This is a genomic window from Streptomyces poonensis (assembly GCF_014650915.1).
Taxonomy (GTDB): Bacteria; Actinomycetota; Actinomycetes; order Streptomycetales; family Streptomycetaceae; genus Streptomyces; species Streptomyces poonensis.
In genome coordinates this window covers 1-57,671 of record NZ_BMVW01000004.1, presented here as the reverse complement: position 1 = coordinate 57,671, position 57,671 = coordinate 1, and the positions used below count along the sequence as shown (strand labels likewise).

Genomic DNA, 57,671 nt, shown 5'->3' with positions numbered 1-57,671 from the left:
TCCGCCATCTGCTGGGCCGCCTCGGCGAGTTTCCTCGACGCCTGCAGCTCGGCGTCGGCGTTGATGACCCGGGCGCGCCGCTCGCGGTCGGCCTCGGCCTGCCGGGCCATGGACCGCTTCATGGTCTCGGGCAGCGACACGTCCTTGATCTCCACGCGGTCGATGGTCACGCCCCATTCCACGGCCGGGCTGTCGATCATCAGCTCCAGCCCCTGGTTGAGCTTCTCCCGGTTGGAGAGCAGGTCGTCGAGCTCGCTCTTGCCGATGATGGACCGCAGTGAGGTCTGCGCCATCTGCGAGACGGCGAACCGGTAGTCCTCGACCCGGACGATCGCGTCGGCCGGCGCGGTCACCCGGAAGTAGACGACGGCGTCCACCCGCACCGTGACGTTGTCCCGCGTGATGCCCTCCTGCGCGGGGATCGGCAGCGTCACGATCTGCATGTTGACCTTGTGCAGGTGGTCGACGAAGGGGACGACCATGGTGAACCCCGGACCGCGCACCTTCGGCAGCAGCCGCCCCAGCCGGAACACCACCCCCCGCTCGTACTGCTTCACCACGCGCGCCGCCGACATCACGTACACCGTACCGACGGACGCGAGGGCCACCCCCGCCGTCACCAGCTCCTCGACCATGTCGGCCCCCGGGGTCCGAAGTGGGCGTATGAGGGAGGTACTTGCAGGCGCTCGCAGCCACGCGTACGAGCCGCTCGTGCCCTACGACGGTAACTCCGGCGCACGGACGGGGCGAGCCCCCGCGCGGCATGTGCCGTGCGGGGGCTCGCCTGCTGCTGGCTGCAGTCCAGTGGCGGTGGTGCGGTGGTGCGGTGGTGCCGGATGCGTCGGGGAGATCCGGGCACCGTCATCCGGTCAGGTGAGGCTGACCCCGTAGGCGCTCAGGGCCTCGGTGACCGGCTGGAAGAACGTCGTGCCGCCGGAGGAGCAGTTGCCGCTGCCGCCGGAGGTCAGGCCGTAGGCGGTGCCGTTGCTGCCGTAGAGCGGGCCGCCGGAGTCACCCGGCTCGGCGCAGACCGTGGTCTGGATCAGGCCGGAGACGGTCTGGCCGCTGCCGTAGTTGACCGTGGCGTTGAGGGCGGTGACCCGGCCGCTGTGGGTGCCCGTGGTGGAACCGTCGCGGATGACGGTGGTGCCCACCGCCGGGGTCGCCGCGCGCGTGATGTCGACGCCGTTGGCGGTGCCCGGCTTGGCGATGGACGTGTTGCTGTACCGGACGATCCCGTAGTCGTTGCCCGGGAAGCTGGTGCCGGCCGCCGAGCCGAGGACCGTGGTGCGGCTGGAGTTGCCGTACCAGGTGCCCGAGCCGGAGGTGCAGTGCCCGGCGGTGATGAAGTAGTCGACCCCGCTGCTGCTGCGGACGTTGAAGCCGAGGGAGCAGCGTCCGCTGCCGGAGTAGATGGCGTCGCCGCCCTGGATCAGCTTGCTGAACTTGCCCGGCGTGTGCTTGATCGTGAGGGCGCCCGCGTTGTCACCGGCCGCCTTCTGGATCTTGGCGAGCTCCGCCTCCGAGACGGTGCTGTCGACGGTGACGAGGACCTTGCCGGTCTTCTGGTCGACCGCCCAGGCGGTGCCCGGCACATCGGCCTCGAGGACGGCGGAACTGGCCTGCTTGAGCTCGGTCGTGCTGAAGGTCTGCGCGTCGCTCGCGCTGGCGTTGGGGACTGCGACGGCAGCCGCGGCCACGAGTCCGGCGGCCACGGCGATCAGCCGGGTCCGTCTCGCTATGCCGCTACGGGGGGTGGTGCGCTGAGTCCTCACTGTTCGTTCCCTCCTGAGGGAAGTCGGGGGCCCGCTGGGTGGGGTGGGGCCCGTGAGGCGCAAGTCAAGGAACGTGTCCGGATTGCGAACACGCCGTGCCCCTGACAAGGCGCTGGGGTGAGTATTCGGCCGTACGACCGAGTGACGCAAGAGGGTCTTTCGGCCGCACGGTGGCCGATGTGCCTGCCACCAGCGGAGGTTGATCCCGTCAAACGGAATGTGAGGATTCTGTGCGTGCCCTGTCCGCGGCCGGAGTGTTTCCTTTGCGGCGGTCGGCGCGGATTGCCCCGGAACACGGTGGTCGGCGCCGTCCTGGCCGGGGAGTGGGATGCGCTCCGGCCGGTCCGGGCGAGGACACCCCGGGAGAACCCGCCGGGATCCGGTCAGGCGGCCTTACGGCAGGAGAGCGCCCCGAGGAAGGCGAGCGCCGCCCGCGCCGTCGCGTCGTTCTGCCGGAACGCCGGGCCGCCGGTACGCGGCCGGGTGAACGCGCCCGAGCCCCGGGCGTCGGTGTGCGGGCCGAGCGCGAAGCGCCGCGGATGCGGGAGGCCCGAACGGTCGAGCACCCGGCCGTCGGCGGGGTCCACGGCGAGCAGCCCTTCGGCGGTGACGGCGGCCCCGTCGGCGTACAGGCCGCGCAGCAGCGCGTCCCGGGTGCGCTCGGCCGTGGGGTGCGGCAGCCGCGCCTCGACCAGCGCGCGGGCCGCCACGGACGACCGGGGCACACTGGCGCTGCGGGCCCGGAACACCCCGCCGGCCGCCTCGACCGTCATCCCGGCGCCGAGGAAGCGCAGCACCCCCGCCCGCGACAGCGCGAGCATCTGCCGCAGCCGGGGTCCGGGCGGCCCCGACGCCAGGTGGCTGAAGAACCCGTGCCACCAGGGCCCGATGTCCCCGAGCCGCACCAGCTGCCCGTAGACGGACAGCAGCGCGAGGAAGACGGCCTGGTCCTGGCTGCGCAGCGGGTTGTGCCGCCGCGTCAGGTCGTCGCGGATGTACGCCCGCAGCTCCTCCTGGAGCTCGGCGTACGACCTGTACGCGACCCCGTCCAGCGGGCGGTCGAGCGCCGCCGTATCGAGGCGGTCGGCGGGGTCGGGCACGGCGGCCGCGACGAGTGCGGCCACCTCGGCGGCGCCCCCGGCGGCCGCGTACCGCGCCTCGAAGTCCGCCCACGCCATGCCCGTGCGCTCGGGGTGGGCCGTGAAGAGCCGGTGGTAGTGCGCGAACCCGAGCTCCTTCTCGACCAGCGGCCACACGTCCCGCCGGAAGTCGACGCCGTCCGGGCGGGCGAGCAGGGCGTCGACCTCCTGCGGCCCGAGGAAGCGCGGCAGCGGCGGCCGTTCGCCCTCCCAGTCGTAACCGATCTTGGAGTGGTAGGGCACGCCGCGCCGGGACCCGACGTACAGGACGGGCTCCCGCCCGGACGGCACGTACGCCGGTTCCCCGCGCCCGTCGTCCGCGTAGCGCCCGCCCCGGCCCTCCGTCAGCAGCACCATCAGATCCACGAAGGCGAGCCCGAAGCCGCGCACGAGGACGGGCTCGCCCGGCGCCAGTGCGGTGAGGTCGCTGTCGGCGGTGAAGTCCGGCGGCAGGTGGACGAGGCCGTGCTCGCGGGCGTACGCGGCCAGCTGCCGCTGCTCGTCGTCCGGTTCGGCGTCGAGGTGCCCGAGCGTGAGCACCACGAGGTCGGCGAGCAGGGGCCGGGGCCGGCCCTCCAGCCACACCCGCTGCCGTCCCTGCCGCGGCCCGTCGACGCGCAGGGCGCGCCGGGCGTGGCGGTGGACCCGGACGCCGGGCGGCAGAGCGGCGACCGTCCGCTCGTACACCCAGGTCAGATAGGAGCCGAGCAGCCGCCGGTCGTTGAAGGAGCGTCCGTCGACGGCGGCCCACTCGTGCAGGGTGGGCCCCGGGCGCACGGGGCCGGCCATGTCCACCGTCTCGTCGGTGAACATGGTGACGTCCTGCGCCTCTGAGTTCATCCACAGCAGCGGCGACTGCGTCTGCCGCCAGATGCGTCCGCCGCCCGGCGGGTACGGGTCCACGAGGTGCACGTCGAGTTCCGTGTCCCCGTACAGTTCGGGCGCGTTGGCGGCGATCCGCTCCAGCACTCCGGTGCCGCGCGGACCGGCCCCCACGATGACCAGGGACGGCCGCCCGGTGGCGGAGACGCTCATCGGGTGCGCTCCGCGGCGGGCGCGCTGCGGGCGACAAGGAGGGAGGAGAAGGACATGTGAAGGCTCCGTGGCGCGACGGTTCGAACACGGTCGTCGCCTTCACACGACAGGCGCACCCAGCGGGCGCCGTACGGCCGAGCCCCTCAGCAGGGCCGTCCGTCGAGAGTACGGGGGCGTTTCCCCGCGCTGTCAAGGCTGTCCGGACTGTGAGCCGTACGTCTCACGTGAGTTGACGCCGAACCGGATGCCTGTTCAACTTGGCCCATGCATCCGCAGCAGTGGCTGGTCACGCGCTCCCACATCGACTTCGGTCGAGTGTGGTCCTCGTCCTGTTGAGCCGCCCCCCTGCCTGCTGCCTGCCCTGAGCACGGGAACCGGCTCACTTCCACGCCTTCACACGCGTACCCCTCCCCTCAGCACCCGTCGCAGGGGCAGCAGCAATCACAGTTGTCACAACAGTCCCGGCAGCAGCCCTCGCGCTTCTTCCGGGACCAGGGCCCCTCGTACTCCTTCGCACAGCACAGCTTGCAGGTGCAGCACAGCAGCCAGAACATCCCGCAGCCGGCCCAGAAGCCACGCCGGCCCGAACCTCCGCCACCCGTAAGCGGGTTCGCCCCGCCGCCTCCCTGCTGTGGCGCTCCGTACGGCCCGTGGGGTCCGGCGGGCTGCCGCGGCTGCCCGTACGGCCCGGCGGGCTGGTGCGCCGCGCACACCGGGACCGTCCCGAACGCCCGGTCCACCGACCTGCGCAGTTCGTGCGCGAGCAGCACATGCGCGAGTCTGCCGTCCGTGAACTCGGCGTCGCGCAGGGCGAGCCGTATCCCGTGCAGCGCGTCCTCGGCGAGCCGCCGGGCCTCGGCGAGGGACGTGCCGGTCGCGCTCAGGGGATTCCAGGCACCTGACGCGGCATCGGCCTCGCGGTCCTCCACCGCGTCCAGCAGATGGGCGAGCCGTCCGAAGAGGCGGCCCGCCTCGGCGAGCGGCCCGGCGTTCTCCGGCCGTCCGGCCAGCAGCGCGGTGTGGGCGAAGGCGGCGGCGGTCGCCGTCTCGGTCGGCTCGGTGACCGTCAGGAGCGGGGTCCCGGGCCCGGCGAGCGCCTCGACGCCGACCTGGCGGTCCACGGCGTCGACCAGCAGGGCCGTGTCGAAGCCGAGGTCCGAACCGGTACGGGCGCCGGCTCGGTCCCAGCTCTCGGCGACGCGGCGCGCGGCGAGCCGTACCGGCCCGCGGGCCATGACCCCTCCCCCAAGCTCTCGGCTTCGCTCGAGCAGGGGGGACCCCCATCGTCGGCCACGTGGTCCCGGACCTTGGCCGAGGCGAGCACCAGGGAGACGGCGGCGGCGAGCCGGGCGCCCTCGCCGCGGGCGACCGAGGCGGTGCGCGTGCCCCGGTTGGGGTCTCCCCTGTTCGAGCGCAGCCGAGAACTTGGGGAAGGGCAGGGGCCGGCGGTGCGCCGCCATCCGGCGGACCGCTCGCGCGGCGCCTGAGCCTCCGTCAATACCGAGACCAGCAGCCCATCGTAATTGGTGACGATCCGGGCGAGCTGCCCGTGGTCCCCGCGCAGGGCGAGGCAGAGGCCGCAGAGATGGGCCATCCAGTCGGCGCGCAGCCCGTCACCGAGACGATGGGCACACGGCCTGACGATTCCGAACATGACACTCCCCCGTGTCCGACAGCGGCCCCGCTCCGATGTGATCATCGGTTCGCCGCATCGTAATGGGGGCCCGCTCCTCACCCGGACGCACCGCCCGTCACCCGTCCGCCGCGAGAAATATTATTTCACTCACAGTCAGCAGCCGTGTACGTCAGAGGCCTTGGGGCACACGGGCTCTGTACGGATGGGCTCTGCACCAGTACCGTCACGAAACCCCCGCGCGGCGTCTATCCACTTGGCGCGCCATCCGCATCATGGACGACCATAGGGATGCGGAAAGCAAGAAAGACCGCTGTGAGAGGAGGCGTCCATGGGATCGGTGCGCAAGGCGAGTGCCTGGCTTGGCCTCGTCGACGACAACGATGACGAGCGTTACTACGACGACGACTACGCCGAGGGCCAGCAGGAGTCCGGCGATGCCTGGGTCACCGACCCGCGCGTGAAGGTCGCGTCCGATTCGGCCCAGGAGAGGGGCCGCCGGATCGGCACGGTCGCCCCGGACAGCTTCCGGGACGCCCGGCACATCGGCGAGCTCTTCCGCGGCGGGGTCCCGGTCATCATGAACCTCACGAACATGGAGGCGGGCGACGCCAAGCGCGTCGTCGACTTCGCGGCCGGCCTGATCTTCGGTCTGCGCGGTTCCATCGAGCGGGTCTCCAGCCGCGTGTTCCTGCTGACCCCCGCCGACACGGAGATCGTGAGCGGTCAGGCGGCGAGCCGCGGGACGGACGGTTTCTTCAACCAGAGCTGAGGCGGGGCGGTATCCGCGCCCCGCCCGCTCCTCACCCCCGTTCCCTCCCCCTCCCGGTGTCACCGGAAGGCATCGAGCCCGGTGAACGCCTTGCCCAGCACCAGCTGGTGCATCTCGACGGTGCCCTCGTAGGTGAGCACGGACTCCAGGTTCGTGGCGTGCCGCATGACGGGATATTCGAGGGAGATCCCGTTGGCCCCCAGGACCGTACGGGCCGTGCGGCAGATCTCGATCGCCTCGCGCACGTTGTTCAGCTTCCCGAAGCTGACCTGTTCGGCACGGAGCCGTCCCGCGTCCATCCGGCGCCCCAGATGGTGGGCGAGCAGGATCCCCTTGTGCAGCTCCACCGCCATGTCGGCGAGCTTGGCCTGGGTGAGCTGGAAGCCGCCGATCGGCCTGCCGAACTGCTCCCGCGTCTTCGCGTAGTCGACCGCGGCCTCGAAGCAGGCCCGCGCCGCCCCCATCGCTCCCCACACGATGCCGTAGCGCGCGTGGGACAGACAGCTGAGCGGGCCCTTCAGCCCGGTGACCGCCGGCAGTACGGCGTCGGCGGGCAGCCGTACGTCGTCCATGACCAGCTCACTCGTGACGGAGGCCCGCAGGGACCACTTGTGCCTGATCTCGGGCGCGGAGAAGCCGGGGCTGTCCGTCGGCACGACGAAGCCGCGGATCCCCTCGTCGGTGCGCGCCCACACCACGGCCACTCCGGCGACGGACCCGTTGGTGATCCACATCTTCCGCCCGGTGAGCACCCAGTCCGAGCCGTCGCGCTTGGCGTACGTGCGCATCGACGCGGGGTCGGAGCCGTGGTCCGGTTCGGTCAGCCCGAAGCAGCCGATGACCTCGCCTGCGGCCATCCGCGGCAGCCACTCCCGCTTCTGCTCCTCGCTGCCGAAGCGGTGGATCGCGTACATGGCGAGGGAGCCCTGCACGGAGACCAGCGAGCGGATCCCCGAGTCGGCGGCCTCCAGCTCCAGGCAGGCCAGCCCGTACTGCACGGCGGTGGCCCCCGCGCAGCCGTAGCCGTCCAGGCTCATCCCGAGGACGCCGATCCCGCCGAGCTCCCGGGCCAGTTCACGGATCTCGGGGAGCTCGCCCCGCTCGTACCACTCGGCGACGTGGGGCAGCACCCGGCGCGCCGCCCAGCTGCGGACGGTGTCCCGGATCGCGAGGTCCTCCGCGTCCAGCAGGTCGTCGAGGCCGAGGGGGTCGGCGGGGTCGAAGGGCGGCAGCTTCGGGGACGCGGTCATGGGGCAGCCTCCGGTACTCCGGGCACACTGGAACACTGAAAACTAGCAGCGCTAGTCACGGGTCGACGCCGACGTTACGACGCAGTTTCCCGCACGTCCAGGCAGGCACCCACCCGGGGTCCACCGCGCCACGGCTCAGCGGACGGACTCGGCACGCGGCTTGGCCGCCGCCTCACGGGGCATGGCCGCCTCACGGGGCGCGGGCACCTCGGCCGGCGGACCGGACACGGGCGGCGCGGCGGCCGGGCCGGCCGCGCTCGCCCGGGGTGCCACGCCCTCCGCCGTGCCCTCCGCCGTCGCACCCTCCGCCACCGCGCCCTCGACGCCTCGCGGCAGCCGCAGCGCCATCACCGCGCCGAGCAGCAGCAGACCCGCGCTGACCAGCAGCGTGAGGTGCAGACCGTGCACGAAGGAGTCGCGGGCGGCCTGCCGCAGCGAGTCGCCGGACGCGCCGCCGAGCCGCCCGGCCACCTCGTACGCCTCGCCCAGCGAGTGCCCGGCCGCCGCCGAGGCCGCCTCGGGCACACCCGGCACCGACGCCAGCCCCGGCGCGTACGCCGCGTTCATCACGCTGCCCAGCAGCGCGATGCCGATGCCGGCGCCGAGCTGGTAGGAGGTCTCGCCGATCGCGGCGGCCCCGCCCGCCTGCGCCGGGGGCGCCTCGCTCAGCATCGACTCGTACGCCCCGAAGAGCGTCGTCTCCAGGCCGAACCCGAGGAACACGAAACCGGCGAGCAGCAGTACCGGCCGGTCCTGGTGGCCCATCGCCGTCAGCAGGACGACCGCGGCCGCGGTCAGGCAGAAGCCCAGCGACACCATGCGGCGCGGCCCGAAGCGCTGCAGCAGCCCGGAGCCCACCAGCCCCGCCGCCATCGCCGCGATCGTCAGCGGCAGCAGCCTCAGGCCCGTCTGCAGCGGGGACAGGTCGAGGACGAGCTGGAGGTACTGCGCGGCGATCAGCTCCAGGCCCACCAGCGCCAGCATCGCCAGCACGATGCACCCGACGGACGTGCCGAACGCGGGGCGGGCGAACATCCCCAGGTCCACCAGCGGATGCGTACGCCGCCGCTGCCGCCGGACGAAGGCGGCCAGCAGCGCGCCGCCCGCGAGCAGCGGCGCCGACGACCAGGGGTCGAGGAGCGACGCGCCGCCCCCGAGCCGCTTCACGCCCAGCACCATGCCGAACAGACCGGCGGCGGCCAGCAGCGCGCCGACCACGTCCCACGGCCCGTCGCGGTCGCCGGTCGACTCGGGCAGCAGCCACCGCCCGACCGGCAGACTCACCAGCATCAGCGGGATGTTGACCAGGAAGACCGAGCCCCACCAGAAGTGCTCCAGCAGGAAGCCGCCGAGCAGCGGCCCGACGGCCGCGCCGACCGCGGCCACCGCGCTCCAGACGCCGATCGCGAGCGCGCGCTCCCGCCGGTCGGGGAACACCTGCCGCAGGATCGACAGCGTCGCGGGCATGATCATGGCGCCGCCCACGCCGAGCAGCGCGCGGGCCGCGATCAGCACCTGCGGCTCGCTCGCCAGGGCCGCGAGCGCGGAGGCGACGCCGAACAGGCCGTAACCGAGCAGGAGGACCCGTCTGCGGCCGACCCGGTCGCCCAGCGTGCCGAAGAGGATCAGCAGCGCGGCACAGACCAGCGGATAGGCGTCGACGATCCAGAGCAGCTCGATGGCGCTGGGCCCGAGGTCCTCGGTGACGGCGGGCACCGCCACGTGCAGGACGGTCGCGTCGAGGGCGACGAGCAGCAGACTGGCGCAGAGGACGACGAGCACGACCCAGCGGTCGGCACCGGGCCCGGCCTCCCGACGGCACCGCGCGGCGGCCGTGCTCGTCCCGGACATGTACGTACCTCCCAGATGTTCCCTCGCGCTCGGCGGGATGCGCGGGGTGGGGACTCCCCGGCGGCCACGGCCCGGTCGGCGGCGGTTTCCGGACCCGCGCCACGAAGGCGAGTGGTCCGTCAGCGTACGCGAGTTCCCGCCAGGGTCGCGTGGCGGGCCTCTCATGGGACATTCCTACGACGTGTGGGGTGCGCCACTTCCGCCCGCCCGCCGGTCACGGCCGTCGACGCCCTCGCCCGGCCGCCCGGTTCCGGACCGCCCGGATAATCGAGCGCATGACCGTTTTCGACACGCGCCCGGCTCCGCCCCCGTTGCGCGGGGCCGTTCCCGCGCTCCTCGGGTACGCCGCGGTGCGCGCCCTGGGCCTGGTGGTCCTCGCCGTGTGGAGCGCGGCGCGTGACAAGAGCGCGCACACACTGCTGACGGCCCGCTGGGACTCACTCTGGTACGTGCGCGTCGCCGATCTCGGCTACGGCTACGAGGTCCGCCTCCCCAACGGGGACGTGCACTCGAATCTGGCCTTCTTCCCGCTGCTGCCCTGGCTGGAGCGGGCCGTGTCGGCGGTGACCCCGCTGTCGTACGCGGACGCGGGCCTGCTCGTCTCCTCGCTCGCCTCCCTCGCCGCCGCCTGGGGGATCTTCGCCGTCGCCGACCACCTGTACGGGCGCCGGGCCGGGATCTGCGCGGTGCTGCTGTGGGCCGTCCTGCCGGTCGGGATCGTGCAGTCGATGGCGTACACCGAGTCGCTGTTCACAGCGCTGGCGGCGTGGGCGCTGTACGCGGTGCTGACCGGCCGCTGGATCACCGCGGGCGCGCTGTCCGCGCTCGCCGGGCTGACCCGTCCGGTGGGCGCCGCGGTGGCCGCGGCGGTGTGGGCGGCGGCCATCGCCTCGTACGTACGGGAGCGCCGCGCGCTCGCGGGGGACGGGAACCGGCCTCCTCCGTTCGTGTGGGACGGAAGCACGGGAGCGCCGCACGGCACTTCCGTCGTACGGCGCGCCCTCGGCATGCTCCTCGCGCCTCTGGGGGCCGCCGGATACGCGCTGTGGGTCGGGCACCGCAGCGGCGGAGGTCCGCTGGGCTATCTCGACGTCCAGGCGGGCTGGGGCAACGGCTTCGACGGCGGGCGCGCCTTCGCGCGGTTCGTCGCCGGGCAGTTCACGTCGTTCCCGTCGGCGCTCGCCGGCGTGGGTCTCGTCGCCGGCGTCGTACTGGTCGTCTGTCTGTACGTCGCGGGCGTCCGGCAGGGGCAGCCGCTGCCGCTGCTCGTCTATACGGGAGTGGTCGTGGTGCTCGCCCTGTGCGCCTCGGGCTACTTCGGCTCGAAGCCGCGCCTGCTGATGCCCGCCTTCCCCCTCCTCCTGCCCCTCGCCGTGGCCCTGGCCCGGCTGCGGACCGGCCGGTCGGCGGCGCTCGTCGCGGCGGTCGCGGCGGGGTCGGCGCTCTACGGAGCGTTCTGGCTGAACGGCTCCGGCCCGCCGTGACGCCCCGGTCGTGCCCGGCCGGGCCGTGCGCGCTCCGTGAGCGCCCGGGTAAATCAACGCCAGCATTCGGTGAACGAATTGAAAAGCACACCGAAACCAGAGTGCCGAATACACAGTGGAATTGCAGGCGCAACCCCTGGTTGATTAGGGATTCCATGAAAATAAACCACGACCTGAGAGGTTTCCCACATCACATCGTCATCACAAACCGAGTGAATCGGACCGGATCGGAGCTCACTCCCTGTAACGTCGATTGACGTGCGTACCGAACGATCGCTGACTCGTCTGGAGCGGGTCTTCTCCCGGTTGGACCGCGAGCCGGAACGGCCGGCCCACATCGACGTGCCGGTGATGAGCCGGCACCGGGTCGTGCTCTTCTCCGCCACCCTGGCCTTCTACGCGGCCATCGTGTGGGCCGTGCTCATCACCTCGTGGCTGGTCCGGCTCGACTGGCAGCTGATGTTCTTCCGGCCGTACCAGCAGTGGCCGGAGGTGCACGCGTTCCTCGACTACTACGTGGTCCTGGGCCAGCGCGGGCCCACCGCCGTGATGGTGGCGGCCTGGCTGGGCTGGCGCTCGTGGCGGCAGCACACCCTGCGCCCGATGCTCGCGCTCGGTGTGTCCCTGCTGCTGCTGAACCTCACGGTCGGCGCCGCCAAGCTCGGCATGGGCCGCCTCGGACCGCACTACGCGACCGAGATCGGCTCCAACGAGATGTGGCTGGGCGGCGACATATTTCCTTCGGGCCACACCGCGAACGCCGTGGTGACCTGGGGCATCCTCGCCTATCTGGCGTCCACGCCGAGGGCACGGCGCTGGCTGTCCACCCTCTCCGCCGTGATCTCGCTCGGCGTGGGCCTCACCACGGTCTACCTCGGCACGCACTGGCTGAGCGACGTCATGCTGGGCTGGGTCGCCGGTCTGCTGATCCTGCTCGCGCTGCCCTGGTTCGAGCCGCTGATCGCCCGCGCCGAGGCCTGGATCTTCTCGCTGCGCGACCGTCTGCGCGTCCGGTCCCGCCGTACGGCGGCCGCTCCGGCCGCCCCGGCCGCCCCGCCCGTGGCCGCGCCCGCACCCGTACCCGGGCCCGCGGCCACACGGCGGGGTCCCGCACAGGAGCCGGCCACGGCCCGCGACCCGTCCGTCGCGGCACGGTCCACCCGGCCGCCGCATCTCGCGCCGGGACCGCACACACCGCGTTCGGAGCGGTCGCCGGTCACTCCGGGCGGCAGCCGCCGTCCGCCGCACTCGGACAGAGTGCCGCGCAGCACGACGACTTCGGCCCGCCCGCTGGCCTGACACGAGACAACGGGGGTCCGGTACGCACCACCCCGCCCCCCGCGCACGACGGCGAAGGCCCGGCTCCCCCGAGGAGCCGGGCCTTCGCCGTCGCCGTCGTGACGGTCGCTCAGCCCTTCCAGCAGCGCGTCACCCGGCCGTCCCGCACCTCGAAGTTGAGCCGGCCCACGCGGTACTCCATGGTGATGATCGCGCCCGGCGGCAGCGACCTGACGGTGGACCAGCCGCGCTCGCGGGCACGGCGCTCGGCGCTCCGCTCGTCGAGGCCCACATAGGCGTCCGGGCTGTCCTGGGGCTCTGGGGGCGGGGTGGGAATGGGTGCCATGACGCCACGGTAGGCCGCGGCCCGCGAGCGGGGAAGCCCGGTACCGCCACGAAGGGTCACTGTCGTCCGGCGATCACACTTGTGTCACAGAATCGCGACACCCGTTTCGACCCAACCGGTTCACACGTACGGGCGGTCGGGTACAAGTCCCCTGTCTCGCCGTCCGTAATTGGCGACCGGTCCACGGCCGTTCCCGAATAACCGCGTGAAAAAGGCGGAACCGTCGAACGGACCGCTGTTTTCCCCTGTCGATTGCCGGCCGTCGCGGAAGCGGAACCGCACAGCAAAGACACGGCTCCCGCACACTGCCTTCGTACGCCCCCTGTCGGAGCGCCGGACGGTGCGCGCATCATGGCGGGAGCTTCCAGCAGGCCCGGGACGCGACAGCGAAGGGGCGAGCGATGGGCACGGACACCGCGCAGGCGACGGCGCCACCCGTGGCGGCGAGGCGGCCGGGGCGAGTGGTGGTCGACTGGCTGACGACGACGGACCACAAGAAGATCGGGCATCTCTACCTCATCACCTCGTTCGCCTTCTTCCTGGTCGCCGGTGTGATGGCGCTGCTGATGCGGGCGGAGCTCGGCCGTCCCGGCCTGCAGCTGATGAGCAGCGAGCAGTACAACCAGCTGTTCACCGTGCACGGCACGGTGATGCTGCTGCTCTTCGCGACGCCCACGTTCGCCGGGTTCGCCAACGAGATCATGCCGCTGCAGATAGGCGCGCCCGATGTCGCCTTCCCCCGGCTGAACATGCTGTCGTACTGGTTCTTCCTCTTCGGCGGCCTGATCGTGCTCGGCTCGCTGCTGACCCCGTCGGGGGCCGCCGACTTCGGCTGGACCGCCTACACCCCGCTCAGTGGTCCCGAGCGGTCACCGGGCATCGGACCCGATCTGTGGATCATGGGGCTCGCGCTCTCCGGGTTCGGCACGATCCTCGGCGCGGTCAACTTCATCACCACCATCATCGGCATGCGCGCCCCGGGCATGACGATGTTCCGGATGCCGATCTTCGTCTGGAACACGCTGTTCACGTCGATCCTGATCCTGATGGCGTTCCCGGTGCTGGCGGCCGCGCTGCTGGTGCTGGAGGCGGACCGGCGGTTCGGCGCGGTGGTGTTCGCGCCGGAGAACGGCGGGGCGCTGCTGTGGCAGCACCTGTTCTGGTTCTTCGGCCATCCCGAGGTGTACATCATCGCGCTGCCGTTCTTCGGGATCGTCACGGAGATCATCCCGGTGTTCAGCCGGAAACCGATCTTCGGTTATCTGACGCTGGTCGGCGCGACCATGGCGATCACCGGGCTCTCGATGGTGGTGTGGGCCCACCACATGTTCGCCACGGGCGCGGTACTGCTGCCGTTCTTCTCCTTCATGACGTTCCTGATCGCCATCCCGACGGGCGTGAAGTTCTTCAACTGGACCGGCACCATGCTCAGGGGGTCGCTGTCCTTCGAGACGCCGATGCTGTGGGCGACCGGATTCCTGGTGACGTTCCTGTTCGGCGGGCTGACCGGGGTGATCCTGGCCTCGCCGCCGCTGGACTTCCACGTCACGGACACCTACTTCGTCGTGGCGCACTTCCACTACGTCGTCTTCGGCACGGTCGTCTTCGCGACCTTCGCCGGGTTCTACTTCTGGTGGCCGAAGTTCACCGGCAAGATGCTCGACGAGCGGCTCGGCAAGATGCACTTCTGGACGCTCTTCGTCGGCTTCCACACCACGTTCCTGGTGCAGCACTGGCTGGGCGCGGAGGGCATGCCCCGGCGGTACGCGGACTACCTGGCCGCCGACGGTTTCACGGCGCTCAACATGCTCTCGACGATCGGCGCGTTCCTGCTGGGCCTGTCGACCCTGCCGTTCCTCCACAACGTCTGGAGGACCGCCAAGTACGGGAAGAAGGTCGGCGTGGACGACCCCTGGGGCTTCGGGCGGTCGCTGGAGTGGGCGACCTCGTGCCCGCCGCCGCGGCACAACTTCGTCACGCTGCCCCGGGTCCGCTCCGAGTCCCCGGCGTTCGACCTGCACCATCCCGCGTTCGCCGCGATCACACCGCCGCAGACCCGCTCCGGCCAGGAGGGGAGCCCGCAGATCCACATCGGCCAGGAACGGCCGACGGACGGTCGCGAGCCGTTCTGAGAAGTCTGTCCGGCGCCCCGGGACGGCGGCCGTCCGGGGCGCCGTCCGGGGGCGCCGCCCTCCGTCAGTCCGCCTTGGTGACCGCCACCGAGAGGTCGTTGTCGGTCGTGTAGTACGGCACGGCCACCACCGGGCCGTGGTCCGTCTTCAGGGCCACCCCGGGGTAGACGAAGACGAGTTTCTTGTCGGCGACGTCGTCCAGCAGCCGCGCGATCCGCACCCGCGGTCCCGCCTCGCCCACCGGCCGCAGCCACAGGTCCAGGACACCGGGCGCCGGCGCTCCGTACGCCACGGTGCAGTGGAACGCGTCCCCGTCGGCGCTCAGCCCGGCACGCGCCACGGATGCCGCACCCTCCCGGTCCACCGCCTCGACGTACGCGTCCTCGGTGAGCGACGTGCCGTACACCCGGCCGCTCACCCCCAGGCCGTCACCGCCGACATGGAGGTCACCGGCCTCGGCGTGCGGGGCACGCAGCCAGCTGCGAACGCTGAGGTTGCCGTACTTGGTCGCGTACGGGATGCGGACGGCGACCCGGCCGCCGGCACCGCCGGGGACCCGGTCGACCAGCCGGCGCAGGTCGTTCAGGCCGGGCAGCAGGCGCCGCGGCGCGCCGTCGGCCGTCTGGACGTAGACGTCCCAGCGGCCCTCGGGGAGTTCGGCGTCGCCGGGCAGCGCGCACCTCAGCCGGCCGGTGCCCGCCGGGGTGAGCGGCAGGCGGGTCTCCTGCTCGCCGCCCCGCAGCCGCAGCACCAGGTGGGCGGGACCGGGCCCGCCGGGAGCGGTGACGGCGAAGGTGAGGCCGCCCTCGGGGTCGGCGACGCAGTCGGCGCGCGGAGCCGGCGCGCTCATGCGGTGCCTCCCTTCCTGAGGGCCCTGCGTCCGGCGTCCCGGACGGTGTAGGCGCCTTCGAGCAGGGCGCCCCGGGTGCGGTGCAGTGAACCGCGCAGCCGGCCCCCGAACGTGCCGCCGCCGCGTGCGACCAGTGCGGCGAAGAGCGACTCGTAGTGCTCGGCGATGCGGGACGGGTCGAAGCGCCCGGAGTTCTTGAGGGCAGCGTGCGCCATCTGCTGCCGCAGGGCGCCGTTGTCGATCAGTTCGAGCAGTCCGCCGGCGACGGCGTCGGCATTGTTCACCTGGACGAGACGGCCGTCGACGCCGTCGTCGATGATCTCGCCGGGGCCGTGCGGGCAGTCCGTGGAGACCACGGGCAGTCCGCAGCGCATGGCCTCGACGATCGTCATGCCGAAGGACTCCATGCTGGAGGTGACGGCGGCGATGGAGCCCTTGACCCATTCCGGCTCGATGGGATGGGCGGGACCCATGAGATAGACGTGGTTGTACAGGCCTAACTCGTCTATCAGCGCCCGGAGTTTGCCCTTCTGGCCACCGCCGCCGTAGATCCTCAGACGCCAGTCGGGGCGCTGCTCGCGGACCTTGTCGAAGGCGCGGACGAGCAGGTCGTACCGTTTGACGGGGGCCAGCCGCCCGGCCGCGACCACCCACTGGCCGGAACCGTCCGCCGGCTCGATCGCCGGCGCGGGCACCGGATTGGGCACGGCCCGCACCTGGACGCCGGGCAGCCGCATCGTGTTCCGGTACGAGCGGGCGTCCGCCTCCGTGGTCGTGGTCAGCGCGTCGAGGCGCGGGTACGCGTCGCGCAGCGTGGCCCGCAGACGCGCGGAGTGGTTGTCGAGCGTGAGGTGCTCCTGTCCCACCCGGATCGGTCCCCGGCGGGTCTGGCGGGCGATGTGCACGTTCAGACCGGGCCGGGTGCCCACCACGACGTCGGCGTCGACCGTGGCGAGGTGCTCGGCGATGCGCCGGTCGCTGAGAGCGCTGTACTGCTTGTACCGGCCGTCCGCGCGCGGGAACACACGGGCCGGGCGGTCGAGTTCCGGGTCACCGGCGTCGGCCCCGCCCGCGCGGATGTCGACGAGGTCCCGCATACGGACCCGTGGATCGGGTGCGAAGACCGGCTTCTCGCGGTGGCGGAAGACGGAGACGATCTCGACGTCGTGCTGCTCGGCGAGCGTGTTGGCCAGGTTGTACGTGGTCCGGATCGTCCCCCCGATGCCGTACGCGTTGTGTATGAGGAAAGAAATCTGCATAGGTCCCCCGAACCCCCTGTTCCCCCTGCGTCCAGTTCTCGTCCACCTGCCGTTCGGTGAGACCCGGGACAGCCGCCCCCGGTTGGGCTCCATCACCACTTTGTTCCAGAACAGTTGCGCGATCGGTAGCCCATTTCGGGAACCATTCGCGCGCCCTGATCGTGGTTGCTGGTCAGCGGCCCGCACCCGCCACGCCTTCCGCGCGGCGGTCACGGTCCGTGGCACGACTCACCGGGAACAGCGCGGAGCCGCGGCGCCCGAATGCACCGCGGCTCCTTGGTGTTCGCCGGCGAGGCGGTCGAACTGTGCTGATCCGACGGCCCGCAGGGATCGCCGGCGTTCACGAGGGTTCCGCCCGGTCGGCCCGCCGGGCGGAACCCCGTGCCCGGGACCGGGGGCGGCTCAGAGGTCGAGCCGCTGACCGGGCACGATCATGTGGGGGTCGGCGCCGATGGCGGCCTCGTTGGCGGCGTAGATCTGCTGCCAGGTGGTTCCGTGCCGGGCCGCGATGCCGCTCAGCGTGTCACCGCCGCGGACGGTGTAGTCGCCGCGGGAGGTGTCACGGTCCGTGTGGCCCGGCGCGCGGGCGGGAAGCTTCGACGACTGCTTCACGGGAGCCTGCTTCGTGGTCACCGGTCCCGCGTCCGGCGCGGCTGGCGCGCTCCCGTAGGCCCCGGCGCGTGCCGAGCAGACCGGCCAGGCGTTCCAGCCCTGGGTCCGCTGGACCTTGGCGGCGATCGCGATCTGCTGCGCCTTGGAGGCCTGGTCGGCGGTGGGCGCGTAGGCCGTGCCGCCGAATCCGCTCCAGGTGGAGGCGGCGAACTGCAACCCGCCGTAGTACCCGTTGCCAGTGTTGATGTGCCAGTCCCCGCCGCTCTCGCACTGGGCGATGCGGTCCCACACTCCACCGTCGGCCGCCGCGGCACTGCCGTTCCCGGCCAGGATCCCGAGGGGAGCCAGCAGGGCCGCTCCGGCGAGGACCGCCGTCGTGCGCGTCTTACGGATGCTGCCGTGGGTGCTGTCGGCACATGCGGACATGTAAATCCCTCTCAAAGGACCCGGGGTCCCCCAAGGCGGCGCGCGACGCACGTCGTACGGGACGCGGTCGGTGCGCTCCGCCCCGTCCGCCGACGGTGGTGGTGCTGGCTGGCCTGGTGCGGCCGGCGGACGTTCCCGAGCGGTGCTCGTTGCACACGGCCGAGGAATCTAGGGAGCCCCGGGCCCTGTATCAACCGGCGCGCTGTCCCCACAGGCCAGTTCACCGTTACCGAAGGTATCGTCCTTTTTCGGCCACCCACTTCATTGCCCGATTTCCGGATTTGTCGGCCATCGAGACCGGCGATCTGTGACTCACCTCACCCGAGCAACTTCGTTGGGAATGCACGGAGTTGGCATGGAGTGATGAATTCCGCCCCGGGCCTCACCGTGTGCTCCCGATGGTTCGATTCCGTTCGCCCTCGGGCGTGACTCCGGCCACAGATCGCCCGTTGTCTTCTGCATGAGCCGGGGACCCCCCGCGCTCATGGGCCGGGAGCCACCCGGCTTTCGCCACGCACCACATCCCGAGGAGCCCCCCGTGCCGCGCATGCTCGACGTCAGCGACGAGGTACGTGCCGAGATCGGCGACGAGGAAGCCGACCGGCTGCTCGCCGGAGAGAACGCCCCGGGCAGTTACGACTGCACGTCCTGCCGCACCCCGGGCGACTCCGAACAGGAGCGCACCAGCACCGTGCTGTTCATCGGCGACGAGACCGCCGTCCTCGCCTTCGCCCACGCCACCTGCCTGCCCTCCCAGGTCGTCCAGGTCACCGAGGAGCAGTTGCAGGGCGCCGTCCGGTCCATCACGGCCGACGGCGGACCCGCCAAGGCGGCGCCCGAGCAGGCCGTGCTCGGCGTCACCAGCGGACTGGTGCTGATCGGCGGCGAGTTGTACCCGGCGCTCGTGGTCGAACCCACCGCCCCCATCGCCCGCCCCGGCACCCCGGGCGACGGCGACGACTTCCTGCCGCTGCTGACCGAGCAGGGCTTCGTTCCGCTGAGCGGGATCGACACCGTCCCGCCGGTGCTGCACGGCTGGTCGGTGCTGCTCGCCATGGGCCAGCTGCACGCCATCCTCCAGCCGGGTACCGCCGACGGCCAGCCGGTCGCCTGGTGGCAGGCGCACCAGCCGCTCCAGGCCGCGGACAGCTGGCGGGCGGCCGCCGCGAAACACCAGCAGGTGCTGCTGTTCGCCGCACCGGTCGGCTCCATCGGCCGCCAGCCCCGCGAGGACCTGCTGCGCGAGGCCCTCGACAAGGCCGCCGCGAACGGCAAGCTGGTGGCCTCGACCCTGCCGCTCGCCGGAACCTGAGCGATCCGCCGGGTCCTGTGAGCCACGTCGGGCCCGGCCACCCCGCCGCCGGACCGGTGGCTGCCCCGGACCGGTGCTCCGCCGGGCCGGTACTCCGCCGGGCCGGGTCCGGCCGCACCGCCGGACCGGCGCTGGGCCGTACGGGCGGTGATCCGACCGGCCGCGCGCCGGCCCCGCATCCCTTGTGCGGCGGGGTCGTTTGGTCCTACGTGCACGCATACGATGTCCCCCGCCGCCAGTCCTACCAGCCGATTCCGTCCATGCGGCCGGCTCAGGACCCCTCGGGCCCCCCTTCGGCCACACCGATCTACGACGCGCTCTACGCGGAGTGGGTCAGGTCCTTCCGGGCCCTGCCCGGCGACCGCCACGGCGAGGAGGAGCTGGGCTTCACGGCCTTCGGCATCGCTCCGTACCTCGGCGGCACCTATGGGTCGTACTCCACGGGGGCGTACTCCACAGGCGCGTATTCCACCGGCTCCGCCGGCTCCACGGGCTCGTACGACGGCCGCCACGGCACCGCCGCGTACGCGACCGGGCGCCTCGCCACCCAGCACGGCACCCGGCGCGAGGCGCAGCCCGGCCCCACCTCCCAGGCGACATCCGTCTGGCAGCCCGTGGGCCGGATGCCCACCGGTCACACCGGTACGCACCACTTCCCCGCCGCCGCGCTGCCACCGGGCCCCCGCCGAGGGCACTGACCACGAGAGCCGACGGGGCCGGCCCTGAAGGCCCACGACGGTCCGCAGCGACGAGGGCGGCTCCCCGGGAGATCCGGGGAGCCGCCCTCGCGTGTACGGGCCGCCCGGCCCGCTACTTCTTCTTGCCGCGCTTCTCGCGCACCCGCACCGAGATGTGGATCGGCGTCCCCTCGAAGCCGAACTCCTCGCGCAGCCGCCGCTCGACGAACCGCCGGTAGCCCGCCTCGATGAAGCCGGACGCGAACAGCACGAACCGCGGCGGCTTGGTGCCCGCCTGTGTGCCGAACAGGATGCGCGGCTGCTTGCCGCCCCGGATCGGGTGCGGGTGGGCGGAGACCAGCTCGCCCAGGAAGGCGTTCAGCCGGCCCGTCGGAACCCGGGTCTCCCAGCCAGCCAGCGCCGTCTCGATCGCCGGGACGAGCTTCTCCATGTGGCGTCCGGTGCGCGCCGAGACATTGACCCGCGGCGCCCACGCCACCTGGCCGAGCTCCGTCTCGATCTCGCGCTCCAGGTAGTAGCGGCGCTCCTCGTCGAGGGTGTCCCACTTGTTGAAGGCGAGGACGATCGCCCGGCCCGCCTCCACGGCCATCGTCACGATGCGCTGGTCCTGCACGGAGATGTTCTCGGAGGCGTCGAGCAGGATGACCGCGACCTCCGCCTTCTCCACGGCGGCGGCCGTGCGCAGCGAGGCGTAGTAGTCGGCGCCCTGCTGGAGGTGGACCCGCTTGCGGATGCCCGCCGTGTCGACGAACTTCCAGGTGACACCGCCGAGCTCGATCAGCTCGTCGACCGGGTCGCGGGTGGTGCCCGCGAGCTCGTTGACGACGACGCGCTCCTCGCCCGCCACCTTGTTCAGCAGCGAGGACTTGCCCACGTTCGGGCGGCCGATGAGCGCGATACGGCGCGGGCCGCCGACGCCGGCGGTGCCGAAGGTCTGCTCGGGCGCCTCGGGCAGCGCCTCCAGCACGGCGTCCAGCATGTCGCCGGTGCCGCGGCCGTGCAGCGCGGAGACCGGGTGCGGCTCGCCGAGGCCCAGGCTCCACAGGTACGACGCGTCGGCCTCGCCGCTCGGGCCGTCGACCTTGTTGGCGCAGAGCACGACCGGCTTGCCCGCCTTGCGCAGCAGCCGGACGACGGCCTCGTCGGTGTCGGTGGCGCCGACCTTGGCGTCGACGACGAACACGACCGCGTCGGCCGCGTCGATCGCGTACTCGGCCTGCGCGGCCACGGAGGCGTCGATACCGAGGACGTCCTGCTCCCAGCCGCCGGTGTCGACGACCTTGAAGCGGCGGCCCGCCCACTCGGCCTCATAGGTGACGCGGTCGCGGGTGACGCCCGGCTTGTCCTCGACGACGGCCTCGCGGCGGCCGATGATGCGGTTGACCAGGGTCGACTTGCCGACATTCGGGCGGCCGACGACGGCGAGCACCGGGAGCGGGCCGTGCCCGGCCGCCTCGATGGCGCCCTCGACGTCCTCCAGGTCGAAGCCCTCTTCCGCGGCGAGCTCCATGAACTCCGCGAACTCGGCGTCGCCAAGTGCCCCGTGCTCGGTCTCCGAGCCGTCGGAGGGGATGTGGTCGTTCATGAAGTGGTACCTCGTTCGTCGTGGTGATCGGTGGACCGCCCGAGGGCGGGAGATCCACTACTCAAGTGTCCCCTGGCGCCCGGTGAGGCGCCTGGCGTTTTCCAGGTGGGCGGCGAGCTGCTTCTGGATGCGCGCGGTCGCCTCGTCCAGCGCGCTGCGCGTGCGCCGTCCCGTGCCGTCGCCCGCCTCGAAGGGCTCGCCGAAGACGACGTCGACGCGGCTGCGCAGCGGGGGCAGCGCCCGTATCAACCGTCCGCTCCGCTCGGAGCTTCCCAGTACGGCGACCGGGACGACCGGGGCGCCGCTGCGGACGGCGAAGTAGGCGAGCCCGGCACGCAGGGAGGCGAAGTCGCCCTCACCGCGGGTGCCCTCGGGAAAGATACCGAGGACGCCGCCGTGCTCCAGGACGGCGAGGGCCCGGCTGATGGCGGTCCGGTCGGTGGCCGTGCGGTCCACCTTCAGCTGGCCGATACCGGTCAGAAAGGGGTCGAGCGGCCCGGCGAACGCCTCTTTCTTGATCAGGAAGTGCGTGGGCCGCGGTGCGACGCCCATGACCATCGGGCCGTCGATGTTGTGGGTGTGGTTGACGGCGAGGATCACCGGACCGGCCGCGGGGACCTTCCAGGTGCCCAGCACGCGCGGCTTCCACAGCCCGTACATCAGACCGACGCCGATGCGGCGGCCGACCTCTGCACCCCGTACCGAAGGCGCCTCGGTCACTTGGCGGCCCGCTTCTCCTCGACGAGGGTGACCACGCACTCGATGACCTGCTGCAGCGTGAGGTCGGAGGTGTCCACCTCCACGGCGTCGTCCGCCTTGGCCAGCGGGGAGGTCTTGCGGCTGGAGTCGGCCGCGTCGCGCTTGAGCAGCGCCTCGCGGGTGGCCTGGACGTCGGCGCCCTTCAGCTCGCCGCTGCGGCGGGCGGCGCGGGCCTCCGGGGAGGCCGTGAGGAAGATCTTCAGGTCGGCGTCCGGCAGCACGGTGGTGCCGATGTCCCGGCCCTCGACGACGATGCCGGTCACCGCGCCGGCGGCGATGGTGCGCTGCAGCTCGGTGATCCGGGCCCGCACCTCGGGCACCGCGCTGACCGCGCTGACCTTGGAGGTGACCTCCTGGGTGCGGATCGGGCCGGCCACGTCGGTGCCGTCCACGGTGATGGTCGGCGAGGACGGGTCGGTGCCCGAGACGATGTCCGGCTTCCCGGCCGCGGCGGCGATCGCCGAGGGGTCGTCGGTGTCGATCCCGTTCGTCACCATCCACCAGGTGATCGCCCGGTACTGGGCGCCGGTGTCCAGGTAGCTCAGTCCGAGCTGCGCGGCCACGGCCTTGGAGGTGCTCGACTTGCCCGTGCCGGAGGGGCCGTCGATGGCGACAATGACTGCCGGGGCGGTCCGGGCGGCGCCGTTTTCCACGGTGTGGAGACCTTCCTGGTGCGGGATGACGGGAGTGTGCGGGACGCGAGCGCGCCCCGCACAAGGTTACTTGCTCCCCGACGCCCGTATGACTAACCCCGCGCCCCCTCCCCGGCGGGAGGGGCGGCGCCCGGCCGGCGTCACTGGCGGATCGCCCAGCCCCGCTCCCGCAGGGCCGCGGTCAGCGTCGGCGCCGCTTTCGGCTCGACCATCAGCTGCACCAGGCCGGCCTGCCGGCCGGTCGCGTGCTCTATGCGGACGTCCTCGACGTTGACGCCGGCGAGCCCCGCGTCGGCGAAGATACGGGCCAGCTGGCCCGGCTGGTCGTCGATGAGGACGACCACGGACTCGTACGCGCGCGGGGGGCTGCCGTGCTTGCCGGGGACACGGACCTGGCCGGCGTTTCCGCGGCGCAGGACGTTCTCGATGCCGGTGGCGCCCTCACGGCGCTTGTCCTCGTCGGCGGACTGCAGGGCGCGCAGCGCCTGGACCGTGCCCTCCAGGTCGGCCGCCACCTCCAGGAGCAGATCGGCCACGGGCCCCGGGTTGGCGGACAGGATGTCGATCCACATCCGCGGGTCGGAGCCCGCGATCCGGGTCACGTCGCGGATGCCTCCGCCGCACAGCCGTACGGCCGCCTCCTCGGCGTTCTCCAGGCGGGCCGCGACCATGCTCGACACCAGGTGCGGCATGTGGGACACCAGGGCGACCGCGCGGTCGTGGGCGTCGGCCTCCATCACGACCGGTACGGCACGGCAGTGCGACACCAGCTCGAGGGCGAGGTTCAGGACGTCGGTGTCGGTGTCCCGGGTGGGCGTGAGCACCCAGGGGCGCCCCTCGAAGAGGTCCCCGCTGGCCGCCAGGGGACCCGACTTCTCGCGGCCCGCCATGGGGTGGGTGCCGATGTACCGGGTGAGGTCGAGGCCGAGCCCCTCCAGTTCGCGGCGCGGGCCGCCCTTGACGGAGGCCACGTCGAGGTAGCCGCGGGCCAGGCCGCGCCGCATCGCGTCGGCGAGGGCGGGGGCCACGTACGCGGGCGGGGCGGCCACGACGGCGAGGTCCACCGGCCCGTCGGGCGCGTCGTCGACACCGGCGCCGAGCGAGGCCGCCGTACGGGCCTGGTCCGGGTCGCGGTCGGCGAGGTGGACCTGGACGCCGCGCTGGGCGAGCGCGAGGGCCGCCGAGGTGCCGATCAGCCCGGTTCCGATGACGAGTGCGGTCCTCACTGGGCGATGTCCTTACGGAGGGCGGCGGCGGCGCCGAGGTAGACGTGCGCGATCCCGCTGCGGGGCCGGTCCGACTCGACGTGCGCGAGGACCCGGACGACGCGGGGCATCGCACCCTGGATGTCGAGTTCCTGGGCGCAGATCAGCGGTACGTCGACGATGCCGAGCTCGCGGGCGGCGGCCGCCGGGAAGTCGCTGTGCAGATCGGGGGTGGCCGTGAACCAGATGCTGATCAGGTCGTCCGCGGTGAGCCCGTTCCGCTCCAGGATGGCGGTGAGCAGGGCGCCGACCTGCTCGTCCATGTGCCCGGCCTCGTCCCGCTCGAGTTGGACGGCGCCCCGGACCGCTCGTACCGCCACGTCTGTGCTCCTTGCTGATGTACGTACACGACTCGTCGCACCAGCGTAGTCAGCCCCGCACGCACCGGTGACCGGCGCCCGCCTGCCGAGACGGGTCCGTACGAACCGAATCATCTGTGGCGTTTCCTCCCGAATTGCTTCTGTTTCGGGGTCGTCGGTGCCAGGATGCTGCTGCTCCGCCCTCCCTCTGGCTCCTTCGTACGTTCGGGGTGACGACATGACGATGGGATCGACGCGGCGCACCGTCCTCGTGACGGGCGCGGCGGTGCTGCTCACGGGCTGCGGCGGGGGCGGTGACCAGGACGAGGACGGAGAACTGGCGAGAACGGAGGACATCCCGGTCGGCGGCGGCAAGGTCTTCGGCGAGCGGAAGGTCGTGGTCACCCAGCCCGGAAAGGGCGACTTCAAGGCCTTCTCGGCGATCTGCACCCACCAGAACTGCACGGTCTCCACCGTCTCCGACGGGACGATCGACTGCGCCTGCCACGGCAGCAGGTTCAGCATCGAGGACGGCTCGGTGACGGCCGGCCCGGCGACGCGGGCGCTGCCCGGGAAGAAGATCACCGTGACGGGGAACTCGATCCGCCTCACGTGATCCGCCGCGTACGCTCGCGGTCATGCAGCCCGAGGCCCTGGTCCGCGACCACACGATCTACGCCTGCGTCATGGGTTCGCGCGCCTTCGGCCTGGCCACGGACGGCAGCGACACCGACCGCAGGGGCGTCTTCCTGGCCCCGACCGCCCTGTACTGGCGGTTCGAGAAGCCGCCGACGCATGTGGAGGGCCCGGCGGAGGAGCAGTTCAGCTGGGAGCTGGAGCGCTTCTGCGCGCTCGCGCTGCGCGCCAACCCGAACATCCTGGAGTGCCTCCACTCCCCGCTCGTGGAGCACATCGACGACACGGGCCGTGAGCTGCTCTCCCTGCGCGACGCCTTCCTCTCCCGCCAGGTCCACGACACGTTCGCACGCTACGCCCTCGCCCAGCGCAAGAAGCTCGACGCCGACGTGCGCACCCACGGCGCCCCGCGCTGGAAGCACGCCATGCACCTGCTGCGCCTGCTGACGAGCTGCCGCGACCTGCTGCGCACGGGCGAGCTCACGATCGACGTGGGCGAGGCCCGCGAGCGGCTCCTCACCGTCAAGCGCGGCGAGGTTCCGTGGCCCGAGGTCGAGTCGTGGATGACCCGGCTGGCGGCGGAAACGGACGAGGCGGCCGCCCGTTCCCCGCTCCCGCCCGAGCCGGACCGGGCCCGCGTGGAGGACTTTCTCGTACGGACCCGCCGTGCCTCAGCCCTGCGGGAGCCCCGCGAGCCGTACCCGTACGACGAAGTCGTGCAGGGCGTCGTACACGACCGGGGCGTCCGGCAGCGCTGAGGCGGCCTGCGCCTCGTCCAGCACCGTGTGCAGCCGCTCCACATCGGCCCGCACGCGCGCGTGGTCCACGTCCGCGGCGCCGTGCTCCCGCTCGGCCTTGGCCCGGACGAGGTCCGGCAGGTACGCGGGCGCGTCCACCTGCTCCAGCAGCGTGGGCAGATGGGCCTGCACCTCGCCGCTGCGCATCAGATGGACACCGGTGAGCAGCACGCGGAACGTGTAGAGCAGCGGCTTCAGCTCGCGCGTCTTCTCGAACAGCCGCCACTGCGTGGTGGCGAAGCCCCGGTAGTGGTGGGCGTGGTGGCTGGTCAGGACACCGGGAGCGAGCGCGGCCAGCTCCCGGTGGGCGTCGGTGGTGTGCACGACCAGCGGGGAGAGCAGCTGCTCCAGCACATAGCCGTTGCGCTTCAGCATCAGCCGGACGAACTTGCGCAGGTCGTGCGTGACGAGGTCCATCTCGACGCCGTCCCGCTCCCACATCCGCGACCGCGTCTCGTCCGCCTCCCGCAGCCCGACCAGCGCGGCCGTCGGCAGCAGGTGGACGCCCCGCAGGTCGACGTCCGAGTCGCGGGACGGGAAGCCGTACAGGTGCGCTCCGGAGACGGTCGCGAACAGCAGGGGGTCCGGCTGCTCCGCGACGACGGGAGTCAGGTCGATGTCCAGGTCGGCGGCGGCGAGGGCGTCGGTCATCGCTCAAGCGTCCCAGAGCGCTCCGAGCGCCATGAGGTCGCCTCGGTACTCGATGCGGTCGGCCCACTCCGCGGGCCAGGCGTCCGGGCCGTGATGGGCGCCCGCGAAGGCGCCGGCCAGGCAGGCGATGGAGTCGGAGTCGCCGGAGGAGCAGGCGGCCCGGCGCAGGGCGGTGACGGGCTCGCCGACGAACAGCAGGAAGCACAGCAGGCCGGTGGCGAGGGCCTCCTCGGCGATCCAGCCCGCGCCCGTCGCGAGACACGGATCGGTCTCGGGCGACGGATCGCGCAGGGCGTCCCGGAGCCGGCCGAGTATCTCCAGGCACTCGTCCCAGCCGCGCGCGATGAAGTGCTCGGGGCTCGGGTCCTGGCTCCGCGTCCACAGGTCGCCGAGCCACTGCTCGTGGTAGCGGGTGCGGTTGTCGTAGGCGTACGAGCGCAGCAGACCGACCAGTCCGGTCGGCTCGGCGCCCTGCGCGAGCAGCCGTACGGCGTGCGCGGTGAGGTCGGACGCGGCGAGCGCGGTGGGGTGGCCGTGGGTGAGGGCGGCCTGGAGCTGGGCGGCGCCGGCGCGCTGGTCGTCGCTCAGGCCGGGGGCGAGCCCGATGGGGGCGACGCGCATGTTGGCGCCGCAGCCCTTGGAATGGATCTGGGAGGCGTCCTGCCAGGGCCGGTCCTCGGCCCTCAGCAGGTCGCACGCGACCAGGCAGGTACGGCCGGGGGCCCGGTTGTTCTCGGGCGAGCGGAACCAGTCGACGAACTCCTCGCGCACCGGCCGCTCCAGCCGCTTCGGTCCGAGGACGCCCCGCTCCATGGCGGTCCGCAACCCACGGCCGAGCGCCAGCGTCATCTGGGTGTCGTCGGTGACGATCGCGGGTCTCGGCAGCTCCATGTCCCGCCAGGGTCCGCACTTGGCGAGGATCGACGGCACGTCGTTGAACTCCGTCGGAAAGCCGAGCGCGTCCCCGAGTGCCAGCCCGAGCAGGGATCCGGTGGCGGCGCGCTTGGTCGTTGTGGTGCTCATGAGGAGCGTCCTTCCCGGGAGGGTCGCAGCAGGGGCGGATGCAGGGCCGTGGCGGGACCGGCACGGTACAGCGCGGCGGGTTTGCCGCGGCCGCCGGTCAGCCGGGCGGCGCCGGGCACCGCCTCCACGAACCCGGAGGTCGCGAGGACCTTGCGCCGGAAGTTGGGCCGATCCAGCTCCGTGCCCCACACGGTCTCGTACACCAGCTGGAGCTCCCCGAGGGTGAACTCCGGCGGGCAGAAGGCCGTGGCGAGGCAGGTGTACTCGAGCTTGGCGCCGATCCGGTCGTGGGCGTCGGCCAGGATGCGGTCGTGGTCGAAGGCGAGCGGCCCGGCCCCGTCGTACGGCAGCCAGCGGGCACGCGCCGCGTCACCGCCGCCACGCGGCTCGGGGGCGTCCGGCAGGAGCGCGGTGTACGCGACGGAGACGACCCGCATCCGGGGGTCGCGGTCCGGCTCGCTATAGGTCCGCAGCTGCTCCAGGTGCAGCCCGGAGACGTCCGCGAGGCCGGTCTCCTCGGCGAGTTCGCGCCGGGCCGCGGTCTCCGCGGACTCGTCGGGCAGGACGAAGCCGCCGGGCAGCGCCCAGCGGCCCGCGTACGGCTCCTGCCCCCGCTCGACCAGCAGGACCTGGAGCCGGCCCGCCCGGATCGTGAGGACCGCGAGGTCGACGGTGACGGCGAAGGGCTCGAAGGCGTACTTGTCGTAACCCTTCATGCCCCCTCCCTCCCTGATATTGCCCCGGCGTCGTCGCCGGGCGTCGGCGGCGGGACCGGGACCACCCCCGTGGGCCCTGCTCCCGCGTACCGCACCCGGCGGCGACGCCTTCTTAATGGTCAGTAGGACTATAAAAAGGGCGGACGGTGTGCCACAAGCCCCTCACCGCGAGGAACGCAAGAAAAATCGGCCGGTCCCGGGAATCCCGGAACCGGCCGACGAGGCGCAGGCGCAGGCAGGCCCTACAGGTCCACCTCGCGCATCAGCATGCCCACCTCGGTGTTGGACAGCCGGCGCAGCCACCCCGACTTCTGGTCGCCGAGGGTGATCGGCCCGAAGGCGGTGCGCACCAGCTTGTCGACCGGGAAGCCCGCCTCGGCGAGCATGCGGCGCACGATGTGCTTGCGGCCCTCGTGCAGGACCACCTCGACCAGGTAGTTCTTGCCGGTCTGCTCGACGACGCGGAAGTGGTCCGCGCGCGCGTACCCGTCCTCCAGCTGGATGCCGTCCTTCAGCTGCTTGCCCAGGTCGCGCGGGATGGGCCCGACGATGTGCGCGAGGTAGGTCTTCTTCACGCCGTACCGGGGGTGCGTCAGCCGGTGCGCCAGCTCACCGTGGTTGGTGAGCAGGATGACGCCCTCGGTCTCGGTGTCGAGCCGGCCCACGTGGAACAGCCGCGTCTCGCGGTTGGTCACGTAGTCGCCGAGGCACTGGCGCCCCTCGGGGTCCTCCATCGTCGACACGACGCCCGCGGGCTTGTTCAGCGAGAAGAACTGGTACGACTGCGTGGCCACGGTCAGCCCGTCGACCTTGATCTCGTCCTTCTCCGGGTCGACGCGCAGACCCTGCTCCAGCACGATCTCGCCGTTGACCTCGACCCGGGCCTGCTCGATCAGCTCCTCGCAGGCGCGGCGCGAACCGTAGCCCGCGCGCGCGAGCACCTTCTGCAGCCGCTCGCCCTCCTGCTCGGCGCCCGGGAAGGTCTTGGGCAGCTTGACGTCCTTCTTGCCCGCGTACCGCTCGCGGTTGCGCTCCTCGGCGCGCGCCTCGTACTCACGGGAGCGCGCGGGGGCCGTACGGCCGCGCCCGGCGCCGCGCTGTGACTCCTGGGGCCGCTTGGGGCCGCCCTTGGCGCCACCGCGCGCCGCGCCGCCGCGGCCCGCCTTCGGGCCGTCCTGGGAGGCGCCGGGACCCACGTCGTAGCGGCGCTCCTCCGGGCGGGGCTTGCGGGGGCGGCCCTGCCCCTGCTTCTGGTCCCTGTCGTTGCCGGCCCCGCGGTAGTTACCGCGTCCGCCGCTCTTGCCGCTGCCGCTGCTTCGCATCAAAGTTCCGTCGTCGTCTTCGTCGGGTGATCGTCGTCTGTGTCCGGTGCGTCCGGATCGAACGACGGTACGCCCTCCTGGGTCTCGGCCTCGATCGCCTCCGCCTCGGGAAGGAAGGGCGCGAGCTCCGGGAGCTCGTCCAGGCCGCGCAGGCCCATCCGCTCCAGGAAGTAGTTCGTCGTCCTGTACAGGATCGCACCTGTTTCGGGTTCCGTGCCCGCCTCCTCGACCAGACCACGCTGGAGGAGGGTCCGCATGACCCCGTCGCAGTTGACCCCTCGTACGGCCGAGACACGGCTGCGGCTCACCGGCTGCCGGTACGCGACCACGGCCAGTGTCTCCAGCGCGGCCTGGGTGAGCCGGGCCTGCTGCCCGTCGAGGACGAAGCGTTCGACGGCGGCCGCGTAGGCGGGCCGGGTGTAGAACCGCCAGCCCCCGGCCACGAGCCGCAGCTCGAAGCCGCGGCCCTGCACGGTGTACTCGTCGGCCAGCTCCCGCAGCGCGTCCGCGACCTGCCGCCGGGGGCGTTCCAGGATGCGCGCGAGGTGCTCCTCGCCGGCGGGCTCGTCCACGACCATCAGGACGGCCTCCAGGGCGGGCTTGAGACCGAGGGCGGCAACGGTTCCCAGGCCGGCCGGTACCTCGGCGCCGCCCTCCGTCTCGGCGCCGCCCTCCGCCTCGGTGGTTCCCTCGCTCACGCCTTCTCCTCCTCCTCGGGCCTCTCCTGCGGCCGGTCGAACTCGTCCGTGACCATCGGCGTCCCGTCCCCGTCCCCGCCGGTCCAGCGCACCAGCAGCTCGCCGAGGGCGGCCTCCTGCTCCAGCGCGACGGCCTTCTCGCGGTACAGCTCCAGCAGCGCCAGGAACCGCGCCACGACCGTCAGCGTGTCGTCGGTGTCCTCCACGAGCGCCTGGAAGCTGGCCTCCCCGAGCTTCCTGAGCCGTTCCACGACGACCTGGGCCTGTTCCTGCACGCTGACCAGCGGCGCGTGGATGTGGTCCACGTACACCTGCGGCTTCGGCTTCGGCTGCATCGCCTTCACGGCGAGCCCGGCGAAGCCTTCCGCGCCGATGCTGATGACGACCTCGGGCAGCAGCTCGGCGTGGTGCGGTTCGAGGCCGACGGTCCGCGGGTACCGCCGGGCCTCGTCCTCCAGCCGCCCGTTGAGGATCTCGGCGATCTGTTTGTACGCGCGGTACTGCAGCAGCCGCGCGAACAGCAGGTCCCGGGCCTCCAGCAGCGCGAGGTCCGCCTCGTCCTCGACCTCGGCGGCGGGCAGCAGCCGCGCGGCCTTGAGGTCGAGCAGCGTGGCCGCCACGACGAGGAACTCGGTCGTCTGGTCCAGGTCCCAGTCCGGCCCCATGGCCCTGATGTGCGCCATGAACTCGTCGGTCACCTTCGACAGCGCGACCTCGGTGACGTCCAGTTTGTGCTTGGAGATCAGCTGGAGCAGCAGGTCGAAGGGGCCCTCGAAGTTGGCGAGCCGCACCTTGAACACACCGTCGCCCGGCTCGCCGGGCTCGCCGGGCTCGTCGGCCGCTTCCGGCGCGGGGCCGTCGGGGGCGGAGCCGGTCTCGGCCTTCCCTGACGCTGTCGCCCCGGACGCCGCCGCCTCATCGGACGATGCCGCCCCGGGCCCCACGGGCTCGGCGCCCGGTTCCGGAGCCCGCCCGGGGCCGGGTGGGTGCGGAGGCGGGTCCACCACCCCGCCTGCCGCGTCCACGGCACCGTCCTCCGCCGGAGGCGGCGCGGGCGGGTCCGGGAGCGGGACCGGAGGCGTGGCCGGAGCCGCGGCCCCGGGCCCTCGCCCCAGTGCACGCCGACGGCCGGCGGAACCGCCGGAGGCTGTCGTGTCGTACGAGGTCATGGCCGTCGCAGGCTACCGCGTACGGCCCCGGAAGCCGACGACCCGCCCGGTCGCCCAGCGCCCCCGCCGGTCCGCCTCCTGCCGTGACCTGCCCCTACCGCCCGCGCAGCCTGCGGACGAGGATGCTCGCGTCCCCCCGGGACTCCAGGTCGGCCAGCACGACGGCGACCGCCTCCCGCACGATCCGGCCCCGGTCGACCGCCAGCCCGTGCTCGCCGCGGAGCACCAGACGGGCGTGTTCGAGGTCCATGAGCTCCTCGGCGGAGACGTACACCGTGATTTTCTCGTCGTGCCGTTCGCGCCCGCTGGGACGGCGTGCCGCGGGGCGCCCCCGGCGTCGGGGCGTGCCCGCGGCAGAACCTTCCTGCGTCGACTGCCGTCGTGGGGCGCGCGTCCCGCCCGGCACGGGGCCCGCGGCCTTGTCCGGCTCCGCGGCGTTCCGGCTGCGGGACTCCCCCGCCTCGGCGGGCTCGGCGTCCGCGGCCGCGTGCTCGGTTCCGTCGCCGCCCTGCGCGGGCACCGACGGCGGGGCGTCCTCGGCGGGTTCGCTCTCCCCCGCCGGCGCCGGCACCCGGGCCTCGCCGCCCGCCTGGCGCCGGGGCGTGGACGCCTGGAGCGCCATTCCCCCTGTCGTACGGAAGAGTTCGTCGGCCCCCGGCAGACTCACTCGGCGTGACACCGGGCGAGCACCTCCCTGGCGAGCTGGCGGTAGGCGGCGGCACCGACGGAGTTGGAGGCGTACGTGGTGATCGGCTCACCGGCGACCGTGGTCTCCGGGAAGCGGACCGTGCGCCCGATGACCGTGTGGTAGACGTGGTCGTCGAACGCCTCGACGACCCGCGCGAGCACCTCACGGCTGTGCACGGTGCGCGAGTCGTACATCGTGGCGAGGATGCCGTCGAGCTCCAGCTCCGGGTTGAGCCGCTCCTGGACCTTCTCGATGGTCTCGGTGAGCAGCGCCACACCGCGCAGGGCGAAGAACTCGCACTCCAGCGGCACGATGACCTTGTGCGCGGCCGTCAGGGCGTTGACGGTGAGCAGGCCGAGCGAGGGCTGGCAGTCGATCACGATGTAGTCGTAGTCGGCCATGAGCGGCTTCAGGGCGCGCTGCAGCGTGGACTCGCGCGCGACCTCGCTCACCAGCTGGACCTCGGCGGCGGACAGGTCGATGTTGCTGGGCAGCAGGTCCATGTTGGGGACCGCGGTCTTCAGGAGCACCTCGTCGGCCGCCATGCCCCGCTCCATGAGCAGGTTGTAGACGGTCAGGTCGAGCTCCATCGGGTTGACGCCCAGACCGACCGAGAGCGCGCCCTGCGGATCGAAGTCGACCAGCAGCACGCGCCGCCCGTACTCCGCGAGCGCGGCGCCCAGGTTGATGGTCGACGTCGTCTTGCCGACGCCGCCCTTCTGGTTGCACATCGCGATGATCTTCGCGGGGCCGTGGTCGGTCAGCGGCCCCGGGATCGGGAAGTACGGCAGCGGGCGCCCTGTCGGGCCGATGCGCTCACGGCGCTGGCGGGCCGCGTCGGGCGCGAGCGTGGCCGCGTACTCCGGGTCGGGCTCGTACTCGGCGTCGGGGTCGTAGAAGTGTCCCTCGGGCAGTTCGTCGTAGTCGGCGAAGTGGTTGCGGAGCTCGCCACTTCCGTCGCCGGCCATGGCGTTCACGTGATGGCCATCCATGCTCTGGTGTGCTGTCTGAGTCGCCCCAAGATTCTGGTGACCCTGGTGGGCTGCGAAGGTGCGCACAGCGACGGAGCCGACAGCCTGAAGCCCCGTGGGCCCATGACCCTGCGCAGGCATTCCTGGTTGACCACCCCCGGGAGTAAATGTCGACTCATTCACAAGTCGTCTTACCTCCTTGGTGACCAGGAAACTTCTAGACAGGTCAGCGTGGCACCATGCCGACGGTTGGCGACTCTATGGCGTGTCACCGGTCCGCAGCAACACAATCCGCCGGACCCGGCCCGATGTGTCGGCATTGAAACATGGCGCTGTCAAGGGCGTACGGCCGTCGCATGGCAGGTTTCACCGTTGCGCGAAAGGGTTGAAGGGTTACGTTCGAGGCGAGTTGACCCGGTGTCGGACAGTGAACATACACACATTCGGCCGGACCTTGGCGGGCAAGGTCCGGCCGAGTGGGCGACGTTGACGCGTCGTGTTGACGTATCGCTTTATGGCGCCGGTGAGTCGTCCGGACGGCCGGACGGATGTGCGGCTCTAACCGAGCAGGGAGTCCAGCTCGACGTACTCCATGCCGTGCGCCTCGGCGACCTCCCGGTAAACCACCTTGCCCTCATGGGTGTTGAGGCCCTTGGCCAGCGCGGGGTCGCGGCGCAGCGCCTCGGCCCAGCCGCGGTTCGCCAGTTCCACGATGTACGGCAGCGTGGCGTTGGTGAGCGCGTAGGTGGAGGTGTTCGGCACGGCGCCCGGCATGTTGGCGACGCAGTAGAACACCGATCCGTGCACCGGGAAGGTCGGCTCGGCGTGCGTGGTGGGTCGCGAGTCCTCGAAGCAGCCGCCCTGGTCGATCGCGATGTCGACAAGGACACTTCCCGGCTTCATCCGCGACACCAGCTCGTTGGTGACCAGCTTCGGTGCCTTGGCGCCCGGGATGAGGACGGCGCCGATGACGAGGTCGGCCTCCAGGCAGGCGCGCTCCAGTTCGAAGGCGTTGGAGACGACGGTCTGGATCTTCGTGCCGAAGATCTTGTCCGCCTCGCGCAGCTTGTTGATGTCCTTGTCGAGCAGGGTCACGTGGAAGCCCATGCCGATGGCGATCTGCGCGGCGTTCCAGCCGGAGACGCCACCGCCGATGACGACGGCCTTCCCCGCCGCCACGCCCGGGACGCCGCCCGGCAGCACACCGCGGCCGCCGTTCGCGCGCATCAGCTGGTAGGCGCCGACCTGCGGGGCGAGCCGGCCCGCGACCTCGGACATCGGGGCGAGCAGCGGCAGCGCCCGGTTCGGCAGCTCGACGGTCTCGTACGCGATGGCCGTGGTGCCGGACTCCAGCAGGGCCTCCGTGCACTCCTTGGAGGCGGCCAGGTGCAGATAGGTGAAGAGCGTCTGGTCCTTGCGCAGACGGTGGTACTCCTCGGCGACGGGCTCCTTGACCTTCAGCAGCAGGTCGGCGGTGGCCCACACCTCGTCCGCCGTCTCCAGGATCTTGGCGCCGGCGGCGACGTACTCGTCGTCCGTGATGGAGGAACCGGTACCGGCGCCCCGCTCGATGACGACCTGGTGGCCGTGGCGCACCAGCTCGTGCACACCGGCGGGGGTGATGGCCACCCGGAACTCGTTGTTCTTGACCTCGCGGGGGATGCCGACCTTCACGTGGATCACGGTCCTTGGCTCAGATGGGGGTGAGGGCACGCACGCGCTCACAGGCGCCGCATGCCCGACTACGAAGACAAACCGTCATACCGGTGCACATCGGGGCACACCGGGAGACACCGCAGGAGAACCGGCGGCGGACCCAGTCTAATGAAGGCCTCTTCCCTGTCTAGCCTTTCAAAGCATTATTTTCCGTCGGAAGCGCTGCGGATTTCGCAGGTGTTAGATCCCTGTTCCGCTGCGATCTCGCCGTTCCGACCGTGCCCGCCGTCCCGACCGTCCCGGCGGCCCCCGTCGACCTCGCCGCTCTCATCGGTCTCATGGGTCTCATGGGTCTCATGGGTCTCGCCGGTCTCGCCGGTCTCGCCGTCCTGGAGTTCTTCTCCCAGCATGCGCCCGGCCGCGCCCCGGTGCAGCCGGGCCGCCGCCGGGTCACCGAGCCGCTCCAGGGTGTCCGCGAGCCTGAGGTGCAGGGCGGCCTGAAGCCGGACGTCCTCGGCGCGCCGGGCCCACTCCACGGCCTCCTGGCAGGTCTGCAGCGCCTCCTCGGGCCGCCCCGCGTACTCCTGGACACGCGCCATCTCGCTCAGCGCCCGGGCCTGGCCCCCGACGTCGCCGAGCCTGCGGTGACCGGCCAGCGCCGAGCGCCAGCCCCGCAGCGCCTCCCCGTAGCGGCCGGCGTAGGTGTGCGCGGTGGCGATCCGGCCGTACAGGCGGGCCGCGTCGGCGCGCTCGTCGCGGGCGAGCCGCTGGGCGAGCGCCCGCCCGTACCAGTCGGCGGCCCGGTCGTAGTCGCCGAGCTCCTGATGGGCGCCGCCCACGGATTCCATCGCGCGGCCGGTCGCATACGGGTCGTTCGCCTGCCGTCCGGCGTCCAGCGCGGCCCGGTAGCGGACGAGCGCCTCGGCGGTACGGCCGGTGCGGGCGTCCAGGTCGGCGAGGTTCAGCAGCGCTGCGGCCTTCTCGCGGGGCAGGTTCCGGCGCTCGGCGACGTCCAGGACGAGCTGGTGGACGCCGTACAGGTCGGGCGCGGCGGCCTGGGTGCCGAAGTGGGCGACCATCGCCCGTACGAGCTGGGACATCAGGCGCCGGGCGAGGGTGTCCAGCTCGCCGTCGGCCACCGCGAGCCGGGCCGCCGCCAGCAGCGCGGGCCGCCGTACGCGCAGCCATTCCTCGGCCGCCCTCGGGGTGGAAAAGCGCAGCGCGCGCGGCAGGCCGAGGAGCTTCTCGCGGGCCTGGACGCTGTCGGTCTCGGTGACGGCCCGGCAGGAGTGCAGCAGTCGCAGGGTGCGTTCCAGCATCCGGGCGCGGGCCAGCTGGAGTTCGGCCGGGCGTTCGTGGTCCGCGGCGAGGGAGCGCAGCAGGGGCAGCAGGCAGCCGGGGACCTCGTACTGCGGCAGCGGCGAGTCGACGGTGTGCAGGAATCCGAGCTCCGCCAGGTCGTCCAGCGCGGCGTGGGCCGTGTCCACCGAGCAGCCCGCCAGCGCGGACGCGGTGTGCGGATCGGCCAGGCCGGCCGGGGCGAGCGACAGCAGGCGCAGCATGCGGGAACGGGAGCCGGGCAGCGCGTCGTGGGAGAGCCGCAGGACGCGGGCCAGCGCGGTGCCCTCGCCGTCGGCCGCGTGCAGATGTTTGGCCAGGTCGGCGACGGCGGCCTTGGGGTGCGCCGCGAGCCAGCCCCCGGCGAGCACGAGCGCGGCGGGCTGGGCCGCGCACTCCTCGGCCAGGCTCTCGGCGGCCCGCGGGTCCACGGTGATCCGCACGGACCCGGTGTAGCGGGTGAGCAGCTCCAGCGCCGACTTGGTGTCCAGGCCGCCCAGAGTGCACGGGCGGACGTCCGCGATACCGGTCAGCGGACCGCCGGAGACGGCGACGACCAGGCACTCGGGGGTGTCCGGCAGCAGCGCGTCGACCTGTGCGGCGTCGGCCGCGTCGTCGAGCAGGAGCAGGGCCCGGCGGCCGGCCAGGGCCTCGCGGAGGGCGGCCGAGAGCTCGTCCTCGCCGGCGCCGGCCGGAGTGGGCAGGCCCAGCTCGGTCAGCAGGTCGCGCGCGGTGCGCTCGGTGGGTACGGGGGTGCCGCCGGGCTCGGTCAGGCGTGCGCGGTACACGCCGTCGGGGTAGCGGTGGGCCACCTGCCGGACGAGTTCCTCGGCGAGCGCGGTGCGGCCGAAGCCGGGGCGGCCCGCGATGAGGAGCACGCGCGCGCGGGGCGCCTTCCGGCCGGAGAGGGTGTCGAGGCCGGCGCGTTCGATGTCGGCGCGGAGCTCTTTCAGCTCCCGTGTGCGGCCCAGGAAGAGCTGCTCCGCGGTGGTGTCCGTACCGGCCGGAGGCCGTCCGTTCCCGGTCCTCTCGGTCTTCTCGGTCTCGGTCTTCTCGGTCTTCTCGGTCCTCTCGGTGCTCTCCGTGTCGACCGCCTGATCCGTCACGGGTCACGCTCCCGTCCCACCGCACGTGCAAGCCCGCCGGGACTCCGGTTCGGGCGTTTTCCTGAGCCTAGTTCACGCTCTGCGACGATCCCGGCGGAGCACGGCGGACGAGTCCCCCGATCGGATCAGCCGATCGTAGGACCGGTGGCGGCGGATGGGTGGGAGACCCCGACAACTGGCGAATTCGACCACTCAGTCCTCGAACGGCCGCGCCGGCCACGGCGCCTGTGCCGGGCGCAGCGCCTCGAGCCCGTCCCCATGGCGGGCGGCGACCAGCGACAGCACACCCACCACCAGGCAGTTGTTGTGCAGCTCCCCGGCGAGGACACCGCGTACGAGCTCGTCGACGGGCACCCGCGCCAGCTCCATGTCGGCCTCCTCGTGCTCCACCACGAACCGGTCCCCCTCGACCTCGGAGAGGTCACGGGCGAGGAAGATCCGGACGGCCTCGTCGCAGCCTCCGGGCGTGGTGTAGACGTCGGTGAGGACGCGCCAGTCCTCGGCCTTGACGTGCGCCTCCTCGTACAGCTCGCGCTGGGCGGCGTGCAGCGGGTTCTCGCCGGGGACGTCGAGGAGCCCGGCGGGGATCTCCCAGAGCTTCTGGCGCACCGGGTGGCGGTACTGGCGGAGGACCAGGACCCGGTCCTGGCCGTCGAGGGCGAGGACGGCCACGGAGCCGGGGTGGACCTGGTAGTCGCGGCGGGCGACCGAGCCGTCGGGCATGACCACGTCGTCGGTGCGCACGGAGGTCTTGTTGCCCGTGAACGGCGTGTCGGTCGCCCGGACCTCCCACTCCTCGGCGGTGTCCTTGATGCTCATGCCCTAGTCCTTCCAGCCGTGCAAAAGGGAACCGGGGTACCCGCCTCCGCGTGGGAGGCGCGTACCCCGGTCACCGTACAACTCTCGTGTTACCTGCTCTTACTTGGCCTTCGCGGCCTTCGCGCCGGTCTTGCGCGCCACGGCGGCCTTGACCAGCCCGGCGAAGAGCGGGTGCGGCCGGGTCGGGCGGGAGCGCAGCTCCGGGTGCGCCTGGGTGGCGACCAGGTAGGGGTGGACGTCGCGCGGGTACTCGACGTACTCGACCAGCTTGCCGTCCGGGGAGGTGCCGGAGAACTGCAGACCCGCCTTCTTCTCCAGCTCCGCGCGGTAGGCGTTGTTCACCTCGTAGCGGTGGCGGTGCCGTTCCTCGACGTACTCCTTGCCGTCGTACACCTCGCGCACGATCGAGCCCTCGGCCAGCTTCGCCGGGTACATGCCGAGCCGCATCGTGCCGCCCATGTCGCCCTCACCGGCGACGATGTCGAGCTGTTCGGCCATGGTGGAGATGACCGGGTGGGCGGTGGCGGAGTCGAACTCGGTGGAGTTGGCGTCCGGGATGCCGGCCAGGTTGCGCGCGGCCTCGATGACGATGCACTGCAGGCCCAGGCAGAGGCCGAGCAGCGGGATGCCGTTCTCGCGGGCGTACTGGATCGCGCCGACCTTGCCGGAGACACCGCGGTCGCCGAAGCCGCCGGGGATGCAGATCGCGTCGACGTCGCCCAGCTGCCGGGCGGCGCCCGCCGGGGTCTTGCAGTCGTCCGAGGTCACCCACTTGATCTTCACGCGGGCCTTGTTGGCGAAGCCGCCGGCGCGCAGGGCCTCGGTGACCGAGAGGTAGGCGTCGGGCAGGTCGATGTACTTGCCGACCAGCGCCATCGTGATCTCGTGCTGCGGGTTGTGGACGCGGTCGAGCAGGTCGTCCCAGGTCGTCCAGTCCACGTCACGGAAGGGCAGGTCGAGCTTGCGGACGACGTACGCGTCCAGGCCCTCGGCGTGCACGACCTTCGGGATGTCGTAGATCGAACGGGCGTCCGGGCAGGCGACGACGGCGGCCTCGTCGACGTCGCACATCAGCGAGATCTTGCGCTTGATCGCGGTGGGCACCTCGCGGTCGCAGCGCAGCACGATGGCGTCCGGCTGGATACCGATGTTGCGCAGGGCCGCAACCGAGTGCTGTGTCGGCTTCGTCTTCAGTTCACCGGAAGGTCCGATATACGGCAGGAGGGAGATGTGCACCACGAACACGTTGTCGCGGCCGACCTCGTGCCGGACCTGGCGGACGGTCTCGAGGAACGGCAGCGACTCGATGTCGCCGACCGTGCCGCCGACCTCGGTGATCACGACGTCGACCTCGTCGGAGGCCATCCGGCGGATACGGTGCTTGATCTCGTTGGTGATGTGCGGAATGACCTGCACGGTGTCGCCCAGGTACTCGCCGCGCCGCTCCTTGGCGATGACGGACGAGTAGACCTGGCCGGTGGTGACGTTGGCGGAGCCGTCGAGGTCGCGGTCGAGGAAGCGCTCGTAGTGGCCGATGTCCAGGTCGGTCTCGGCGCCGTCGTTGGTGACGAACACCTCACCGTGCTGGAACGGGTTCATCGTGCCGGGGTCGACGTTCAGGTAAGGGTCGAGCTTCTGCATCACGACACGCAGGCCCCGCGCCTTGAGCAGCATGCCCAGGCTGGAGGCGGTGAGGCCCTTGCCGAGCGAGGAGGCGACACCCCCGGTGACGAAGATGTGCTTGGTCGTCGTGGCTGTGCTGTTTCGAAAAGCACTGGGCGGCATGGCCAAAGGGGGGCTCCCGTGGTCGCGGTCAGTGGGGCGGTGCGGCTGCCGGTCCGGAGGATTCCTTCTGGTGCCGTCGCTGCGGTTCGGGGGACTCAACCTCTGGGTTGGTGCGCCCACCGGTCCACGGGCTACCAGCGTAACAGCGCCAGCGGGAGATGGCTTCCGGCCACGCTCCGCGCACGGGCCGACACGGCGTCCGAGGGGTCTTTCCCGGTCACTCGTCCGGCGGCGCCGGGTTGGCCGGAGCGGCACGCGAAGCCCCAGGCAGCGTCGTATCCTCTTCGGACACTCGCTGCCGAGCCCGGCCGGCGAACGGCAACCACCCCCGGCCGTCCCCGGATCAACAAGAGCTCGTCAGTTCGTCGGGCAACGAACGTCTTGATTTCGTCGACCATCGTTGTGCGACGGCGCATGACACCGAACCCTTGGATCACACTGGACACTGGATCCGTGGGGTCCCTTGACCGCTGAAGCGACCGTTCCCCTTGGAAGGGTCGTTGGCCGTTCGACTGGAGTACACGTGGCCGGGCGCATCGAAGACTACGCACTCATCGGAGACATGCAGACCGCCGCACTGGTCTGCCGGGACGGCTCGGTGGACTGGCTGTGCCTGCCCCGTTTCGACTCCCAGGCCGTCTTCGCGGGGCTGCTCGGCACCGAGGAGCACGGCTTCTGGCGCCTGGGCCCGGCCCCCGTGGACGACGAGGGGCCGCAGTGCGCCTCCCGCCGGGCCTACCGGGGCGACTCGCTGATCCTGGAGTCCGAGTGGGACACCCCGCGCGGCACGGTCCGTGTGACGGACTTCATGCCGCCGCGCGACGGCGCGCCGCAGCTGATCCGGATCGTCGAGGGCGTCAGCGGCCGGGTCCCCATGCGCTCCGCCCTGCGGATGCGGTTCGCCTACGGGCGGGTCGTGCCGTGGGTGCGCAAGCAGGACAACCGTACGGTGGCGATCGCCGGTCCCGACTCGGTGTGGTTCGACACGGAGGCCGAGACCTACGGCGAGTCGCTGACCACGTACGCCGACTTCACCGTGGCGCCGGGCGAGAAGGTCACGTTCACGATCTCCTGGCAGGCCTCCCACAAGGAGCCGCCGCCGCTGCCGGAGCCGGAGCAGCAGCTGGAGGCCACGCAGGAGTTCTGGCGCGAGTGGGTGGAGAACTGCACCTACCACGGCCCGTACCGGGAGGCCGTGGTCCGCTCCCTGATCACCCTGAAGGCCCTCACGTACGCCCCCACCGGCGGTATCGTCGCCGCGCCCACCACCTCCCTGCCGGAGCACATCGGCGGCGTCCGCAACTGGGACTACCGCTACACCTGGCTCCGCGACGCGGCCATCACCCTCTCCTCGCTGCTGCGCACCGGCTACCGCGAGGAGGCCCGCGCCTGGCGCGAGTGGCTGCTGCGGGCCGTCGCCGGCGACCCGGAGAACCTCCAGATCATGTACGGCATCGCGGGCGAGCGGGAGCTCGGCGAGGCCGAGCTGGACTGGCTGCCGGGCTTCGAGGACTCCGCGCCCGTCCGGGTCGGCAACGGCGCGGCGCACCAGCTCCAGCTGGACGTGTACGGCGAGACCATCGAGGCCCTGCACCTGGCCCATATGACGGGCCTGGCCCGCAACGACTACGCCTCGGACCTCCAGCTGAAGCTGATCCGCTATCTGGAGGACCACTGGACGGACCCGGACGAGGGCATCTGGGAGGTGCGCGGCCCGCGCCGGCACTTCGTGCACTCCAAGGTCATGGCCTGGGTCGCGGTGGACCGCACCATCAAGCTCATCGAGTCGGGCGACGCCGACGGCCCGCTGGAGAAGTGGCGCCAGTTGCGCGACGACATCCACCGGGACGTGTGCGAGAAGGGCTACGACAAGGAGCGCAACACCTTCACCCAGTCCTACGGCTCCGCGGAGCTGGACGCCTCCCTGCTGCTCATCCCCCAGGTGGGCTTCCTGCCGCCGGACGACAAGCGGGTGATCGGCACGATCGAGGCGATCCAGCGCGAGCTGTCGACCCCGGACGGCTTCATCCTGCGCTACCCGACCTCGGGCGAGGACGAGGGCGTGGACGGGCTGCCGGGCGACGAGGGCGCGTTCCTGGCGTGCTCGTTCTGGATGGCGGACGACCTGGCGATGATCGGCCGCGTGGACGAGGCCCGCAAGCTCTTCGAGAAGCTGCTGGCCCTCCGCAACGACCTGGGCCTGCTCGCCGAGGAGTGGGACCCGACCCTGCAGCGCCAGGTGGGCAACTTCCCGCAGGCGTTCAGCCACGTGCCCCTGATCGACACGGCGCTGCGGCTGACGGCCTCGGGGGCGTACGGGGGCTGAGCCCGCGCGGGCGCCTTCCCGGTAGCGTCCGGTCCATGGACAGCAGGTACGACACCGGGGGCGCCGGAATCACCGTGCAGGCGGCCTTGCAGCTGCCGGGTCTGCGCGGCGGCCTCCCCGAGGTCCTCGCCGGGGCCGACCGGCTGCACCGGACCGTGCGCTGGGTGCACGCGGGCGAGGTGCCGAACATCGCCTCGCTCCTCAAGGGCGGCGAGCTGCTGCTGACGACCGGCTACGGGCTCGGCACCCGCCCCGCCGACCAGCGCGCTTTCGTCCGCACCCTGGCCGAGCGCGGGATCGCGGCGCTCGTCGTGGAGCTGGGCGCACGCTTCACCCGGCTGCCCGCCGCCCTGGTGGACACCGCGCGCACGGCCGGGCTGCCCCTGGTCCAGCTGCACCGCGAGGTGCCGTTCGTGACCGTCACGGAGGAGATCCACACCGAGATCGTCAACGGTCACTACGCGCTGCTCCAGCGGGCCGAGGAGGTCCACCGGCACTGCACCGGGGCGCTGCTGGGGGGTGGCGGGGTGCCCGACGTCCTGGGTGTCCTGGCGGAGTTCGGCGGCAATCCGGTCTTCCTGGAGACGGCGGACGGCCGGCTGCTGTACGCCGCCGGTGCCGGGCCCGACGCCGCCGACCCGCTCCAGGTGTGGGAGGGGTTGCGCGGCCGGCACCGGGAGGAGCCGCCCGCGGGCGCGGTGATCGTGGACGTCCCCGGCTCCGGCACCAGCACGGGCACGGGCACAGGCACAGGCACAGGCACAGGCACCGTACGGGCCCGGCTGGTGCTGCTTCCCGTGAACGCGCCGGTGGGCCCCGCGCACCGGATCGCCGCCGAGCGGGCCGCGGGCCTCCTGGCCGTCGTCCTGATGCAGGCCCGCCAGGAGGAGGAGCTGGCCGCCCGGGGGCGCGGCGACTTCCTCACCGATCTCGCCGAGGGCCGGATCGAGGCCGGGAACGCGCCCGCGCAGGCCCGGGTGCTCGGCTTCCGGCCGGGCGGCGGTCCACTGCTGCCCGTGGTGATGCGCCTGGCCGACGGTCCCGCGCCGGCCGGTGGCGGCTGGGCGGTCCTGGCCCGTGCCCTCTCCGACGAGCTGGCCACTGTCGGGGTCCCCGTCCTGCTGGGCGTACGGCCGGTCGAGGGCCGGGTTCCGCTGCTGCTGGGGCTGCGCTCGGAGGCGGAGCGCGAGCCGGTGGCGGACCGGGTCGCGGGGGCGCTGCGGGCGGGCGCGGAGCGCGCGGGTCCACGGCGGCCGGGCGCGCCGCCGCCGGTGGTGGTGGTCGGCGCGGCCGGCGGCTGGGCGGCCGCGTCGGCGGGACTGCGGCACGCCGCCGAGACCGCGACGGCGGCGCAGGGGCTGCCCGAGCGCCCCTGGTACGACGCCCGCCGCCTCGACATCGACCTGCTGCTGTGGCGGCTGCGCGACCACCCCGGCCTGGCGGCCTTCGTCGACCGCGCGATCGGGCCCCTGCTCGACCATGACCGCCGCTCCCGGCCGGCGCTGCTGCCCACGCTGGAGACCTATCTGGCGCACGCGGGCCGCAAGGCCGAGACGGCCCGCGAGCTGCATCTGAACCGGCAGACCCTCTACAACCGCCTGGCCCGCATCGGGGAGCTGCTGGGTACGGATCTGGACGATCCGCAGTCGGTGCTGACGCTCGGCCTGGCGCTGCGGGCGCGCCGGCATGTGCCGTAGCCGGCGCGCCCGCGGTGCCGCCGGAGGGTCACGGAAGCGGCCGGGGCTGCGTCAACTCGTCGTACACGCTCAGCACCTGAGCCACCGTCTCGTCCTCGGTCGGCCAGCTGGCGGCCTGCCGGACACCGTTGTCCTTGAGGACCTCACGGCGGACGGGATCGGCGAGGAGACGGACGACGGCCTCGCCGAAGGCCTCCGCGTCCCCGGGCGGAACCAGCTCCGCCGCGTCGCCCACGAGTTCGGGTACGCCGCCGACGGCGGCCGCGACGAGCGGCACGCGCGCGTGGAGGGCCTCCTGGGCGAGGACGGACCGGGACTCCCAGCTGTTCGGCAGCAGGGCGACGTCGGCGGCGGCGATCAGCTCGCCGATGTCGTCGCGCCGTCCCACCAGCCGCACCGGCAGCCCCTCGTCCCCGATGCGCCGCTGCAGCTCGGCCCGCAGCGGCCCCTCCCCCGCGATCACGACCAGCGGGGCGGGATCGAGTCCGCGCCAGTGCCGTGCGGCGTCGAGCAGCGTCTCGTACCCCCGGTGCCGCTCGAGCGTGCCGACGGCCATCAGCAACGGGCGGCCGGTGGCGCCGACCTCGGCCCGGGCCTTGGAGCGCAGCAGGTCCGGGTCGTCGTCGGGCCGGCGGGGCGCGGGCAGGGCGACGGCGGCGAGCCGCGCGTCCCGGGCACCCCGGCCGCGCGCCCGGTCGACGAGCTCCGAGGAGGTCCCGAGGATCACCGACGCGGACCGGGCGACCCGCCGCTCCAGCAGCCGCAGCAGATGCCCTCGGGCGCCTTCGGCCTGGGACCGCGTGTGCCAGGTCACCACGAACGGGACACGCCGCCCGCTCAGCGCGAGCGTGACCCGGAACGCGGCGTGCAGCCCGTGCGCGTGCACGAGGTCGGCGCCCGCGCAGGCCGCCCGCAGCGCGGTCACGGCGGCGGGGTCACTGCTGCGGGGCACCGGCACGTGCACCGCCCCGACACCGGTGAAGTCGTATGTCCGGTCCACCTCGCCGGGGGCGCACACGGTGACCCGTACGCCCCGGGCGACCAGGCCCTCGGCCAGCGACCGCACGTGCGTGCTGCTGGCCGCGCTGCCCCCGCCGAGCACCTGCACGGTGCGCAGCGGCGACCGGCCGTGCGGTGAGTGGCTGCTCACGTGGCTCACGTGGCCGGGGCTCCTGGTTCGGCGTCGAACGGTCACGAAGAAACGTACAGAAGGATCGCGCGGAGGGGATGGACCGCGCGAGGCGCTTCCGCGTGGTACGTCGTACTACGGTCAAGGATGCCAGGAAGCAGGCGAGTTCCGGCACCGCCGAGGGCCCGGAGCCCCGCCGCCAGGGGCAACTCGCCGAGCCGCACCACCCACATGAGTGACACCTCGTACGTTGTTGCCCCCGCTGTCCCGCGGTGGGCGCCTGGGCCGCCGGATCCGTCGCACTCGTCGTATACGACGCATACGATGTATACGACGTATACGTACGTCGTGCCTGTGGCGCCGCCCTTACGCGTCCCTGCTGCCCCTACCCGTCCGCCCGGGCCGTCGCCAGCAGTTCCTCCGCGTGGGCACGGGCCGTCTCGGAGTCCTCCTGGCCGGCGAGCATCCGGGACAGTTCGCGGATGCGGTCCTCGCCCTCCAGCACCTTCACGCCGGACCGGGTCACCGTTCCGTCGTTGGTCTTCTCCACCAGCAGCTGCCGGTCGGCGAAGGCGGCCACCTGCGGCAGATGCGTCACCACCACGACCTGCGCGGACTTCGCCAGCTTGGCGAGCCGCCGCCCGATCTCGACCGCGGCCTTGCCGCCGACGCCCGCGTCGACCTCGTCGAAGAGATACGTCGGCACGGGGTCGGTGCCCGCGAACACCACCTCCACCGCGAGCATCACGCGCGACAGCTCACCGCCGGACGCGCCCTTGGCGATGGGCCGGGGCGGCGCGCCCGGGTGCGGGGCGAGCAGCAGCTCGACCTCGTCCACACCGGACGGCCCGTACGCCACGGTGCGCCCGCCGACCTCGACGCCCTCCGGGTCGTCGGTCTGCCGGAGAGCGAACGACACGCGCGCGTGGGGCATCGCCAGTGACGCCAGCTCGGCGGTCACGGCGGCCGCGAACCGCTCGGCGGCCTCCGTGCGGGCCTCGGTGAGTGCCTGGGCCAGCCCGCCCAGTTCCTCCCGCAGCGCGTCCCGTTCGGCGGTCAGCTCCTCGATCCGGTCGTCGTCGCCCTCCAGCTCGGTCAGCCGCGTGGCGCTCGTCTCGGCCCACGCGAGCACGGCGGCCACGTCCTCGCCGTACTTGCGGGTCAGCGCGTTCAGGGCGGCCCGGCGCTCCTCGACGGCCGAGAGCCGCAGCGGGTCGGCGTCCAGGTCGTCGGCGTACCCGGCCAGCTCGCCCGCCACGTCGCTCAGCAGGATGCCGATCTCCCCGATCCGGCCGGCGAGGGCGGCGAGGGCCGGGTCGTGGGACCGTACGGCCTCCAGGGCCCGGTGGGCGCCCGCGACGAGCGTCGTGGCGTCGATGCCCTCGGGGTCCTCGGGATTGCCCGCGAGCGCCGCGTGGGCGGCCGACGCGGCCGACGCCAGCGCCTCCGCGTGGCCCAGCCGCTCGGCCTCGGCCGCCAGCTCCGCGTCCTCGCCGGGCCGCGGTTCGACCGCCGCGATCTCGTCGAGCCCGAAGCGCAGCATGTCGGCTTCCTGGGCGCGTTCCCGCGCGCGCGTGGTGATCTCGTCCAGCTCGGCGGAGACGGCCCGCAGCCGGCGGTAGGCCCCCGTGTACTTGGCGAGCGGTACGGCCACCGCGTCGCCCGCGTACCGGTCCAGCGCCTGCCGCTGCCGGGACAGCTTGAGCAGCCCCTGCTGGTCGGTCTGACCGTGCACGGCCACGAGGTCGTCGGCGAGTTCGGCGAGCAGTCCCACGGGCACGGAGCGCCCGCCGAGGTGCGCCCGCGAGCGCCCTTCGGCGGAAACGGTACGGCTGATCAGCAGTGCCCCGTCGTCCAGCTCGGCCCCGGCCTCCTCGGCGCGTACGACGGCCGGGGCGTCCGCGGGTACGGTGATCCGCCCCTCCACGACCGCGTTCTTCGCGCCGATCCGTACGAGCGCCGGGTCCGCGCGCCCGCCGAGCAGCAGGCCGAGACTGGTGACCACCATGGTCTTGCCCGCGCCCGTCTCGCCCGTGACGGCGGTGAAGCCGGGCGACAGCTCGACGACCGCGTCGTCGATGACTCCGAGCGACCGTATCCGCATCTCCTCCAACACGTCCCCGACGATACGAGGTTTTACCGACGGGACGCGACGCAGCCCCGTCCTCGGCGACGAAGGCGCTGGTCGGCGGAGCGGCGCGGGCAGCAGGGCGCGGCCGCCGGGTCACGGGCCGTTGACGCCCTCCGGCCGCGCCGGGCCCGGTGCCGGCCGGCCTACTGGCCGGACCTACTGGGGCGCCCCCCGCCACCCGGAGACGGGCAGCGCGAACTTGGCCACCAGCCGGTCCGTGAACGAGGCGTGGTGCAGCCGGGCCAGCCGTACGGGCACGGCGCCCCGCCGCACCTCCACGCGCGCCCCCGGCGGCAGCTCCACGGTCCGCCGCCCGTCGCACCACAGCACGCCCGGCGGCACGTGCGGCAGCACCTCCACGGCCAGCACGGAGTCCGGCGAGGTCACGAGCGGCTTGGCGAACAGCGCGTGCGCGCTGATCGGCACCATCAGCAGCGCCTCCACCTCCGGCCACACCACGGGCCCGCCCGCGGAGAAGGCGTACGCGGTGGACCCGGTCGGGGTGGCGCACACGATCCCGTCGCAGCCGAACCCGGTCACCGGCCGCCCGTCGATCTCCAGGACGACCTCGAGGAGCTTCTCCGCGGACACCTTCTGCACGGCGGCCTCGTTGAGCGCCCAGTCGGTGTGCACGATGTCGCCGTTGCGGTGCACGACGACGTCGACGGTCATGCGCTCCTCGACCTCGTACGTCCGCGTCACCACCCGGTCGACGACCCGGTCGAGGTCGTCGCGCTCGGCCTCCGCGAGGAAGCCGACGCGGCCGAGATTGACGCCGAGCATCGGCACCCCGGAGGCGCGGGCGAACTCGGCGCCACGCAACAGCGTCCCGTCACCGCCGAGCACGATCAGCAGCTCGCAGCCGTCCAGGCTCTGCGGTGTGGCCTCCGCGACCAGCTCCACATCGGCCGGCAGCGGCAGGTCGCACGCCTCCGCCTCCAGGACGCGCACGCCGATCCCGCACCGCAGCAGCCCCTTGACCACGAGCTCGGCGCTCCTGATGGCGGCCGGGCGGCCGGTATGGGCCAGCAGGAACACCGTACGAGGTTGGTTCTGAGTCACTGCGGCCCCTCCGTCACTGCTCTGTCGACGTCGGCCGGGTCCAGTGCGGGTGCCCCGGCGCGCAGCCACAGAAAGTACTCGACATTGCCCGAGGGCCCGGGCAGCGGACTGGCCGTCACGCCGTTCACCCCGAGGCCCAGTTCCGCGGCCCGCGCGGCCACGCCCCGCACGGCCTCGGCGCGCAGCTGCGGGCTGCGGACGACACCGCCGCTGCCCAGCCGTTCCTTGCCCACCTCGAACTGGGGCTTGACCATCATCACCAGATCGGCGTCCGGCTTCGTGCACCGCACCAGGGCGGGCAGCACCAGTCCGAGCGGGATGAAGGACAGATCCCCCACAACAAGATCCACAGGCTCTCCGTCGATCGCGTCGAGCGTCAACTCGCGTACGTTCGTACGGTCCTTGACGGTCACGCGTTCATCGCTCTGGAGGGACCAGGCGAGCTGCCCGTACCCGACGTCGACGGCGACGACGTGCGCGGCGCCCGCCCGGAGCAGGACGTCGGTGAAGCCACCGGTGGACGCGCCGGCGTCCAGTGCCCGCCGCCCCTCCACCCGCAGCCCGAGCGGAACGAACGCCTCCAGCGCGCCCGCGAGCTTGTGCCCGCCCCGCGACACGTAGTCGGGGTCGCTGTCGTCCTGGACGACCACGATGGCGGCCGCGGTCTCCACCTGCGTGGCGGGCTTGGTCGCGACGGTCTTGCCGACGGTCACGCGTCCGGCGGCGATCAGCTGGCTCGCGTGCTCCCGCGAGCGGGCCAGCTTCCGGCGGACCAGTTCGGCGTCGAGACGGCGGCGTGCCACTCCTGCCACGTTCGGTTCAGCTCCTGGGGTCGAAAGGACTAGGACCGTGGGGGCGCCGGAGGTCCCGGGCGGGCGTCGAGCGCGGTGAGCGCGTCACGCAGCCCCCGGTGTACATCCTCGTACACCTCGACGTGCCCGTCCGTGGCGAGGTGGTCCGCGTCGGCCAGCCGCTCGAGGTGGGCGTCGACCTCGGCGTCTCCGGTGGGCGTGCGCGGTACGCCCAGCGGGGCGGGGGCGGCCGGTTCGTCACCGGGGCCGGGCACGCCTTCGGCGGGGCCGGGGCCGGAACCGGCCGGAACGCCGGAATCCGGTGCCTCGGCGGAGACCCTGGGCCCCGGTTCCGCCCGCCGCGGTGGAACGTGGGCCTCCGGCACTGAGTCGCTCATGCCCCGACGCTACCCCGAAGCGCTGCGGTACCGTCGACCGCGATGGCCACGATCGAGGAGTGCCGCGCCGCACTCGAGAAGCTCTCGGACAACCTGGCGGGCGCCGACGGTGACGTACGCAGTGCCGTCGCGCTCGACCGCTCGCTCAGCTGCCGCATCACCGACCTGGACGTCACCTTCGTCGGCCGGCTGCGGGACGGACGGATCGAGGTGCTGGACACGCTCGACGGTCCACCCCGCGAGAAGGCCGACATCCGGCTCGCCATGAGCGGGGACGACCTGGTCGCCCTGGTCGACGGCGAGCTGAACTTCGCCCGGGCCTGGGGTTCGGGCCGGGTGAGGCTGGAGGCGGGTGTGCGTGATCTGTTCCGGCTCAGGAAGCTCATGTAACCGTCCCTGACCCGGTTCGAGAACCGGTTCGACCGTTCCCGTTCCGTCCCAGGACGCTTCCCGGGCCGGAGCCGTACCGCTGCGGCTCAGGAAGCGTCCACGACCGGTACCCGCGTCCGCGCCTTCCGGGCGGCCGGCACCACCAGCGGCGTACCCGTCTCCGGGTCGTCGATGACCTGGCAGCGCAGCCCGAAGACCTCCTCGACCAGCTCGGCCGTGACGATGTCCGAGGGCGCGCCCTCGGCGATCACCGTGCCGCCGCGCAGGGCGATGAGGTGGGTGGCGTACCGGGCGGCGTGGTTCAGGTCGTGCAGCACCGCCACCAGCGTCCGCCCCTGCTCCTCGTGGAGCTCGGCGCACAGGTCGAGCACATCGATCTGGTGCTGGATGTCCAGGTACGTGGTCGGCTCGTCGAGGAGCAGCAGGGGCGTCTGCTGGGCCAGCGCCATGGCGATCCACACGCGCTGCCGCTGCCCGCCGGAGAGCTCGTCGACGTACCGGTCGGCCAGCTCGGCGACCCCGGTCGACTCCATCGACTCCTTCACGATCCGCTCGTCGTCGGCCGACCACTGTCGCAGCAGCCCCTGGTGCGGGTACCGGCCGCGGCCCACCAGGTCGCCCACGGTGATGCCGTCGGGCGCGATGGACGACTGCGGCAGCAGGCCCAGCGTGCGCGCGACCTTCTTCGCGGGCATCGACTGGATGACCTCCCCGTCCAGCAGCACCCGGCCCTCGGAGGGCTTCAGCATCCGCGACAGGGCGCGCAGCAGCGTGGACTTGCCGCAGGCGTTGGGACCGACGATCACGGTGAAGGAGTTGTCGGGTATCTCCACCGACAGCTGCTCGGCGATGACGCGCTGGTCGTAGGCGAGGGTGACGTTCTCGGCGGACAGGCGGTTCACAGTGCTCCCCGTGCTCGGGCTCGTCGTGCTGTTCTTGGTGTTCTCGTTCGCCGGTGCGCTCATATCCGGCCCGCCCGCCGCTCGGTGACCAGCAGCCACAGCAGGTAGACCCCGCCGAGGATGCCGGTCACGACACCGACGGGGAGCTGGTCGGCGCCGAAGGCCCGCTGCGAGGCCCAGTCCGCGACGATCAGCAGGGTCGCGCCCATGAACGCGGAGGGCAGGAGGTTGGGGCCCGGCGAGCCGGTCAGCCGCCGGGCGAGCTGGGGGGCGGTGAGCGCCACGAATGCGACCGGGCCGGCTGCCGCGGTCGCGGCGGCGGTGAGCAGCACGGCCGCCAGCATCAGCAGCAGCCGCACACGCTCCACGCGCACCCCGAGGGCGTACGACACGTCGTCGCCCATCTCCATCATCCGCAGCCCGCGCGCGTTGCCCAGCACCAGCGGCACCAGGACGACGCACAGCGCGAGGAGCGGCCAGACCTGTTCCCAGTCGCGGCCGTTGAGGGAGCCGACCATCCAGTTGACCGCGCGGGCGGCGTCGACGAGGTCGGCCTTGGTGATCAGATAGCCGTTCACGGCGGTGGCGATCGCGTTCACGCCGATACCGACCAGTACCAGCCGGTATCCGTGCACACCCCGCTTCCAGGCGAGCAGATAGATCAGAAGACCGGTCACGAGGCCGCCGACGAGCGCCCCGCCGGTGACCGCGGTGGCGCTGCCCGAGGTCAGCACGATCACGACCAGCGCGCCTGCCGTGGCGCCCTGGGCGAGGCCGAGCACATCGGGACTGCCCAGCGGATTACGGGAGACGGACTGGAAGAGCGCGCCGCCGAGCCCGAGCGAGAGGCCGACCAGCAGTCCGACGAGGACGCGCGGCAGCCGCAGTTCGGTGACGATGAACTCCTGGCCCGCGTCGCCGTTGCCCACGAGCGTCTTCAGTACGTCGGCGGCCGGAATCGGGAAGTCGCCGGTGCCGATCAGCACCACGCTCGCGAAGAGCGCGGCCACGACCAGCAGGACGACCACGGTGAACGTCCGCGGGTCCAGCCGGACGGAGAGGCCGCCGGCGGTCCGTACGGTGCGGCCGCGCAGCGTGGACTTCCGTGCGGCGGGCCTGTCCGGATGAACAGCGGGCTTGTTCGTGTCCTTCACAGCTGTGCCGTCCTCCGCCGCCGTACGAGAAAGATGAAGACCGGGCCGCCGAGGACCGCGGTGACGATGCCGACCTGGATCTCCGACGGCCGGGCGACGATCCGCCCGAGGACGTCGGCGCCGAGCAGCAGCACGGGCGAGAGGATCGTCGCGTACGGCAGGATCCACCGCAGGTCGGGCCCGGTGAAGGAGCGGACGACGTGCGGGATCATCAGCCCGACGAACACGATGGGCCCGCAGGCGGCGGTCGCGGCCCCGCACAGCACGGTGGCGGCGGCCATCGACAGCGCCCGGGTGCGGTTGAGGTTGGCGCCGAGCGCGCGAGCGGTGTCGTCACCCATGGCGACCGCGTTCAGCGGCCGGGCGAGGAACAGCGCGACGACCGTGCCGACCAGGAGGAACGGCAGGACCTGCTTGATCGTCTCATCGGTCGCGGAGGCCAGCGAGCCGACCGTCCAGAACCGCATCTTGCCGAGCGCCGCGTTGTCCATGATCATCACGGCCTGCAGATAGCCGTACAGCGCGGCGCTGATCGCGGTTCCGGCGAGCGCGAGCCGGACGGGCGTTGCCGAGCGGCTGCCGCCGAGGAACCAGACCAGCGCCCCGACCGCGGCCGCTCCGAGGAAGGCGAACCACACATAGCCGCTGACCGAGGTGACACCGAAGAAGGTGATCGCCGTGACGACCGCCGCGGACGCGCCCGCGTTGATGCCGAGCAGTCCGGGATCGGCCAGCGGATTGCGGGTCAGCGCCTGGAGCACGGCGCCCGACAGGCCGAGCGCGGCACCGGCGAGCAGTCCGAGGACGGTACGCGACAGCCGCTCACCCACCACGACGTCGCCGTACGTGCCCGTGTCGTGGAACAGGCCGTGCCAGACCTGCTCCAGCGACAGCTCTTTCGCGCCGATCGCGATGCTGGCCAGCGCCACGAGAACGAGGATGCCGAGCGAGACGAGGAGTCCCGCGGCCCGTATCGCGTGGCGTTTCGGGGACGCGGCCGTGGGAGTCACCGTGCGGTGCTCGGGAGGACTGTCGACGATCACGAGGTTAGGTTAGCCTACCCTCCCGTTATCACTCGATCCTCTGTACCCGTTCTTCCGGCTTGACCTGCGCCGAGCGAGGACCGTCGCCGGTCGACCGAGCGGCAGGCGCCCACCCGCCGGCCGCCCCGCCGCTCACAGCCCCAGCCGCGCCAGCGCCTTCCCCCCGTCCAGCTCGCACGAGTCCTCCCCGGCCGCCGTCCAGGCCGCCGCGCACAGCGCCCGCAGCCCGTCGAGGGCCTCGCCCTCACCCTCCAGTTCCAGCCGTTCGTCGCCCGCCTTCGCCGTCCAGCCCCCGCAACGGAACCAGTCGCCCGTCCCGACGACCTCCGGCTGACCGGTGAGCAGCCCGCGCAGATCGGCGTCGACGTACGTCGGCCGGTGCTCCGGACGCGCGGCCAGCAGCCGCGCCCCGTCGGTGACCCCCGTCAGCACCAGCAGGGAGTCCACCTCGCCGTTGAACGCCCCCTCGATGTCCGTGTCGAGCCGGTCCCCGACCACGAGCGGGCGCCGGGCGCCCGTACGCAGGATCGTCTCCCGGTGCATCGGGGGCAGCGGCTTGCCCGCCACCTGCGGCTCGGCCCCGGTGGCGATCCGGACGACCTCGACCGCGGCGCCGTTGCCCGGGGCGATCCCGCGCGCGCCGGGGATCGTCAGATCGGTGTTGGACGCGAACCACGGCACCCCGCGCGCGACGGCGTACGCGGCCTCCGCGAACCGCCCCCACGGCAGCTCCGGCCCGCCGTACCCCTGCACCACCGCCACCGGATCGTCGTCGGCCGACTCCACGGGCTCCAGCCCGCGCTCCCGCAGGGCCACCCGCAGGCCCTCACCACCGATCACCAGCACACGCGCCCCCGCGGGCACCTGCTCGGCGACGAGCCGGGACACGGCCTGCGCCGACGTGATGACGTCATCGGCCCCGGTCGGTATCCCCAGCTCCGTGAGGTGCGCGGCCACCGCGTCCGGCGTCCGCAGCGCGTTGTTCGTGACGTACGCGAGGTGCATCCCGCCCGCGCGGGCGGTGCCGAGCGAGTCGACGGCATGGACGATCGCGTTCCCGCCCGCGTACACGACCCCGTCCAGGTCGAGCAGCGCCGTGTCGTAGGCGTCGCTCAGAGGCCGCGCACTGCCCTCCGGGCGCGTCCTGACGATCTGGCTCATTGCACATCGCTCCTCGGTCGAGTCCTTTCCCCCGATCATCGCGCATGCCACTGACACACTTACGATGCCCCAATGAACGAAGCAGGTCATGCGGAGGAGACCCCAGCACGCAGCGGCCTCGAACTGGTCCCTTTCAGAGGCCTTCGCTACGACCCCGACCGGGTCGGCAGCCTGGCCGCGGTGACGTCCCCGCCGTACGACGTGGTCGTACGCCCGGACGGGCTGCTCCATCTGGAGTCCGCCGACCCGCACAACATCGTCCGGCTGATCCTGCCGCAGGCCACCACCCCCGAGGGCCGCAACAAGCAGGCGGCGGCCACGCTCCACCGCTGGCTGGACGAAGGCGTCCTGGTCGCGGACGCGGAACCGGGTCTGTACGTCTACGAACAGAGCGACGCCGGCATGCTCCAGCGCGGCCTCATCGGCGCCCTGCGCCTGTCGGACCCCTCGCAGGGCACGGTCCTCCCGCACGAGGACGTGATGCCGCACGTCGTCGCGGACCGCGCCGACCTGATGCGCGCCACCCGCGCCAACCTCGAACCGCTGCTGCTGACCTACCGCGGCAACGGCTCCCGGACCGGCGCGGGCGCCGTCGTCGAGCGCACCGCCGAACGCCCCCCGCTCCTCGCCACGACCACCGAGGACGGCTACAGCCATCGCCTCTGGGCGGTGACGGATCCAGCCGATCTCCAAGAGATCCAGACGGACCTCGCCCATCACCAGGCCCTCATCGCCGACGGCCACCACCGCTGGGCGACCTACCTGCGGCTGTGCGCCGAGCATCCCTCCCCCGGCCCCTGGGACCACGGCCTGGTGCTCCTGGTCGACACCGCCCGCTACCCCCTGCGTGTCCGGGCGATCCACCGGTTCCTGCCCCAGCTGCCCCTGTCCACCGCACTGGCCACCGGAGCGGACCACTTCCGCATACGCCACCTCGACGTCCCCCTGGCCCAGGCCCTGGACGCCCTGGCCGACGCGGCCCGCACCGGCAACGCCTTCCTGCTCGCGGGCGACGGCACGTTCCACCTCCTCGACCGCCCCGACCCGGACCTCCTGGCCCGTACGGTCCCCGCCGACCGCCCGCCGGCGTGGCGCACCCTGGACGCCACGGTCCTGCACGCCACGCTCCTGGACCACATCTGGCGCATCCCCGAGAACTCCCACGAGCACGTCGCGTACATCCACGACACGGCGGCCACCGTGGAGAAGGCCGAACGGGACGGCGGCACGGCCGTCCTCCTCCACCCGGTCCGCGAGGACGTCGTCCGCGAGCTGGCCCGCCAGGGGGTCACCATGCCCCGCAAGTCCACGTCGTTCGGCCCGAAACCGGCGTCGGGGCTGGTGCTGAGGGCACTGGAGCTCTGAGAACGAGAAAGGGCGGACCCGCATCGGGGTCCGCCCTTTCTCACTCCTCCGTCAGCTCACGCCGCCGACGGCTCCGGCCGTCATCAGCTCTCGCCGTCGGTCTGCCGACGGGCCCCGGCCGACTCGTCCTCACCTTCGCTCGCGGGCTCGGTTCCGTCGTTCCGGTCGTCGTCCTCGCCGTTGTTCTCGTCCTCGACGAGAGCGTCGACGAACTCGACGCCGTCCAGCTCGGCGAGCCGGTCGGACGCGTCGGTGCTGCCGTCCCGGTCGGCCTCGACGGCCTTGGCGAACCACTCCCGCGCCTCGTCCTGCCGACCGGCCGCGAGGAGCGCGTCGGCGTACGCGTAGCGCAGACGCGCGGTCCACGGCTGAACGGAGTGCGAGGCGAGCTCAGGGCTCTGCAGAGTCACGATGGCCGCGTCGAGCTGCCCCATGTCCCGCCGGGCGCCGGCCGCCACCAGCCGCATCTCGACCTGCCCGGCCTTGTCGAGCTTGTGCACCTCGGGCGCCCCGGCCATGTCCAGCGCCTTCTCGGGCCGTCCCAGACCGCGCTCGCAGTCGGCCATGACCGGCCACAGATCGATGTTCCCGGTCATACGCCGCGCGGCCCGGAACTCCGCCAGGGCCTCGCTGTACTTCTGGTTCGCGTACGCGGCGAAGCCGGCCGCCTCCCGCACGGCGGCGACACGCGAGGCCAGCCGCAGGGCCACCTTGGAGTAGCCGTACGCGCCCTCGGGGTCCTCGTCGATGAGCCGGGCGACCATCACCAGGTTCCTGGCGACGTCCTCGGCGAGCGTCTTGGGCAGGCTCTGCAGCTCCTGCCGTACGTCCTTGTCGATCTCCTCGCCCGTGACGTCCTCGGGGATCGGCAGCCGCTTGACGGGCTCGCGGTCACGCTCCCGCTCCCGCTCGTCACGGAAGCGCCCGCCGCCACGACGGTCGTCACTCCGCCCGCGGAAGCCACCGGGACGACCGCCACGGTCGTCACGCCGGGGCCCACGCCCACGGTCCTCGCGGCTGTCGCGGCCCCGGAAACCACCGCGGTCTCCACGATCTCCGCGGTCCCCGCGGTCTCCCCGCTCACCGCGGGCGTCGTCGCGCCGGAACCCACCACGGCCGCCCGGCCGGTCCCCGCGCTCGTCACGCCGGAACCCGCCCCGCTCGCCGCCCCGACGGTCATCACGCCAGTCGTCACGGCGGTCGTCCCGACGGTCGTCGCGCCGCTCGTTCCTGCGGTCGTCCCGGCGGTCATCACGGCGCTCGTCGCGACGGTCGTAACGCCCACGGAAGCCACCACCGCGGCTGTCGTCACGCCGGAAGCCACCGCGGTCTCCGCGATCGTCGCGATCGTCGCGGCGGAAGCCCCGATCCCGATCCCGGTCGTCCCGGCGGAAGCCTCCCCGGTCACCCCGGTCACCCCGGTCATCACGCCGGTCATCGCGACGGTCGTCACGCCGGAAATCACGGTCGCGGTCACGATCGCGGTCGTCACGCCGGCCATAGCCGTAGCCACCGCGGTCATCCCGACGAGGACCACGGTCGCGGTCGTCGCGGCGGGAACCGTCACGGTCATCACGCCGGAACTCGGGGCGTCCGCCTCGATCGTTCTCACGGCGATCGTCGCGTCGGCCATAGCCGTAGCCACCGCGGCTGTCGTCACGCCGGAAGCCACCGCGGTCTCCGCGATCGTCGCGATCGTCGCGGCGGAAGCCCCGATCCCGATCGCGGTCGTCCCGGCGGAAGCCTCCCCGGTCACCCCGGTCACCCCGGTCGCCCCGGTCGTCGCGACGGTCGTCGCGCCGGTCGTCACGCCGGCCGTAGCCGTATCCACCGCGGTCGTTGTCCCGGCGCGGGCCTCCGCGGTACCCGCCGCGGTCACCGCGGTCACCCCCGTCCCGGCGGCGCTGGTCGCGCTCCGGTCGCTCATCGGGAGAGTTCGTGGACATCGGTGACTCCTGTCTTCGGTACCGCAGTGGTTCTCGCGCAGCCGGGTACCCGACGCGCATTTCAGAAAAACAAAAGGACCCCTGGTCCCAGCTGAACGCTGGGACCAGGGGTCCTCCAAAGATTGTTCGGCGGCGTCCTACTCTCCCACAGGGTCCCCCCTGCAGTACCATCGGCGCTGTAAGGCTTAGCTTCCGGGTTCGGAATGTAACCGGGCGTTTCCCTCACGCTATGACCACCGAAACCCTACTGGTTTCGAGCGAACAAGCACACTCTTCAATTGAAGTTCTGCTCGAAGCCGACAACGGATCGTTGTCTCAGAACAAACACAGTGGACGCGAGCAACTGAGGACAAGCCCTCGGCCTATTAGTACCGGTCAACTCCACCAG

49 protein-coding genes, 1 rRNA gene and 1 pseudogene (1 of these 51 running past the window's edge) are annotated in these 57,671 nt (G+C 72.5%); 12 read left to right on the top strand and 39 right to left on the bottom strand.

Annotated features, from left to right (window positions below; all coding sequences use genetic code 11):
• The 4 genes and pseudogenes from IE242_RS13070 to IE242_RS13055 all read right to left on the bottom strand — a co-directional run.
• Positions 1–635, bottom strand: partial view of a slipin family protein gene (locus tag IE242_RS13070; RefSeq protein ID WP_229858901.1) — the 5' portion only. Its footprint begins 223 nt before the window's first position; the window shows 635 of its 858 coding nt (coding positions 1–635); its start codon is at positions 633–635; its stop codon lies off the left edge, out of view.
• 234 nt (positions 636–869) lie between these two features.
• Entirely contained in the window at positions 870–1,775 is a 906-nt protein-coding gene (locus tag IE242_RS13065; RefSeq protein WP_189858616.1) for a S1 family peptidase, read from the bottom strand.
• Between the two features lie 383 nt (positions 1,776–2,158).
• Positions 2,159–3,949, bottom strand: coding sequence for an FAD/NAD(P)-binding protein (locus tag IE242_RS13060; RefSeq protein WP_189858614.1), 1,791 nt, complete (start codon positions 3,947–3,949; stop codon positions 2,159–2,161).
• Positions 3,950–4,362: 413 nt separating this feature from the next.
• Positions 4,363–5,603: pseudogene (locus tag IE242_RS13055) on the bottom strand (hypothetical protein).
• Between the two features lie 310 nt (positions 5,604–5,913).
• Here IE242_RS13055 and IE242_RS13050 point away from each other — a divergent pair.
• Positions 5,914–6,354: a cell division protein SepF gene (locus IE242_RS13050; RefSeq protein ID WP_189858612.1), complete on the top strand. Its 441-nt coding sequence runs from the start codon at positions 5,914–5,916 to the stop codon at positions 6,352–6,354.
• Between the two features lie 59 nt (positions 6,355–6,413).
• Here the strand turns inward: IE242_RS13050 and IE242_RS13045 are convergent, their stop codons facing one another.
• Together IE242_RS13045 and IE242_RS13040 are read right to left on the bottom strand one after the other, a co-directional pair.
• On the bottom strand, positions 6,414–7,604 hold the full coding sequence (locus IE242_RS13045; protein WP_189858610.1) for an acyl-CoA dehydrogenase family protein: 1,191 nt from the start codon (positions 7,602–7,604) through the stop codon (positions 6,414–6,416).
• Positions 7,605–7,739: 135 nt separating this feature from the next.
• Positions 7,740–9,455 (bottom strand): MFS transporter, encoded by a 1,716-nt coding sequence (locus tag IE242_RS13040; RefSeq protein WP_189858608.1) that lies wholly within the window; start codon positions 9,453–9,455, stop codon positions 7,740–7,742.
• Between the two features lie 275 nt (positions 9,456–9,730).
• On the opposite strand from IE242_RS13040, the gene IE242_RS13035 reads away from it, so the two are divergent.
• Together IE242_RS13035 and IE242_RS13030 are read left to right on the top strand one after the other, a co-directional pair.
• Complete coding sequence (locus IE242_RS13035) at positions 9,731–10,939, top strand: glycosyltransferase family 39 protein (RefSeq protein ID WP_189858606.1); 1,209 nt, start codon at positions 9,731–9,733, stop codon at positions 10,937–10,939.
• Positions 10,940–11,197: 258 nt separating this feature from the next.
• Positions 11,198–12,238 carry a phosphatase PAP2 family protein gene (locus IE242_RS13030; RefSeq protein ID WP_189858604.1) on the top strand — a complete coding sequence of 347 codons (1,041 nt, stop codon included), beginning with the start codon at positions 11,198–11,200 and terminating at the stop codon, positions 12,236–12,238.
• 109 nt (positions 12,239–12,347) lie between these two features.
• On the opposite strand, the gene IE242_RS13025 is transcribed toward IE242_RS13030, so the two are convergent.
• Complete coding sequence (locus IE242_RS13025) at positions 12,348–12,563, bottom strand: I78 family peptidase inhibitor (RefSeq protein WP_189858602.1); 216 nt, start codon at positions 12,561–12,563, stop codon at positions 12,348–12,350.
• A 401-nt stretch (positions 12,564–12,964) separates the two neighbouring features.
• On the opposite strand from IE242_RS13025, the gene ctaD reads away from it, so the two are divergent.
• Positions 12,965–14,695, top strand: a complete 1,731-nt coding sequence (gene ctaD, locus IE242_RS13020; protein ID WP_189858600.1) for an aa3-type cytochrome oxidase subunit I — start codon at positions 12,965–12,967, stop codon at positions 14,693–14,695.
• Positions 14,696–14,759: 64 nt separating this feature from the next.
• On the opposite strand, the gene IE242_RS13015 is transcribed toward ctaD, so the two are convergent.
• From IE242_RS13015 to IE242_RS13005, 3 genes are all read right to left on the bottom strand, one after another.
• Positions 14,760–15,545: a hypothetical protein gene (locus IE242_RS13015; protein ID WP_189858598.1), complete on the bottom strand. Its 786-nt coding sequence runs from the start codon at positions 15,543–15,545 to the stop codon at positions 14,760–14,762.
• A complete protein-coding gene (locus IE242_RS13010) occupies positions 15,542–16,804 on the bottom strand; it encodes a glycosyltransferase family 4 protein (protein WP_189858596.1) in 1,263 nt (420 codons plus the stop codon). The genes IE242_RS13015 and IE242_RS13010 overlap by 4 nt, the downstream gene beginning before the upstream one ends.
• Before the next feature lie 402 nt (positions 16,805–17,206).
• Complete coding sequence (locus IE242_RS13005; protein WP_229858899.1) at positions 17,207–17,842, bottom strand: LysM peptidoglycan-binding domain-containing protein; 636 nt, start codon at positions 17,840–17,842, stop codon at positions 17,207–17,209.
• A gap of 538 nt (positions 17,843–18,380) precedes the next feature.
• On the opposite strand from IE242_RS13005, the gene IE242_RS13000 reads away from it, so the two are divergent.
• Both IE242_RS13000 and IE242_RS12995 read left to right on the top strand, forming a co-directional pair.
• Positions 18,381–19,154 carry a DUF8842 C-terminal domain-containing protein gene (locus tag IE242_RS13000; RefSeq protein ID WP_189858594.1) on the top strand — a complete coding sequence of 258 codons (774 nt, stop codon included), beginning with the start codon at positions 18,381–18,383 and terminating at the stop codon, positions 19,152–19,154.
• Positions 19,155–19,363: 209 nt separating this feature from the next.
• Positions 19,364–19,852: a hypothetical protein gene (locus tag IE242_RS12995; protein WP_189858592.1), complete on the top strand. Its 489-nt coding sequence runs from the start codon at positions 19,364–19,366 to the stop codon at positions 19,850–19,852.
• 112 nt (positions 19,853–19,964) lie between these two features.
• Here IE242_RS12995 and der read toward each other — a convergent pair whose 3' ends face one another.
• From der to aroH, 5 genes are all read right to left on the bottom strand, one after another.
• Entirely contained in the window at positions 19,965–21,437 is a 1,473-nt protein-coding gene (der, locus tag IE242_RS12990; RefSeq protein WP_189858590.1) for a ribosome biogenesis GTPase Der, read from the bottom strand.
• 57 nt (positions 21,438–21,494) lie between these two features.
• Positions 21,495–22,157 carry a lysophospholipid acyltransferase family protein gene (locus IE242_RS12985; RefSeq protein ID WP_189858588.1) on the bottom strand — a complete coding sequence of 221 codons (663 nt, stop codon included), beginning with the start codon at positions 22,155–22,157 and terminating at the stop codon, positions 21,495–21,497.
• Positions 22,154–22,849, bottom strand: a complete 696-nt coding sequence (gene cmk, locus IE242_RS12980; protein WP_189858586.1) for a (d)CMP kinase — start codon at positions 22,847–22,849, stop codon at positions 22,154–22,156. The genes IE242_RS12985 and cmk overlap by 4 nt, the downstream gene beginning before the upstream one ends.
• A 140-nt stretch (positions 22,850–22,989) precedes the next feature.
• Positions 22,990–24,075: a prephenate dehydrogenase gene (locus tag IE242_RS12975; RefSeq protein WP_189858584.1), complete on the bottom strand. Its 1,086-nt coding sequence runs from the start codon at positions 24,073–24,075 to the stop codon at positions 22,990–22,992.
• Entirely contained in the window at positions 24,072–24,434 is a 363-nt protein-coding gene (aroH, locus tag IE242_RS12970; protein ID WP_189858582.1) for a chorismate mutase, read from the bottom strand. Before aroH ends, IE242_RS12975 begins: the two co-directional genes overlap by 4 nt.
• A gap of 217 nt (positions 24,435–24,651) precedes the next feature.
• Here aroH and IE242_RS12965 point away from each other — a divergent pair, with 217 nt between their 5' ends.
• Both IE242_RS12965 and IE242_RS12960 read left to right on the top strand, forming a co-directional pair.
• Positions 24,652–25,029 (top strand): Rieske (2Fe-2S) protein, encoded by a 378-nt coding sequence (locus tag IE242_RS12965; protein ID WP_189858580.1) that lies wholly within the window; start codon positions 24,652–24,654, stop codon positions 25,027–25,029.
• A 22-nt stretch (positions 25,030–25,051) separates the two neighbouring features.
• Positions 25,052–25,807, top strand: coding sequence for a nucleotidyltransferase domain-containing protein (locus IE242_RS12960; RefSeq protein WP_189858578.1), 756 nt, complete (start codon positions 25,052–25,054; stop codon positions 25,805–25,807).
• On the opposite strand, the gene IE242_RS12955 is transcribed toward IE242_RS12960, so the two are convergent.
• The 12 genes from IE242_RS12955 to pyrG all read right to left on the bottom strand — a co-directional run bounded on the left by IE242_RS12955 (position 25,721) and on the right by pyrG (position 39,788).
• Entirely contained in the window at positions 25,721–26,497 is a 777-nt protein-coding gene (locus IE242_RS12955; RefSeq protein WP_189858576.1) for a nucleotidyltransferase domain-containing protein, read from the bottom strand. The two genes, IE242_RS12960 and IE242_RS12955, sit on opposite strands and share 87 nt — an antisense overlap.
• A 3-nt stretch (positions 26,498–26,500) precedes the next feature.
• Positions 26,501–27,520 carry an ADP-ribosylglycohydrolase family protein gene (locus IE242_RS12950; protein WP_189858574.1) on the bottom strand — a complete coding sequence of 340 codons (1,020 nt, stop codon included), beginning with the start codon at positions 27,518–27,520 and terminating at the stop codon, positions 26,501–26,503.
• Entirely contained in the window at positions 27,517–28,236 is a 720-nt protein-coding gene (locus IE242_RS12945; RefSeq protein ID WP_189858572.1) for an NUDIX hydrolase, read from the bottom strand. The genes IE242_RS12950 and IE242_RS12945 overlap by 4 nt, the downstream gene beginning before the upstream one ends.
• Positions 28,237–28,478: 242 nt before the next feature.
• The gene (locus IE242_RS12940; RefSeq protein ID WP_189858571.1) at positions 28,479–29,558 is read right to left on the bottom strand and encodes a pseudouridine synthase; all 1,080 of its coding nucleotides are present in this window, start codon (positions 29,556–29,558) and stop codon (positions 28,479–28,481) included.
• Positions 29,558–30,256 carry an SMC-Scp complex subunit ScpB gene (gene scpB / locus IE242_RS12935; protein ID WP_189858569.1) on the bottom strand — a complete coding sequence of 233 codons (699 nt, stop codon included), beginning with the start codon at positions 30,254–30,256 and terminating at the stop codon, positions 29,558–29,560. Before scpB ends, IE242_RS12940 begins: the two co-directional genes overlap by 1 nt.
• A complete protein-coding gene (locus tag IE242_RS12930) occupies positions 30,253–31,425 on the bottom strand; it encodes a segregation and condensation protein A (protein ID WP_189858567.1) in 1,173 nt (390 codons plus the stop codon). The genes scpB and IE242_RS12930 overlap by 4 nt, the downstream gene beginning before the upstream one ends.
• A 94-nt stretch (positions 31,426–31,519) precedes the next feature.
• Positions 31,520–32,104: a hypothetical protein gene (locus IE242_RS12925; protein WP_189858565.1), complete on the bottom strand. Its 585-nt coding sequence runs from the start codon at positions 32,102–32,104 to the stop codon at positions 31,520–31,522.
• Positions 32,089–33,225, bottom strand: a complete 1,137-nt coding sequence (locus IE242_RS12920; protein WP_189858563.1) for a ParA family protein — start codon at positions 33,223–33,225, stop codon at positions 32,089–32,091. Before IE242_RS12920 ends, IE242_RS12925 begins: the two co-directional genes overlap by 16 nt.
• Before the next feature lie 417 nt (positions 33,226–33,642).
• Positions 33,643–34,767 (bottom strand): alanine dehydrogenase, encoded by a 1,125-nt coding sequence (ald, locus tag IE242_RS12915; RefSeq protein ID WP_189858561.1) that lies wholly within the window; start codon positions 34,765–34,767, stop codon positions 33,643–33,645.
• Positions 34,768–34,943: 176 nt separating this feature from the next.
• Positions 34,944–37,049, bottom strand: a complete 2,106-nt coding sequence (locus IE242_RS12910) for a tetratricopeptide repeat protein (RefSeq protein ID WP_373299522.1) — start codon at positions 37,047–37,049, stop codon at positions 34,944–34,946.
• A gap of 327 nt (positions 37,050–37,376) precedes the next feature.
• Complete coding sequence (locus tag IE242_RS12905; RefSeq protein WP_189858557.1) at positions 37,377–38,003, bottom strand: NUDIX domain-containing protein; 627 nt, start codon at positions 38,001–38,003, stop codon at positions 37,377–37,379.
• A gap of 99 nt (positions 38,004–38,102) precedes the next feature.
• Positions 38,103–39,788 carry a CTP synthase gene (gene pyrG / locus IE242_RS12900; RefSeq protein ID WP_189858555.1) on the bottom strand — a complete coding sequence of 562 codons (1,686 nt, stop codon included), beginning with the start codon at positions 39,786–39,788 and terminating at the stop codon, positions 38,103–38,105.
• 523 nt (positions 39,789–40,311) lie between these two features.
• Between pyrG and IE242_RS12895 the strand changes: the two genes are divergently transcribed.
• Together IE242_RS12895 and IE242_RS12890 are read left to right on the top strand one after the other, a co-directional pair.
• A complete protein-coding gene (locus IE242_RS12895; protein ID WP_189858553.1) occupies positions 40,312–42,114 on the top strand; it encodes a glycoside hydrolase family 15 protein in 1,803 nt (600 codons plus the stop codon).
• Positions 42,115–42,149: 35 nt separating this feature from the next.
• The gene (locus IE242_RS12890) at positions 42,150–43,811 is read left to right on the top strand and encodes a PucR family transcriptional regulator (RefSeq protein WP_189858551.1); all 1,662 of its coding nucleotides are present in this window, start codon (positions 42,150–42,152) and stop codon (positions 43,809–43,811) included.
• 28 nt (positions 43,812–43,839) lie between these two features.
• On the opposite strand, the gene IE242_RS12885 is transcribed toward IE242_RS12890, so the two are convergent.
• From IE242_RS12885 to IE242_RS12865, 5 genes are all read right to left on the bottom strand, one after another.
• Positions 43,840–44,970, bottom strand: a complete 1,131-nt coding sequence (locus IE242_RS12885; RefSeq protein WP_189858549.1) for a glycosyltransferase family 4 protein — start codon at positions 44,968–44,970, stop codon at positions 43,840–43,842.
• Positions 44,971–45,325: 355 nt separating this feature from the next.
• Positions 45,326–47,044, bottom strand: a complete 1,719-nt coding sequence (gene recN, locus IE242_RS12880) for a DNA repair protein RecN (RefSeq protein WP_189859244.1) — start codon at positions 47,042–47,044, stop codon at positions 45,326–45,328.
• A 183-nt stretch (positions 47,045–47,227) separates the two neighbouring features.
• Entirely contained in the window at positions 47,228–48,133 is a 906-nt protein-coding gene (locus IE242_RS12875) for an NAD kinase (protein WP_189858547.1), read from the bottom strand.
• Positions 48,130–48,945 (bottom strand): TlyA family RNA methyltransferase, encoded by an 816-nt coding sequence (locus IE242_RS12870; RefSeq protein WP_189858546.1) that lies wholly within the window; start codon positions 48,943–48,945, stop codon positions 48,130–48,132. The genes IE242_RS12875 and IE242_RS12870 overlap by 4 nt, the downstream gene beginning before the upstream one ends.
• A gap of 29 nt (positions 48,946–48,974) precedes the next feature.
• Entirely contained in the window at positions 48,975–49,322 is a 348-nt protein-coding gene (locus IE242_RS12865) for a hypothetical protein (protein ID WP_189858544.1), read from the bottom strand.
• Positions 49,323–49,364: 42 nt separating this feature from the next.
• On the opposite strand from IE242_RS12865, the gene IE242_RS12860 reads away from it, so the two are divergent.
• Positions 49,365–49,712: an SCP2 sterol-binding domain-containing protein gene (locus tag IE242_RS12860; RefSeq protein WP_189858542.1), complete on the top strand. Its 348-nt coding sequence runs from the start codon at positions 49,365–49,367 to the stop codon at positions 49,710–49,712.
• Positions 49,713–49,798: 86 nt separating this feature from the next.
• On the opposite strand, the gene IE242_RS12855 is transcribed toward IE242_RS12860, so the two are convergent.
• The 4 genes from IE242_RS12855 to IE242_RS12840 all read right to left on the bottom strand — a co-directional run bounded on the left by IE242_RS12855 (position 49,799) and on the right by IE242_RS12840 (position 53,972).
• The gene (locus IE242_RS12855; protein WP_189858540.1) at positions 49,799–50,677 is read right to left on the bottom strand and encodes an ABC transporter ATP-binding protein; all 879 of its coding nucleotides are present in this window, start codon (positions 50,675–50,677) and stop codon (positions 49,799–49,801) included.
• On the bottom strand, positions 50,674–51,708 hold the full coding sequence (locus tag IE242_RS12850; protein WP_229858929.1) for a FecCD family ABC transporter permease: 1,035 nt from the start codon (positions 51,706–51,708) through the stop codon (positions 50,674–50,676). The genes IE242_RS12855 and IE242_RS12850 overlap by 4 nt, the downstream gene beginning before the upstream one ends.
• 56 nt (positions 51,709–51,764) lie before the next feature.
• Positions 51,765–52,811, bottom strand: coding sequence for a FecCD family ABC transporter permease (locus IE242_RS12845; protein ID WP_189858536.1), 1,047 nt, complete (start codon positions 52,809–52,811; stop codon positions 51,765–51,767).
• 132 nt (positions 52,812–52,943) lie between these two features.
• Complete coding sequence (locus tag IE242_RS12840; protein WP_189858533.1) at positions 52,944–53,972, bottom strand: HAD hydrolase-like protein; 1,029 nt, start codon at positions 53,970–53,972, stop codon at positions 52,944–52,946.
• A gap of 72 nt (positions 53,973–54,044) precedes the next feature.
• On the opposite strand from IE242_RS12840, the gene IE242_RS12835 reads away from it, so the two are divergent.
• Complete coding sequence (locus IE242_RS12835) at positions 54,045–55,337, top strand: DUF1015 family protein (protein ID WP_189858532.1); 1,293 nt, start codon at positions 54,045–54,047, stop codon at positions 55,335–55,337.
• An 83-nt stretch (positions 55,338–55,420) separates the two neighbouring features.
• Here the strand turns inward: IE242_RS12835 and IE242_RS37295 are convergent, their stop codons facing one another.
• The 3 genes from IE242_RS37295 to rrf form a co-directional block, all read right to left on the bottom strand.
• The gene (locus IE242_RS37295; RefSeq protein ID WP_194687346.1) at positions 55,421–56,209 is read right to left on the bottom strand and encodes a tetratricopeptide repeat protein; all 789 of its coding nucleotides are present in this window, start codon (positions 56,207–56,209) and stop codon (positions 55,421–55,423) included.
• On the bottom strand, positions 56,101–57,225 hold the full coding sequence (locus tag IE242_RS37290; RefSeq protein WP_194687347.1) for a hypothetical protein: 1,125 nt from the start codon (positions 57,223–57,225) through the stop codon (positions 56,101–56,103). Before IE242_RS37290 ends, IE242_RS37295 begins: the two co-directional genes overlap by 109 nt.
• Before the next feature lie 182 nt (positions 57,226–57,407).
• Positions 57,408–57,524, bottom strand: a 5S ribosomal RNA gene (gene rrf, locus IE242_RS12825).
• Positions 57,525–57,671: the final 147 nt, after the last annotated feature.

Coding starts and splice junctions, on each gene's coding strand:
- IE242_RS13060 (WP_189858614.1), bottom strand. CDS start 3,949: ATGAGCGTCTCCGCCACCGGGCGGCCGTCCCTGGTCATCGTGGGGGCC.
- IE242_RS13050 (WP_189858612.1), top strand. CDS start 5,914: ATGGGATCGGTGCGCAAGGCGAGTGCCTGGCTTGGCCTCGTCGACGAC.
- IE242_RS13045 (WP_189858610.1), bottom strand. CDS start 7,604: ATGACCGCGTCCCCGAAGCTGCCGCCCTTCGACCCCGCCGACCCCCTC.
- IE242_RS13040 (WP_189858608.1), bottom strand. CDS start 9,455: ATGTCCGGGACGAGCACGGCCGCCGCGCGGTGCCGTCGGGAGGCCGGG.
- IE242_RS13035 (WP_189858606.1), top strand. CDS start 9,731: ATGACCGTTTTCGACACGCGCCCGGCTCCGCCCCCGTTGCGCGGGGCC.
- IE242_RS13025 (WP_189858602.1), bottom strand. CDS start 12,563: ATGGCACCCATTCCCACCCCGCCCCCAGAGCCCCAGGACAGCCCGGAC.
- ctaD (WP_189858600.1), top strand. CDS start 12,965: ATGGGCACGGACACCGCGCAGGCGACGGCGCCACCCGTGGCGGCGAGG.
- IE242_RS13015 (WP_189858598.1), bottom strand. CDS start 15,545: ATGAGCGCGCCGGCTCCGCGCGCCGACTGCGTCGCCGACCCCGAGGGC.
- IE242_RS13010 (WP_189858596.1), bottom strand. CDS start 16,804: ATGCAGATTTCTTTCCTCATACACAACGCGTACGGCATCGGGGGGACG.
- IE242_RS13005 (WP_229858899.1), bottom strand. CDS start 17,842: ATGTCCGCATGTGCCGACAGCACCCACGGCAGCATCCGTAAGACGCGC.
- der (WP_189858590.1), bottom strand. CDS start 21,437: ATGAACGACCACATCCCCTCCGACGGCTCGGAGACCGAGCACGGGGCA.
- IE242_RS12965 (WP_189858580.1), top strand. CDS start 24,652: ATGACGATGGGATCGACGCGGCGCACCGTCCTCGTGACGGGCGCGGCG.
- IE242_RS12960 (WP_189858578.1), top strand. CDS start 25,052: ATGCAGCCCGAGGCCCTGGTCCGCGACCACACGATCTACGCCTGCGTC.
- IE242_RS12955 (WP_189858576.1), bottom strand. CDS start 26,497: ATGACCGACGCCCTCGCCGCCGCCGACCTGGACATCGACCTGACTCCC.
- IE242_RS12950 (WP_189858574.1), bottom strand. CDS start 27,520: ATGAGCACCACAACGACCAAGCGCGCCGCCACCGGATCCCTGCTCGGG.
- IE242_RS12945 (WP_189858572.1), bottom strand. CDS start 28,236: ATGAAGGGTTACGACAAGTACGCCTTCGAGCCCTTCGCCGTCACCGTC.
- IE242_RS12940 (WP_189858571.1), bottom strand. CDS start 29,558: ATGCGAAGCAGCGGCAGCGGCAAGAGCGGCGGACGCGGTAACTACCGC.
- IE242_RS12930 (WP_189858567.1), bottom strand. CDS start 31,425: ATGACCTCGTACGACACGACAGCCTCCGGCGGTTCCGCCGGCCGTCGG.
- IE242_RS12920 (WP_189858563.1), bottom strand. CDS start 33,225: ATGCCTGCGCAGGGTCATGGGCCCACGGGGCTTCAGGCTGTCGGCTCC.
- IE242_RS12905 (WP_189858557.1), bottom strand. CDS start 38,003: ATGAGCATCAAGGACACCGCCGAGGAGTGGGAGGTCCGGGCGACCGAC.
- pyrG (WP_189858555.1), bottom strand. CDS start 39,788: ATGCCGCCCAGTGCTTTTCGAAACAGCACAGCCACGACGACCAAGCAC.
- IE242_RS12890 (WP_189858551.1), top strand. CDS start 42,150: ATGGACAGCAGGTACGACACCGGGGGCGCCGGAATCACCGTGCAGGCG.
- recN (WP_189859244.1), bottom strand. CDS start 47,044: ATGCGGATACGGTCGCTCGGAGTCATCGACGACGCGGTCGTCGAGCTG.
- IE242_RS12865 (WP_189858544.1), bottom strand. CDS start 49,322: ATGAGCGACTCAGTGCCGGAGGCCCACGTTCCACCGCGGCGGGCGGAA.
- IE242_RS12860 (WP_189858542.1), top strand. CDS start 49,365: ATGGCCACGATCGAGGAGTGCCGCGCCGCACTCGAGAAGCTCTCGGAC.
- IE242_RS12855 (WP_189858540.1), bottom strand. CDS start 50,677: ATGAGCGCACCGGCGAACGAGAACACCAAGAACAGCACGACGAGCCCG.
- IE242_RS12840 (WP_189858533.1), bottom strand. CDS start 53,972: ATGAGCCAGATCGTCAGGACGCGCCCGGAGGGCAGTGCGCGGCCTCTG.
- IE242_RS12835 (WP_189858532.1), top strand. CDS start 54,045: ATGAACGAAGCAGGTCATGCGGAGGAGACCCCAGCACGCAGCGGCCTC.